This is a genomic window from Bifidobacterium aesculapii, assembly GCF_001417815.1.
GTDB classification, from domain to species: Bacteria; Actinomycetota; Actinomycetes; order Actinomycetales; family Bifidobacteriaceae; genus Bifidobacterium; species Bifidobacterium aesculapii.
The window spans coordinates 1-57671 of record NZ_BCFK01000035.1 but is presented as its reverse complement, the minus strand read 5'-3'; the positions used below and the strand labels follow the sequence as shown (position 1 = coordinate 57671).

The following is a 57671-nucleotide window of genomic DNA, read 5'->3' as shown; positions in this document are numbered from 1 at the left end:
TCCGTGCCTTCGGTGGGTGCGGGGAACGGGTGTTCGGCGGAGGTGCCGCCGTCCTCGTTGACCGTGTACTTGTTGTGGAAGAACACGACGGCCTTCGCGCCTTTGGCCTGCAACGCGCGTGCCGCGTCCGCGTAGTCGGTGCCGCCGTTCTTCCATTGATCGTAGCCCTTGCGGTTGGTCAGGACGATGCGCCCGTTGAGGGCGGAGGCGTCCGCGGCGACGGCGTCGTCAACGTTCGCGAAGTAGACGGTGTCTCCGGTGATGGTAGGAGTCTCGTACCCCTTGTAGACGCTGTCGTCGGCCCAGCCGGGCGCGAGCGCGGTGTAGTCGCGTCCGTCGATGGTGACGGAGGCGCCGATACGGCGGTTGACGCGTTCGTTGGCGAACGTGTCGAAGTAGTCGGCGGTGCCGTCGGCCGCAGTGGCCTTCGTGAACGGCCCGTAGCCGAGTTCCTTGAAATCGTTCGCGAAGTAGTCGGCACTGGCCTCGTCCGCCGGTGTGCCGGCAACGCGCGGGCCGATGTTGTCGTGCACGTATCGCACGTTCTTGAGGATGTAGTCGTCGTCGATACCGTCGACGACGGTCCGCTCGTTCGTGTCGAATGCGGCGGACGTCCGTGCGGCCACAGCCGCGTCGTCCGCCGTCTCGCCGGCGTAGGCGGCGGTGGCGAACGACGCCGCCATGCCCAGAGACACGGCGACGGCCGTCGCCATCGCGGCGAGCCTGCGTCCCGCCGCCGGGCGACGTGACGTCGCTGCCGTGCCGTTCCCGTTGTTCTGGTCGTCCCATGCGGGACGCGTCCCGCGCGTCGTTCCGTGCGACGCCCCTGCGTGTTGCGTTGGTGCCATAATCGATGCGCGGCAACGCAAGCCACGTACCGCCCCGCACATGACGAATACGGGCGATGACGTGGTCGCGCCGCCGCTTCCCTTCTTCCTCTGTCTGTTCCCGGATAAGTCGGTTCCCCTCAAGCCGGAGCATGATGGGAATCCCCCCTCTCGCTACGCATGCGCGGGATTCGCATCCCCTTCCCGTCATGCGTTGCGCTCCAGTAAACGCCCGAAACGCGGATTTGTCCAAGAAGAAACGGTTGCATGTCGTCATAACACGAATCGATGGCTCCATACGTCTGTGCAGAACGCCGACAGAGGCCGACCCGATCTTGGCGGAGGCGGGAAGCGACGGACGGAAAGGCGGCGCGCACAGGAACCGGGCGACGCACTCACAAGGTGACACGCGTGCGTTTGCGCTCGTAGATGAGCGCGAACGCGGCGAGCAGCGCGACCGCGGCCAGCGTGAACGGCAGTCCGGCGAGACCGGTGATGTGGTAGTCCATGCCGGCGGCGTTCAATGCGGCGCCGCCGACCAGCGAGCCGACCGCGTTGCCGCCGTTGAAGGCGATCTGCACGCCGGCGCCGCCGATGAGTTCCCCGCCGCCCTTGCCGGCGTCGGCCATGAGCAGCATCTGCGGGCCGTTGATGAAGAACAGGCCGAACGCGATCCAGAAGGTGAGCAGCGCGCAGGTCGCGAGGTTGCCCGGCATGAGGAACACCATGAGCAGGCCCATCGCGGAGATGAACTGGCCGAGCGCGGCGGTGGCGGCGTGCAGCCACCGGTCGGCCATGCGCCCGCCCGCGAGGCCGCCGACCACCATGCCGAATCCGGCGAGCATCATGAGCAGCGGCACGAACTGCGAATCGTATCCGCCGGTTTTCTGCAGCCAGGGAGAGACGTAGCTCCACCAGCAGAACACGCCGGAGTTGCCGACGAACACCGCGCCGAGCACGAGCCACGGTCCGGGCTTGGCGAGGAAGCGGAACTGCCCCGCGAGGCCGGCGTCGGGAACGGCCGGGATCAAAGGCATCCATGCCAAGGTGAGCGCGATGGTGAGCGCCGCGCCGATGGCGAGGATCACGAAGGCGAGACGCCAGTTCAGGTATTCGGCCATGAGCGTGCCGGCCGGCACGCCGAACATGTTGGCGAGCGTCTGTCCGGTCACCATGACGGACACCGCCTTGCCTTCCTTGCCTTTGTCGGCGAGCGCCTTCGCGATGACCGTGCCGGTGCCGAAGAACGCGCCGTGGGGCAGTCCCGCGATGAAGCGGGCGGCGACGAGCACGGCTGCGCTTGGTGCGACGGCGCTGAGCGCGTTGCCGACGAAGGCGAGCGCCATGAACAGGATCACGAGATGTTTCGGACTGGCTTTGCGCCCGAAGACGAGCATGGTCACGCCGAAGCATACGCCAATCGCGTATGCGGAGATGAAATGGCCGGCGGTCGGGATGGATACGTGTGTGGCTGCGGCGGCTTGGGGCAGGATGCCCATCATCACGAATTCCGCGGCGCCGAGCACGAACGCGCCGGCGGCGACGGCGAGCAGGCTTTTCTTCATGGAGGATTCCCTCGAATCGGAAGTGGTCGGATTGTCGAAGTTGTCGGTGCGGCAAGGCCGCGCCCCGGCAAGACTACTCCCCCTGCTCCCCGTCGCGTGACAGGCGGCCGCGCGCGATGGACACTCACGAGTCACGGACACCCGCCCAGATGCGGTATGGCGAATTCAAGCTCGTCGTTCCCGGAAAGACGAATCAGGATGATGATAACCGAATACACCCGACCGAAACGTATAAACGTCTTTTATATCTTTTATATCTTTTATAAGTTCGCTATTATGGTGTCCGATGGGGAGATTGCGGATAAGCCTCTCCCTCTGCGATACGGAGGATTCATCATGCGCAATCCATTCAAACCAACCGCCGGAATGACACCGCCGGTATTGGTCGGCCGCAAAGCGGACATCGAGGATTTCTCATGCGCTTTGGACGACGGCGTCGGAGCCCCCGGGCGACTGATGTACGTCACCGGCGCACGAGGAGTAGGCAAAACCGTCATGTTGAACGCTCTGGGCGACGTCGCCAGAGAACGCGGTTGGCTCGTCATCGACGAAACCGCCAACCACGGATTCATTTCCCGCCTCATCGACGCCTTACAAGACAATGACAAAACCCGCGACGGCAAAACCCACATCACCTCGTGGACGATGCCCTCAGGCTCACTCGCTATTCCCGGGACATCCGTGGATGCGTCGCTAAGCCTAGGTTCCATCCAATTCACACCCACCGAGCAATCCCTTGATTTCCGCAAGGCGATGACCCGCAAGCTCGACCAACTGGAGAAGAACGGGCTCGGCATACTCATCACGCTTGACGAGGTTCAGCCATCGAGCATCGAAGAAATCCGAGCCTTGGCGACGACGATCCAGCACCTCATCCGAGAGAAGCGCAACATCGCGTTCGTGTTCGCAGGCCTTCCGACCTTGGTGGAGAACGTCATCGACGATGATGTCCTGACGTTCCTTCGCAGGGCGGAACGCAAGCATTTGGAAGATGTGGATCTGGATGAGGTGCGTCATGCTTTCGCGGTCACGATAACGACCAACGGCAAGCATGCGTCCGATGACGTACTGGACAGGCTTACCCAAGCCACCAACGGATATCCTTTCATGATTCAGCTGGTCGGCTACTGGGCGTGGCATGCGTCCGAGGTCGGCCCGCTCGCCGATGACAAGGAAATCACCCGAGCAGCTGCGGACAAAGGCGTGGCCCAGGCGGAGCTCAAGCTCGGAGATATGGTGCATGGCCCTGTTTTCAACAAACCGTCCCCGATGAAGTGCGACTATCTGTTGGCCATGGCACAGGATGATGGCCCATCGTCGACCGCGGAAATCGCCAAGCGCCTGAAGCGAGATCCAGGCTATGCCAATGTGTACCGGACCCAACTCATCAACGAGGATCTCATCTACCAATCCTCATACGGGTACGTTGACTTCAGACTCCCCTTCATGCGCGACTATCTTCGCGAACACGGCGCCTACCTTCAGATGCGCGAAAACATCAAAGGCAGATCGGAACAGTAGAGCCTTCGACACAGCTGGCGCCGATACCCCAGCCTCGATGGTTTTGTATGCCAGAAGCGTCGTCTTCGTCGATTGCATCGCTTTCGTCCCAAACGCGTCGTTTTCGTTCCAAGCTTGGGATGGAAGCGACGCTGAGAGGCCCGTCAGCGTTGCTTTCGTCCCAACCGTGGGGCGGAAACGACGCAGTCGGGACAGAGCAGACGCCTTTGGGACGGAAGCAACGCGAAATCAGGTGGAATAAAGGGTCATCGGAGAGGCCAAGTCCCACCAGCGTCGCTCTCGTCCCAAGCGGGGGACGGAAGCAACGCGCTTGGGACAACAACGACGCATCCGGGACGGAAACGACGCGCTTGACAGGTGGCAGGGTAAGAATCAGACGCGTTTGAAGCCAGCTCAGCAGCAGCCCAAGTAGCCCGAGCCACCCGGGACAAATCCGAACCGCTCAGCCGAACCGCCCCGACCGCCTGAAAGCCCAAACCAGTTACCAGCAGCCCAGTCCAGCAGCCCAAGTAGCCCGAACTAGTCCCCGAACCACCCCAGCACCAACCCAGCAGACTAACCAGCACCGAACCAACCCAACCGACCCGAACCAGCACAGGCCCAAGCCGCGTCACACGCGCATCGCGTCCTTCGCCGCCTCGATCTGGCCCGGCCCGCCTTCGCCGGCGGCGATGAACCGCCCGGACGCGAGCACGTAGTATTTGTCCGCGCGTTCGACGGCGAACTGCACCTTCTGTTCGACGAGCACCACGCCGATGCCCTTCTCCTCGGCCATGGATCGGATGGCCTGCTGGATTTCGGCGACGATGTTCGGCTGGATGCCTTCGGTCGGTTCGTCGAGGATCATGAGTTTCGGACGGGTGATGAGCGCGCGGGCGATGGCGAGCTGCTGACGCTGGCCACCGGAGAGCAGGCCGGCGCGGCGTCCCGCGAACTCCTTCAGCACCGGGAACATCGCCACGGCTTCGTCGTAGCGCGCCTTCGCCTCGGCGCCGTACCGGTCGGCGACGACGTGCAGGTTCTCGTCGACGGTCATCGTGCCGAACGACTGCTGGCCTTGCGGCACGAACGCCATGCCGGCGCGGATGCGTTTGTTCGGCGCGGCTTTGGTGACGTCCACGCCGTCGAACGTGATCGTGCCGGACGTGGCCGGCAGCAGGCCGAGGATGGCTTTGAGCAGCGTGGTCTTGCCGGCGCCGTTGTTGCCGACGATGCTCACCCACTGCCCGGCTGCCACGTCGAACGTGATGTCGTTGACGACGGTCACTTTGCCGTAGCCGGTGTTGAGCCCCTTCACTTCAAGCATTGCCATGGTTGGTCCCTTCAGTTCTCGCCGCCGAGGTAGATCCTGACGACCTCCTCGTTGTTCTGGATATCTTCGACCGATCCTTCGGCGAGGATCTCGCCCTGGTTGAGCACGGTGACGGAGTCGGCGAACTGGCGCATGAACTCCATGTCGTGTTCGACGATGATGACGGTGCGGTTCCTGCTGCATCGTTTGAGCAACTCGCCGGTGGCGATGCGTTCGGCCGGGGTCATGCCGGCGACGGGCTCGTCGAGCAGCAGCAGGTGCGCATCCTGCACGAGCAGCATGCCGATCTCCAGCCACTGCTTCTTGCCGTGCGGGAGGATGCCCGCGGGCTTGTGCGCGTCCTCGGTGAGGTTGCACACGTCCATCATGTATTCGATGTTCTGCGTGACGCCTCCCATGGGGCGGAACAGGTCGCGGCCCTTCTTGCGGAATCCTTCGGCGAGCTGCAGGTTCTCGAGCACGCTGAGCTCCTCCACGACGGACGCGGTCTGGAAGGTGCGTCCGACGCCGAGTTTGACGATGTCGTTCGGCTTGCGGCCGATCAGCTCCTCGCCGCGGAACATGGCCGATCCGCTTGCGGGGACGAGTCCGGTGATCGCGTCGATGATGGTGGTCTTGCCGGCGCCGTTCGGACCGATGAGGAAGCGCAGGTCGCCGTGTTCGACGGTCAGGTCGAGGTTCTTGACGGCTACGAACCCGTCGAATTCGACGTGCAGCCCCTTGATTTCGAGGTAGTCGTTCCATTGGCCGCCGCGGTCGTCGAGCGCGGTGAGCTGTTCGTGCAGGCGTTCGCGCTCCTCGACGATCTCGGCCTTCATGGCGGCCGCTTCGTCGCGCATGCGCTTGGCCTCGTCGCGCATGGCGACCATTTCGGCGCGCAGACGCTCCAGATCCTCCTTGGAGGCGGGAGCGGCGGCCTCAGCGGCGCCGGCAGCCGCAGTAACCGCGGAAGCCGCGTTCGTAGTCACGGAAGCCGCGTTCGCAGTCTCGTTCGTGGTCGCATTCGTGTTCATGGTGTTCTCCTCGCTCATGCGTTCACCGCCTTGACCGTGCCGCCCGCCGTCGCGGACGCCGCAACGGCTCCCGGATTCCCGCCGAGACCGATCTTCTCCTTAAGCCAGGGCCATACGCCCTTGAACTGGCCGAGTCCCATCGGCACGAAGGCGATGACCAGAATGAAGATGAGGCCTTCGATGTACGTCCAAGCGGACGGGTACGCCTCGGACAGCTGCGTTTCGGCGAAACGGATGATGAGCGTGCCGACCAGCGGGCCGAGCAGCGTGGTGCGTCCGCCGATGACCACGCCGGCGAGCATGAGGATGGACGGGGTCACGCCGATGTCGGACGGGGAGATGATGCCGACGACGGGCACGAACATCGCGCCGCCGATGCCGGCGAACATCGCGGCCAGCGAGAACGCGAACACCTTGATGGAGGCGGGGTTGTAGCCGAGGAACTTCATGCGGTTCTCCTGGTCGCGCACGCCGATGATGAGGTCGCCCATGAACGAACGGCGGATCCAGTAGACGATGAGCACCATGGCGAGCGTGAGGAACGCGCAGATGTAGTAGATCATCTGCTTGTTCGCGTCGTCGGTGAGATCGTAGCCGAAGAATCCCTTGAAATCGTTGAGACCGTTGGTGCCGCCGGTGGTCTTCGACTGGCCGATGAGCAGCACGGAGAAGGCGGCGACGAGCGCCTGCGACAGGATGGCGAAGTAGGCGCCGCGCACGCCGCGCCCGAACACGGCCAGGCCGAGCAGCGCGGCGATCGCGCCGGGCACGGCGGCCACGCCGATCACGGCGATGACCGGATTGCGGAACAGCTCCCAGAACCCGGGGACTTCCGTGATGCCGTACTGGGCCATGAAGTCGGGCACCTGACCGGGGCCGATGTCCTCGAGCTTCATGTGGATGGCCATCACGTACGCGCCGAGACCGAAGAAGAGGCCCTGGCCGAGCGTGAGCATGCCGCCCTGGCCCCATGCGAGGCCGATGCCGATGGCGACCATCGCGTAGCACAGGTACTTCGAGAGCAATCCGAGGTTGTACACGCTCATGATGGAGGGCGCGAGGAAGATCAGCGCGACGGCGACGAGCGTGCCGATCCACGGCTTGTATTTTGCGGCGAATGCGCCGGCTGCGTGCAGAGAAGCGTTGTTCATGATGGTTCTCCCCTCCCCTTACGCGAGGTTCCTGGAACGGATGGAAACGAGACCCTGCGGGCGGAACTGCAGGAAGACGACGACGATCAGGAACACGGCGACCTGCCCGATCGACGCGGACGTCGGCAGTTCGATGGCGGACTGCGCGAGACCGAGCACGAAGGAGGCGATGACCGCGCCCTTCAACTGGCCGACGCCGCCGGCGACGACCACAAGGAACGCCTGCACGATGAACGTGGTGCCGAAGTTGAAGCTGATCGAGTTGAGCAGGCTCAGCGCCACGCCCGCGATGCCCGCGATGCCGGAGCCGAGGAAGAACGTGACGTGGTCGACGGTCTTCGTGGAGATGCCGGAGACCTCGGCCAGATCGCGGTTCTCGGAGGTGGCGCGGATCTGGCGGCCGAGCGGCGTGAGCTTGAGCACCGCGTACAACGCGGCCACGCACACCACCGACAGGATGAAGATGAACAGGCGGCCGGCGGAGAAGCTGTAGCCGAAGACCGTCACCGGGTTGGTGAGCGCTTCGGGCGCGGAGGCATAGACCGGGGTCGCGCCGAAGATGTCGCGCGCGAGCTGTTGCAGGACCAGCGAGACGCCGAACGTGACCAGCAGCGTGTCGAGCGGGCGCGTGCGCATGCGTTCGAGCAGCAGCACGTCGAGCAGCAGTCCGAGCGCGCCGGCCACGAGGAATCCGACGACGAGCGCCACGCCCAGGGAGACGGCCTTGTTGCCGATGACCGTGCTCATCACGTAGGCGGTGTACGCGCCGGCCATCATGAACTCGCCGTGCGCGTTGTTGATGACGCCCATCTGGCCGAACGTCAGCGACAGGCCGAGCGCGGCGAGCAGCAGGATCGATCCGTTGGACAGACCCGCCACGATCTGTGGAAATAGCATACCCATGGTTTCGTGTTCCCTTCCGCTCTCTCAGTTGCTTTCCGAACCGCTTGCCGAGCCGGCCGTGGACCCGCTCACCGCGTCCTCGGCGCCGGCGCTCAGGCTCTTCGCCCAGTCGTAGGTCGTCAGGTACGGGTCGGGCTTGATGGGGCCGTCGGACTTCCACACGGTGTGGATGAGCTTGTCCTCGCCGATCTTGCCGATGTACGAGGTCTTGTAGATGTGATGGTTCCTGCCGTCCACCTTGACGCGGCCTTCCGGCGCGTCGAAGGTGACGCCGTCGGCCGCGGCCTTGACCTTGTCCACGTCGAACGACTTGGCCTTCTCGACCATGCCCTTCCACAGGTAGACGGACGTGTACGCGGATTCCATCGGGTCGGAGGTGGGCCGGTTCTCGCCGTACTTCGCCTTGAAGTTCTTCACGAACGTCTTGTTCTGCGCGTTGTCGAGCGTCTGATAGTAGTTCCAGGCGGTCAGCTGGTCCTTGACGTTGTCGACGCCGATGGCGGAGACCTCCTCCTCGGCGATGGACATGGAGATCACCGGCGTGGTGTCCGCCTTGAGGCCGGATGCCTTGTACTCCTTGAAGAACGCGACGTTGGAATCGCCGTTGAGCGTGTTCACGACCGCGTCCGCGCCGGAGAACTTGAGCTTGTTGACGATCGTCGTGAAGTCGGTGGAGCCCATCGGCGTGTACTCCTCGCCGACGACCTCCATGCCGTTGCCTTCCGCGTACGCCTTGACCACGCGGTTCGCGGTCTGCGGGAACACGTAGTCGGAGCCGACGAGGAACAGCTTCCTGTAGCCCTGCTCCTTGAGGTAGTCGAGCGCGGGCACGATCTGCTGGTTCGGGGCGGCACCCGAATAGAAGATGTTCGGGCTGGCCTCCATGCCCTCGTACTGCAGCGGGTAGAACAGCAGCGCGTTGTCCGCCTCGAAGACCGGCAGCATGGCCTTGCGCGAGGAGGATGTCCAGCCGCCGAACACCGCTGCCACGCACTCCTTCTCGATGAGCGTCTTGGCTTTCTCGGCGAATACGGCCGGCTCGGACTTGCCGTCCTGCTGGACGACTTCGAGCTTCTTGCCGAGCACGCCGCCCTTCGCGTTGATCTCGTCGACGGCCATGTGCAGCGAATCGCTGACGGTCTGTTCGGAGATCGCCATCGTGCCGGACAGCGAGTTGACGAATCCGATCTTGATGCTGTCACCGGAGGTGTCCACGCAGGACGACGCGTTGCCCGTGGCGGTCGCGTTGCCTTCCTGCGCCTCCTTCTCGGCGACGGTCCGGCCCCAGCCGCAGCCGCCGGTCGCCATGACGGCGACGGTCACGCAGCAGGCTGCGACGGCCTTGAGTCGATGTGATATGGCCATACGTCCTCTCCCTCTCACGTACGCCTTGGATTGACGGTGAAGTGCGTGTGAAACCGGTTCCGTGGAACCGTTTCCGTAAGACGGAACGATGACAGCGCCCAGTTGATGGCACGTTGCCCGTGTGTTTCCGTTTCATATCCGCCGTGACATGACGGTTACACGCGCAGTGCCATCGCGCGGGCGCGTGTCGCGCATGATTCCACCGCCACGCGGCCGTCACGCGGACGGACGAAGCAGGTACTCTTGGGAATCATGGAACTGCATGTATTGAACCATCCGCTCGTCGAGCACAAGCTGACCGTGCTCCGAGACAAGAACACCCCGTCCTCCACCTTCCGCGAGCTCGTCTCCGAGCTGGTCATGCTCGAAGCGTACGAGGCCACGCGCGACCTGTCCGTCGTGTCCGTGCCGATCGAGACCCCGGTCGCGCCGATGACCGGCAAGAAGCTCGCCGAGCCGCGCCCGATCATCGTGCCCGTGCTGCGCGCCGGACTCGGCATGCTCGACGGCATGACCCGCCTGCTACCCACCGCCGAAGTCGGCTTCCTCGGCATGAAGCGCGACGAAGAGCACCCCACCCAGCAGATCACCTACGCGAACCGCCTGCCGGACGACCTCTCCGGCCGCCAGTGCTTCCTCATCGACCCGATGCTCGCCACCGGCGGCACGCTCGTCGCCGCCACGCACTATCTCGCCGAACGCGGCGCGAAGGACGTCACCGCGATCAACATCATCGCCGCGCCGGAAGGCATCAAGTACGTCGAGGAGCACATCGACCCGTCCATCGACTTCAAGGTCGTGGTGTGCGCGGTCGACGAAAAGCTCAACGACAAGTGCTACATCGTGCCGGGGCTGGGCGACGCCGGCGACCGCCTCTACGGAGTGATCGATTGACGGAGCGTTATCCGCGTTGCGGCGAGTTCGACGTACCTCCGTACGCCTTCACCCGCCACGCCTCGATACCGCACACGTCAATCGACCACCAGACGGAAGGACCGACGGATGCAGATCGACATCATCGCGCCGGGGCGCGTGAAGGAACGATACCTGCGCGACGCCATCGACGAATATTCGAAGCGATTGTCGCGCTACTGCCGTCTGAACATCATCGAAGTCGCCGACGAGAAGACGCCGGAACACGCCTCGGAAGGCGTGGACCGGCAGATCAAGGCGAAAGAGGGCGAACGCATCGCGAAACATCTGCGTGACAATGCGTTCGTCGTCGCCCTCGCGATCGACGGCAAACAGCTGTCGAGCGAGGAGCTCGCCGCGAAGGTTGCGGACTGGGGATTGCACGGCGTGAGCCATCTCCAGTTCGTGATCGGCGGATCGATCGGATTGGATGACGCGATCCTGCGCCGCGCGGACTTCCGATTGAGCTTCTCGAAGATGACGTTCCCGCATCAGCTCATGCGCGTGATCCTGCTGGAGCAGATCTACCGCGCCTACAAGATCAACGCCGGCGAGCCCTACCACAAGTAGGCTGGAACGCATGACTGGACGGTTCGCGCCGACGCCCTCGGGGCGCATGCATATCGGCAACATCACGGCGATGCTGGCCGCGTGGCTCGATTCCCGGGCGCGCGGCCAGCGCATGTTGCTGCGCATCGAAGACATCGACACCCCGCGCGTATTGCCCGACGCCGACCGGTGGATCATGGACGATCTCGCCTGGCTCGGCCTCGATTGGGACGGCGAGCCGGTCTACCAGTCGCGGCGTCTCGACCTGTACGAGCAGGCGTTCCGACTGCTTGCCGAGCAGCCGCTTATGCCCGATGCAGAGGCCTCCCCTGGCAGTCACAGCCCGCATAACCCGCACAGCCCACACAGCCCGCACAACCCACACGCTGTTTCACGAGATGTTTCACACGCCGCCCCCTGTGTTTCACAGAACGTTTCACAGAACGGCTCCCCCTGTGCCACGCCCCTGCCGCTCATCTACCCATGCTTCTGTTCGCGCGCGGACATCCGCGCCGCCTCCGCACCGAACGAGGGCGACGGCTTTCAGGTCTACCCCGGCACGTGCCGCCGGCTCATGCGCGAGCACCCGGACGAGGTACGGACCCGACTCGCACGCGGCGACCGTCATTCCTGGCGCATCGCCATGCCGGAACCCGCCATCGTCCCCGTCACGGATTCCGACGGCGACGAGCCGTTCGTCCACGCCCACGCCGACATCCACGCCGACGCCGACGTCCAGTACGGTTACGGTTCGCGCAGCCGCGACGTCACGTTCGACGACCGCGTGTTCGGCCCGCAACGCTTCGACCTCGCGCACGACATCGGCGATTCGGTGATCCGACGGTCGGATGGTCTGTTCGGCTACCAGTTCGTCGTCACCGTGGACGACCTCGCGATGGGCGTCGACTTGATCGTGCGCGGGCGCGACCTACTGCGCTCCACTGCATTGCAGGCGTATATCCGCGAGCGTCTCCTCGCCTCCGCCCTGCCGGCACCCACGACCGATCGGCAGTCCCCTGCCGACAAACACCACGCCCAAGCAGCCGCCCTGCTGGTCCCCTCTGACGAAGGGGCTGTCGGTGAGGAGACTGCCGGCCGCAGGTCGACCGGGGGAACGACCACCCCCGCAAGCGATGCCTCCCCCGCGCATCCCGCATACGCGCACGTCCCGCTCATCGACAACGCCGCCGGTCGTCGTCTCGCGAAACGCGAACGTTCGCTCGACATGGGCGCGCTGCGTTCGCGCGGCGTCACCGACGAACAGGTGACGGGCGTGTGCGCGTGGCTGCTGCGGCTCACCGACAAGCCGGAACCGTGCACGGCCGGCGACGCGCTCGAACTGTTCCGCGCGCACGGCTGGGCGCCGCTGCAGGCGCGCCATGAGGATCGACGACTCGACCCGGCCGACCCGGCTCTGCCCGGCTGGCTGACCGCCGCGCTCACGGCGTGATCGGACCACGGCGCGACGGGAGCATGGCGCGACGTAACCCGGCATGACAGGCGGAACGCGCGACGGAGATCGACGTTCCGTCTGGCGCACGCCGCACGCGCCACAGACGACCTTGCGAGTAGGCTTGAGGGCAGCGTTCGGCGACACTATGGGAGGATTGCCATGTCGAAAGCCTTGAGAAACGTTCTGATCGGCGGCGTCGCGGCCGCGGGAGCCGCGGCGTGGGCCATCGCGCCGCGTTCGTTCAACGACAAGCGCAGCAACTACGTGCCCGTCATCCCCGACGCGTGGTACGCGCACCGCGGCCTGCACGACGCCGGTTCCGGTCTCGTCTCCGCACAGGATGCAACCGACTATGCGGGCGACAATCCGGTCAGCGCCGCCGCGGACACGACCGCGGCCTCAATTGCCGAAAACGCCGATTACGTGGCGCTCGCGCGGCGCATGGCGATGAAGGCCGGCTACGGCACTCCGGACGAGACCGGCCCGATCGCGCCGGAGAACTCGCTCGCCGCGTTCGCCGCCGCCTGCGAAGCCGGGTACGGCATCGAACTCGACCTGCAACTGACGCTCGACGGGCAGGTCGTCGTCGTGCATGACGCGGACCTCCTGCGCGTGGCCGGCGACCCGCGCCGCGTGGAGGATCTCACCTATGACGAGCTGACGCGCATCCCGCTGTTCCCGGCCGCGCGCGGCTCGAAGCCCGGCGACCTCAAGGCGCACCCACTGCCGGGCGCCGACGAGAACCCGCCGCTGGTCGTCACGCCCGCGCACGCGCCGGAAGGCTACTACCAGCATGTGCCGCTGTTCTCCGACGTGCTCAAGGTGGTCGCGGGGCGCGTGCCGCTCATCGTGGAATACAAGTTCTCCGACAACGCCGTGTGGGGCGAACGTGAGATCGAACTCATGGAGAAGGGGCACGCGCTGCTGGAGGCGTACTCGGGGCCGTTCGTCATCGAATCGTTCAACCCCGGCGCGGTGAACTGGTACAAGCAGAACCATCCGGAAGTGTGCCGCGGACAGCTCAGCTGGCCGGCGCCCCTCAACCCCGCCAAGCCACTCGAATTCGCCGCAGGCCTGCTCGCCTTCGACTGGCTGTCCCGCCCCGATTTCGTCGCCTACGACTGGACCGGCGGCGCCTCGCCGCAGGTGCGTCTCGCGCGCGCGATGGGCGCGACCGCCGTCTCGTGGACGGTGCGCTCCACGGCGGAACTCGAACAGTGTGATCAGTACTTCGACCACCACATCTTCGAAGCCTTCGTTCCGGCGAAGTAGCACCCCCGGAGCCGCACCCCGCACCGTGCGTCCTTCCCCCATGGTGTGGTAAAACACCCATGGTGCGGTGACGCATAATAGCGGAATTCCGCCGTTATGGAGAAATTGTGTTACCGCACCATGGGATGGGAATCGCCGGGATGAAAACCGCCGCGTCCCTGCGAAGGGGCGCGGCGGTTGCCGCGTCACTCGTCGGTCTTGACACTGTCCACGGAGACGTCGGGGTCATCGGCCGGAGCGTCGTGGCCGCCGGCGAGCGGGTCCTCCGGCATGGCGGTGAGCTCCAGGTGTTCGCCGCCGGTCTGGTCGACGAGCACCGTGTCGCCGTCGTGCACCTTGCCGGCGAGCAGCATGCGGGCCAGCTGGTCGCCGACCTCGGTCTGCACGAGGCGACGCAGCGGACGCGCGCCGTACGCCGGATCGTAGCCCATGTTCGCGAGCCACTCGCGCGCGGCCTTCGTCACGTGCAACGTGATGCGGCGGTCGGTGAGCCGCTGCGCGACGCCATGCACCTGGATGTCGACGATGCCGCCGAGCTCCTCGCGGGTGAGCGGATGGAACATCACGATGTCGTCCAAGCGGTTCAGGAACTCCGGCTTGAAGTTCATGTGCACCGCGTCCATCACGGCCTTCTTCTTCTGGTCGGCGTCCATGTCCTCGTTGACGAGGAACTGGGAGCCGAGGTTGGAGGTCATGATGAGGATCGTGTTCTTGAAGTCCACGGTCCTGCCCTGACCGTCGGTCAGACGGCCGTCGTCGAGCACCTGCAGCAGCACGTCGAAGATCTCCGGGTTCGCCTTCTCGACCTCGTCGAACAGCACGACGGAGTACGGGCGACGGCGCACGGCCTCGGTGAGCTGGCCGCCCTGCTCGTAGCCGACGTAACCCGGCGCGGCGCCGATCAGACGGCTCACGCTCGCCTTCTCCATGTACTCGGACATGTCGATGCGCACCATGGCCTTCTCGTCGTCGAACAGGAAGTCCGCGAGCGCCTTCGCGAGCTCGGTCTTGCCCACGCCGGTGGGGCCGAGGAACAGGAACGAGCCGGTAGGGCGGTTCGGGTCGCTGATGCCGGCGCGCGAGCGGCGCACCGCATCGGACACGGCGGTGATGGCCTCCTTCTGGCCGATCACGCGCTTGCCGAGGTAGTCCTCCATGTGGAGCAGCTTCTCGTTCTCGCCCTGCATGAGGCGGCCGACGGGGATGCCGGTCCAGTCGGAGACGATCTCCGCCACGGAATCGGCGTCCACATGGTCCGGGACCATCGGCTCGGGCTTGTTCTGGCCATCCTCGGCGGATTCGGCGTCGGCCTTCTCGGCGGCGGCGAGCTGCTTCTGGATGGCCGGCATTTCGCCGTACAGGATGCGCGACGCCTCGGCGAGGTTGCCTTCGCGGGTGAACTTGTCCGCCTGAACGCGCAGCGCGTCGAGCTTGGCGCGCAGGTCGCCGACCTTGTTGTGGCCGGCCTTCTCCGCGTCCCAGCGGGCCTTCAGGCCCGAAAGCTTCTCGCGCGCGTCGGCCATTTCGGCCTGCAGCTTCTCCAAGCGCTCCTTGGAGGCCGGATCCTCGGCCTTCTTGAGCTGCATCTCCTCCATCTCGTAACGGGTCACCTTGCGCTGGAGCTCATCGATCTCCTCCGGGGAGGAGTCGAGTTCCATACGCAGGTGGGCGGCCGCCTCGTCGACCAGGTCGATGGCCTTGTCGGGCAGCTGGCGGCCGGAGATGTACCGGTTGGACAGCGTCGCGGCGGCCACGAGCGCGTCGTCGCCGATCGTCACCTTGTGGTGCGCCTCGTAACGCTGCTTCAGGCCACGCAGAATCGCGATCGTGTCCTCCACGCTCGGCTCGCCGACGAACACCTGCTGGAAACGACGCTCCAGCGCCGGGTCCTTCTCGATGTTCTCGCGGTACTCGTCCAGCGTGGTCGCGCCGATCAGGCGCAGTTCGCCGCGGGCGAGCATCGGCTTGAGCATGTTGCCGGCGTCCATCGAGCCTTCGGCCGCGCCGGCGCCGACGATCGTGTGGATTTCGTCGATGAACGTGACGATCTGGCCGTTCGCATTCTTGATCTCGTTGAGGACGCTCTTCAAACGTTCCTCGAATTCGCCACGGTACTTCGATCCGGCCACCATGGAGCCGAGGTCGAGGCTGATGAGCTTCTTACCCTGCAGGGTGGTCGGCACGTCGCCGGCGACGATGCGCTGCGCGAGGCCCTCGACGACGGCGGTCTTGCCGACGCCGGGCTCGCCGATCAGCACCGGGTTATTCTTGGTACGGCGGCTCAGAATCTGGATGACGCGGCGGATCTCCTGATCGCGGCCAATCACCGGGTCGAGCTTGCCTTCCTTCGCGGCGGCGGTCAGGTCGGTGGAGTACTTCTCCAGCGCCTTGTAGCTGCCTTCCGCGTCCGGGCTGGTCACCTTCGCGCCGCCGCGCACGCCCGGCACGGCCTTGCGCAGGGCTTCCGGCGTGACGCCGTACTTCTTGAGGATGTCGGCGGACTGGTTCGGCGCCGACGCGGCGATGCCGATGAGCAGATGCTCGGTGGAGACGTACTCGTCCCCCATCTGCTGCATCTCCTTCTCCGCCTGCGCGAGCGCGGCGGTCAGCTGACGGCTGGCCTGCGGCTGCGAGGTGCTGGAGCCGCTGGCGCTCGGCAGGGCGACGAGCGCGTTGCGCACGGCCGCGCCGATGGCCTGCGGGTCGCCGCCAGCGGCCTGGATGAGACCGCGCACCACGCCCTGCTCCTGGCGCAGCAGCGCGTCGAGCACATGCAGGGTCTCGACCTGCGCGTTGCCTGCGGCGGACGCGCTCTGGATGGCGTCGCCGATGGCCTCTTGGGCCATGGTGGTGAACTTCTGTTCCATACTGTCCTCCAAGTCTTGTCGTCGCCCGGCGGACGGCGGCTGCGGAACGATTCACAACCGTTCCGCAGCCGCCGTCCGCCGGGCTTCATGTCATGTTCTGACATGCTCAACCGACCCGAAGCACATTCTATTCCCAAAACTTGAGCGACATTGACTCAAGTTTCTCTCAACGTCACACCTGCTGCCCGCAGATGGGGCACGGCACCAGATGATCGGCGGGAACCAGCCAGACCTGACCGCAGGCGCAGCGGCGGTCCACGTACAGCAGCTCCTTGCGGATGTAGTCCAGCGTCTGCTTCGTGGCCTCATCGACCGATTTTCTGCCTCATTTTGATACCATATGATGCAGAAAACGCAACAATGAGGCAATAACGGCCATCATACGGCGAGAACGGAGAGGTAGGTCCATGCGGGAATTCGATTACGTCAAGGCGGCCCTGCCGCTGCTCACCCCACGCACCACCGGCCTGCTGACCGCCATCCACGAGGCCAAGGGCCGGTGCAGTGTCCGTGCCTCGATTCATCCGGATATGCTGCAGACCCTCGTCGAGGTCGCACGGATCCAGAGCACGGATGCCTCCAATCGCATCGAAGGCATCGCCACCAGCGACAAACGCCTCAACGACCTCGTCAAGGAGAAGACCACTCCACGCAACCGCGACGAGGAGGAGATCGCGGGATACCGTGACGTGCTCGCCACCATCCATGACAGCCACGACTACATACCGCCCACGCCGAACGTGATCCTGCAGTTGCATCGCGACCTGTTCCATCACACGCCGTTGACGTTCGGCGGACGGTTCAAGGACAGCGACAACGTCATCGTGGAACGCGACGCGAACGGCGAACGGCACGTACGGTTCGTCCCGCCGTCGGCGTTGGTCACGCCGGACCTCGTCGCGAGCATATGCGCCGCATATGCCGATTCGATGCGTGATGGTCGCACCGATCCGCTGCTGGCCCTCGCCATGTTCGTATTCGATTTCACCTGCATCCACCCGTTCAACGACGGCAACGGCCGTATGAGCAGACTGTTGACGCTGCTGCTCCTGTACCGCAACGGTTACGAGGTGGGCAAATACATCAGCGTCGAGCATCTCATCGAACGCAGCAAGGACACGTATTACGAGGCGTTGGCGGCCAGCACCGTCGGCTGGAACGACGGAACGAACGACTACGCGCCGTTCGTGAATTACCTGCTCGGCGTGATTCTGGCGGCATATCGGGAACTCGACGAACGCATGGCTTCACTGTCCCTGACCGCTCCGGACGCGAACGGAAACGCATTGCGGAAAGCCACCAAGGAGGAGCGCATCGCGGCACTGTTCGACCATGAACTGACGCCGCTGTCCAAAGCGGACATCCTCGCGCGCATGCCGGACATCAGCATGACCACCGTCGAGCGCACGCTCAAGACCTTGCAGGATGCGGGACGCATCAAGAAAATCGGCGCCGGCCGCGCCACACGGTACGTGGCGCGGCAATCATGACCCCGCGTGGATGTCACGCTGCCATCACGGGCACCGTCACGAATACCGTCACACGCGCTACGCGCGGACGATCACGTTGCGCAGATCGCCCACGCCCTCGACGTGGACGATGGTCTCGTCGCCCGGGTCGAGGTGGCCGGAGGCGTTCGGCGTGCCGGTCATGATCACGTCGCCGGGCAGCAGCGTGGAGAAGCTGGAAATCGCGGCGATCTGCTCGGGAATGCCGTGGATGAGGTTCGCGGTCGTGCCGGACGCCATCGGCACGTCCTCGCCGTTGAGCGTGAACGAGATCTTCGCGTCCTTCCAGTTCACGTCGTCGCGCGTGACGATCCACGGGCCGAGCGGGCAGGACGTGTCGAAGCCCTTGGCGCGCGTCCAGGTCGGGTCGAGGCCCTGCAGGTCGCGCAGCGTCACGTCGTTGACGCAGGTGAAGCCGAGCACGTAGTCCATGGCCTTCTCGACCGGCACGTTCTTCGCCACGCGGCCCATCACCACCGCGAGCTCAGGCTCGAAGTTCATGTCCTTCGAGCACGGCGGGTACACGATCGGATCGTCCGGGCCGATCACCGAGGTGGACGGCTTGGTGAAGATGACCATGTCCTCAGGGGCGTGGGAGATCTCCGAATGGCCGGCCTCGTGCATGAACTGCGCGTGCGCCTCGTAGTTCTTGGCCAGACCGTACACCTTGGAGGGCAGCACGGGAGCGAGCAGGCGGATGCCGTCGGCGTCGAGCGCGTAGCGCTTGCCGGTGGGGGCGACCTTGCCGCCGAACAGCGGATGGCCGTCGAGTTCGACGAGATAATCCTTGCCGTCGGCCTCGTCCGTCTGGACGAAGGCGTAACGCGGCGAATCATTGAGTGAAAAACGTGCGATTCTCATAGTGCCCAGTCTAGCCGTCGCCGCGCGTTCCGGCGGGCGTACGCCACACGCCGGAACGCGCGCACGCCGCCACCGGACGCGACGTGCGCGACGCCGCGGCCGGTGGCGAGGTGCCGCATAGAGCGTCAGCGCGACGGCAACGCCGCGGCCGTCCGGGCGACGACCGCGTCGATGCGCTCGACGTGCGCGGACCGCTGGTACGCGGTCGAGCGCGAATCGCCGCTACCGGCGTCGTCGAAGTCGTAGCCGAAGTCGTAATCGAAATCGTCGCCGTGGTCATAGTCGTAGTCGTAGCCGTAATCGTCGCCGTCGACGTACTCGTACGAGGAATGCCCCGACGGCGCGTTCGCCACTATGACGACGATCAGGATGACCAGCAGCAGCTGCATCAGCATCGACACCGCGCTGATGATGATGCCGGCGAGCGCGAGGCCTTTGCCTTTCTCGCCGGTCTTCCTGGTCTGCGAGTAACCGATGATGCTGAGGATCAGGCCGACCAGCGCGATGATGAACGAGCAGACGAATCCGGCGATGGCCATCGGATTCCACTTGGGTTCCGGCTGGTAATACGGGTTGTACCCCGGACCTGCCGGTGGGACGGGCTGGCCGGGAGCCGGCTGGGGGTAAGCATTCGGCTGGGAGTATGGCTGCTGGGCGTATTCGTTCGGATTCGCGTCATTGCCGCCCGGCACGCCCTGACCGGCAGGAGCGCCGAAAGCGTTCGGACCGTATGAGGCACCGGGACCAACCGGGTTCACGGGATTGCCAGAGACCGACGGAACGTTCGGATTGCCGGAATCGTCGGGATTGTTCGGATTGTACTGATCGGCCATAGCGCCCTCCTCGTCGACTGCGCCGACTGTGATGTTCCTATCAGCTTACCGCCGCCGCCCACGACATGCGGGCGTCGGCGCACGGCATAACCGAGGCGCGGCGGCACGACGGCGGCATAATGGTGAGGGAACCGCAACATGTGGGAACCGCACACCATTACAAGGAGGAACCATGGCCATCGCGGACAAGAAGGTGCTCATCATCGTGAACAACTGGGGCATCGAGGAGACCGAACTCACCCGCCCGCTGCGCGACCTCAAGGCCGCCGGCGCGCAGGTGACGCTCGCCGCCACCGAGCTGGAGCCGTGCGAGACCGTGCAGCACGACCGCTACGAGGGCGAGACGCTCACGCCGGACGCGAAGCTGTCCGACGTGCAGGCGGCCGACTACGACCTGCTCGTCGTGCCCGGCGGCACCTGCAACGTGGACCGCATCCGCGTGAACAACGACGCGATCACGCTGGCCCAGGAGTTCGCGCACGAAGGCAAGCCGATCGCCGCGATCTGCCACGGCGCCTGGCTGCTGGTGAACGCGGGGCTCGCCGAGGGCAAGACCGCCGCGCCGTGCCGCTACATCGCCGCCGACATCGAGAACGCGGGCGGCCACTACGTCGACGAGCAGCTGCACGTCGACGACGCGAACGGCTGGCGTCTCATCACCTCGCGCAAGCCCGACGACCTCGACTACTTCGTCGGCGCGATCAAGGACACGCTGAACGCCTGAGCCATAGCGGCGACGCCACGTAGGTCCCGGCACCGGGACCCGCACAGGCACAGCTATGCGTGAGGGGTGTGCATGGTGTCAATGTCCATGCACACCCCTCACGCATATCCGCGGCCGATGCCCGATCCCGCGCGCCGTCAGATGAACGCGCGCGGGCCGAAGATCGCGGTGCCGACGCGGACGATCGTGGAACCCTCCTCGATGGCGAGCGCCATGTCCTGCGTCATGCCCATCGACAGCTCCGTGCAGCCTTCCGTGCCGGGCGCGCCGGAGGCGAGAATCTGGTCGCGCGTGCGTCGCAGGTGCGCGAATCCGGCGCGGATCGTGGCTTCGTCGTCCACATGCGCGCCGATCGTCATGAGACCTTGCAGCTTCAGCCCGCCCATCGCGCCGATGCGCTTGGCGAGGTCGATGGCATGGCTGGGCGCGCAGCCGGATTTCGACTCCTCGCCGGACTCGTTGACCTCGAGCAGCACGCCGACGGTCATGTCACGCATGACGGCTCGGCGTGCGATCTTCTCCGCAAGCTCGATGGAATCCACGGATTCGATGGTGTTGACGACGGGCAGCACCTTGCCGATCTTGTTCGACTGCAACTGGCCGATCAGGTGGAACGGCACGTCGCGCCCGAGCTCAAGGCCGCGCGCATGGCATTGCCGCGCGAGGCCGTCGGCCTTCGCCTGCACCTCCTGCGGACGGTTCTCGCCGATCATGCGCACGCCCGCGTCGATGGCGGCCATGATCTCGCCCACGTCGCGCGTCTTCGTGGCGGCGAGCAGCCTCACCGAACCGGGTTCGCGCCCGGCGGCCTTCTCCGCTTCCGCGATGCCTTCGAGCACGCGGTGCACGCCCGCCGCGATTTCGGCCTTGCGCTCCTCGCCGATCGTCTCGTTCGTCAGATCCTTATGGTTCATGTACGCCGTCATGTTCGCCGCACTCCCCCTGTTGTCCATCTCGTCGCGTTCACCTACCGTACGCCTACTGTACGCGCGGAGGCGGCCCCGCGCACGGCATGCGGGCGTCAGTACGCGCCGGCGATGGCCTGATCGAGGTCGGCGATGAGGTCGTCCGCATCCTCCAGTCCGATGGACAGGCGGATGAGGTTGTCCGTCACGCCCGCGGCGAGACGGTACTCGGCCGGCACCTCGCGATGCGTGATGCGCGCAGGGTCGACGATGAGCGAACGCGCGTCGCCGATGTTCGGCACGTAGGAGAAGACCTTCGTGCCGTCGAGGATGCGGCGCACGTTGCTTTCGTCGCCGTCGACGAGGAATGACAGGATCGTGCCGACGCCCTTCGGCAGGTATTTCGGCAGCAGATCGAACTGGGGCGTGTTGCCGAGTCCGGAATAATTGACCTTGACGACATGCGGCGCGCGCGTCAGGTGCCTGGCGACCGCGGTGGCGGTCTCGACCTCGCGTGCCACGCGCTGCGGCAGCGTCTCCAAGCCGACGAGCGACAGGTACGCGTTGAACGGGCTGGGCACCGCGCCGAACGTGCGCAGGTACTTGATGCGCACGCGGCGGATGAACGCCTCGTTGCCGAACCGTTCGGCGAAGCTGTGCTCCACGCCGCCGCGCTCGTCGCTGATGACCTGCTCGTTCGCGGTGAAATGCGGGAACCGGCCGTTCGCCCAGTCGAACCTGCCGGCGTCCACCACCACACCGCCGATCGCGTTGCCATGCCCGGTGATGCCCTTCGTGGTGGAGTGCACGACAATGTCCGCACCGAATTCGATGGGGCGCAGCAGGTAGGGCGTCGGCACGGTGTTGTCGACGATGAGCGGCAGACCGTGCTCGTGCGCGAGCTTCGCCAATGGTTCGAGATCGGTGATCTCGGTGGAGGGGTTCGCCACGGATTCGGCGAAGATGGCGCGCGTGTCCGGACCGATCTTCGAGGCGACCTCGTCAAGGTCGTTGATGTTCTTCACGAAATCGGTGTGCACGCCGAAGTGCGGGAAGAAACTTTCCATCGCGTCGACGGACGCGCCGTACAGGTTCGAGGGGGAGATGATGCGACCGCCCTCTTCGGCGGCGCACAGCAGAGCGAACGAGACGGCCGCCATGCCGGAGGCCACGGCGACCGCGCCGACGCCGCCCTCGAGCGCGGCGATGCGGCGCTCGAGCGCGTCGACGGTGGGGTTGGCCACGCGCGAATACGAGAATCCAGTGGTCTCCCCCGCGGCCAGCGCGTCGCCGCGCACGGCGCTTTCCATGTCGAACGCTGCGGAGGCGTAGATGGGCGTGCTTACCGCATCGTCGTGCTGGAACCGGTCGTAGCCGGCATGGATGGCCGCTGTCGCGAAGGCTTGCGTCATGATATTCCCCTTTGGAGTCCGTATTTGGTCAACAGTGTAGGAACGGGGCACGTGCGACACGTGCCCCGTGGTACAGGTGCTGGTTATCGTGCGGTATCGGCATAGCTGATACGCCGGGCGCAAGCCGGCTCAGGCGCGTTTCGCCGTTTCGGGTGATATCTCGTGTGATATCTCGGGGGAAACCGTGTCCCATTCCTCGGTGGCGCGTGCCGCCAACGCTGCGAGGAACCGCACGCCGGGCCAGATGGCCGCCGGGTCGGGGCGGAACGTGGGCGTGTGCGAGGCTCCGGCGTCGCCGGCGCCGACGTGCACGAACAGACCGGGAACCCGTTGCAGATAGTAGGAGAAGTCCTCGCCGCCGAGCTGCGGGCGGTCTTCGGTTACGGCGATGCCTTCGTCCCCGGCGACGCGGCGGCCGAACCGCGACCACGCCGGATCGTTGACGACGGAGGGCGAACCGAAGAACCAGCTCACTTCGGCGGTGGCACCGTATGCCTCCGCAGTGCGTTCGATGATGGCGACCGCCCGATCCTTGGCCGCTTCGCGGTCGGCCGGTTCGGTGGTGCGCACGGTGCCTTCGAGGAACGCGGTGGACGGGATCACGTTCCACGTGCTGCCCGCCTCCACGTGCGTGACGGACAGCACTCGCGGGTTGACCGGGTCGAGGTTGCGCGCGGTCACCGCCTGCAGTCCCTGCAATACGGCGCCGAGCACGGTGATCGGGTCGACGCCGTGCTGTGGTTCGGCGGCATGCGACCCCGAGCCGTGGATGGTCGCCTGGAATTTGTCGACCGCGCCGGTCAGGCCGCCTTCGCGGATGGAGATGGCGCCGGTCTCGCCGGGCCAGTCGTGCGTGCCGAAGAACGCCTGCACATCGTCGAGCACGCCCGTGTCGAGCACCTGCACGGCTCCGGTGGGGCGTTCCTTGGTGGCTTTGCCCTCCTCGGCCGGCTGCAGGATGACCTTGACGGTGCCGTGCAACGTGTCGCGGCGTTCCTGCAGCAGGATGGCGGCGCCGACCGCCACCGTCATGTTGAAGTCGTGGCCGCAGCCATGCATGAGCCCCTCGTTCTCGGAGGCGTACGGCAGTCCGGTGTTCTCGGTGATGGGCAGTCCGTCGATGTCGCCGCGGATGGCCACGACCGGCCCGGGAAGCGCGCCGCGCACCACGGCCACGAGCCCGGTCTTCAATCCCGAGTCGAGAATCTCGATGCCGTGCGACTCGAGGATGCCGCGCAGTCGCGCCGTGGTGGCGAACTCCTCGTAGGAGGGTTCGGGGTGGCGGTGGAACCAGCGGTAATGCTCGAGCAGTTCGGACTCCAGCGGCTGCGCGTTCGTTGCGGTCGTTGCGGTCGTTGCGGTCACTGTTTCGCCCCTCCCAGGTACGCTTCCTGCACTTTCTCGTTGCCGAGCAGGTCGGACGCCTTGCCGTGCAGGCGGATGCGCCCGTTCTGCAGCACGTAGCCGTAATCGGCGATGGACAACGCCAGTTCTGCCTGCTGTTCGACCATGAGCACGGAGACGCCGAGTTCGTCGCGCAGTCTGGCGATCTGCTCGAGCACGTCCTCGACGAGTTTGGGCGACAGGCCCATCGTGGGTTCGTCCATGCAGATGATCTTCGGTTTGCTCATCAGCGCGCGGGCGAACGCGAGCATCTGCTGTTCGCCGCCGGACATGGTGCCGGCCTGCTGCGTGCGGCGTTCCTTCAGACGCGGGAACCGCTCGTACATGGCCTCCAGGTCGGTGGCGATGCCGCCCCTGTCGTGCCGCGTGTAGGCGCCGGAGAGCAGGTTCTCCTCGACGGTCATCTGCGGGAACACGCGGCGGGCCTCGGGCACGGCCGCGATGCCGGTCTCGACGCGTTTGCGCGTGGACAGTTTCGTGATGTCCTGTCCCTCGTACCACAGCGAGCCGGTCTTCGGATGGTTGATGCCGAGGATCGTCTTCATCGTCGTGGATTTGCCGGACGCGTTGCCGCCGAGCAGCGAGACGATGGCGCCTTTCGGCACGCGGATGGACACGTTCTGCAGCGCGTGCACCTGCCCGTAGAACACGTTGACGTCGTCGAGCGCGAGCAGGGCGGACTTGTCGGCCTTGACGGCTTCGCTCTTGTCCTGTTCGAGGTCGGCGTCTTGCTCCTCCACCGTGGCGAGAGGCCCGGAGGCGTCGTCGGATTCGATGGCGTTCTGCATGGCGAGCACGTTGCTCTGCCCGGAGACGCGCGTGTGGTTGATCTCGCGGCGTTTGCCGAGGTACGCCTCGACGACCTGCGGCGCGTTGCGCACGTCGTCCGGCGCGCCCTCGGCGATGATGCGGCCGCCGTCCATCGCGATGACGCGGTCGGACAGTGCGGTGACGAGTTCGATCTTGTGCTCGACGAGCAGGATCGTGTGCCCTTGCGCCTTGAGGTATTGCAGCTGTTGGAGCACTTCGGCCGTCTCGGACTGGTTCATGCCGGCCGTGGGCTCGTCGAGGAGCAGCAGCTTCGGCTCGCTGATGTGGGCGCGTGCGATTTCGGTGCGGCGGCGGTTCGCGTAGGAGAGCGTGTACGCGTAGTCGTTGCGGCGGTTGCCGAGACGTTCGCGGAAACGGTCGATCTCGCGGCCGACGCGGATATCGACCTCCTTGGCCTCCTTGCGCGCCTTCGGCCCGGGGATGAGCGCCACGCCGGTTTCGGCCAGCAACGGCAGCCATCGCACGATCGGGTAGCGCTGCAGGTTCTTGAACGGGCGGGCGGCGCGCAGGCGCTTGTGGTAGCCGAGGTTGATGTTCTCGTCGACGGTGAGCGCGCCGAACACGCGGCCGTTCTGGAACGTGCGCGCCACGCCGCGTTCGGACATTTCGGACGACGGGTAGCCGGCGACCGGCTCGTCGTCAAGGTCGATGATGCCGGAATCCGGTTCGAGGAACCCGGAGATCAGGTTGATGGTGGTCGACTTGCCGGAGCCGTTGGGCCCGATGATGGAGATGACTTCGCCGCGGTGCAGGTCGAAGGAGACCTTGTTCACCGCGTGCAGTCCCTCGAACGACTTGTCGAGGTCGCGCACACGCAGTACGACGGGCGCGTCGAGCACGGCCTTGCGGTGCTTCTCCGCGTATTCGGCGAGCGCGGCCGTGTCGGTGAGGCGCTCGTTGGTGATGTCGATGCCGGTGAGGGCGTCGACGGTGGAGAACGGCTCTTCGGCGATGTTTGCGGCCACGGTGGTGTTTTCGGTCATGGCTGGCACTCAGGCTTTCCGGGCGAACAGGCCCTGCGGACGGAACAGGATGACGAGGACGAGCAGCACGCCGTACAGGAGAATGCGCGCGTCGGTGGCGAAACGCAGCAGCTCGGGCGCCCCGATGAGGATCACGGAGCCGATGAGCGCGCCGATCGGCGAGTTCATGCCGCCGAGCACGATGATCGTCAGGATCAGGATCGACATGTTCGAGTTGAAGATGGTCGGGTCGATGTACGTGTACTGGTGGGCGAGCAGGGAGCCCGCGAGGCCGGCGAAGAACGTGGCCAGCGCGTAGGCGAGCGCCTTGTATGCGCCGGTGCGGATGCTCAGCGCCTCGGAGGCTTCGCGGTCGGAGCCGACGGCCTCGAACACGCGGCCCAGATGCGTGGAGCGCAGGCGGGTGACGACGACGAGCGTGAGCAGGAGCACGATGATGTCGAGCAGGTACATCATCTGCTGCGTGTACAGGGTGAAGCCGAACACCTTGGGGAACGGGATGCCCTGGATGCCGAGCGAACCCTTGGTGATGGGCTCGGCGAGACGGATGATGGCGACCATGACGGCGCCCACGCCGATGGTGGCGATCGCGACGTAGTGGCCGGACAGCTTCCACACGGGGAACGTGAGGATGCTGGCGGCGACGGCGGCGATGACGCCGGCCGCGAGGAGGGCGGCGAGGAACGGCCAGTGCGCCTGGGTGGTGAGCAACGCGGAGGCGTAGGCGCCGACCGCGAACGGTCCAGCCATGCCGAGGATCGTCTGGCCCGCGGAGCCGGAGATCATGGTCAGGCCGACGGCGGCGATCGCGTAGATGGCGACCTGCGTGCCCACGCCGGCGAGGTAGTCGGAGAAGAAGAACGGGGTGGCGAGCAGCGCGACGGCGCCGATGAGGTTGCCCCACCACGGCAGTTCGATGGGGCGTCCGCCGCCGAGGAACGTGCCGGTGAGCGGTTCGGACTTGACGTCGTTCTTCGGCCCGAGCAGGCCCTGCGGCTTGAGGATAAGGATGATGAGCAGCGCGCCGAACGTGATGAGGTCGTGCGCGCCGTCGCCGAACAGTGAGATGCCAAACGCCTCGACGACGCCGAGCACGAGGCCACCGACCACGGCGCCCGGGATGGAGCCGAGACCGCCGATGGTGGCCGCGACGAACGCGGTCATGCCGATGGTGCCACCGTTCATCGGGTTGATGTTGGCGTTGAACAGGCCGACGAAGATGCCGGAGACGCCTGCGAGCACGGAGCCGATCACGAAGGACAGGTTGCGGATGGTCTTCACGGGGATGCCCATCTGCAATGCGGCCTCCGGATCCTGCGAGGTGGAGCGGATCGCCTGGCCGGACTTGCCGTATTTGAGGAACGCCCACAGGCCGAGCATGGAGACGATGGCGAGAATGACCATCACCACGTCGGAGGTGCCGAAGCGGACGCCGGCGAATTGGAGGTTGTAGGTGGGCAGCAGCTTCGGGAAGGGGCGGGTCTGCGGCCCGAAGATCATCTGCAGGCCGTTGTCGAGCACCTGGCCGACGCCGATGGTGGCGAGCAGCGCGGCAATGGGCTTGCGCCCTTCGAGCGGCGCGATGACGGCCACGTTCATGACGAGGCCGAGCAGGCCGGTGACCACGATCACGGCGATGAATGTGGGCACGATGCCCCAGCCTGCGGTGGTGCCGAGCCACCATGCGGTCATCATGCCGACCGCGACGATGGATCCCTGGGCGAAGTTGGCCACGTTGGTGACGCCGAAGATCAGCGACATGCCGACCGCGACCAGCGCGTAGGCGCTGCCATGGATCACTCCGGCGAAAAGTACGTCAAACATTGTCTCTACCTATTCTCGATCTACGATGGCCCTCCCACGGCCCGCCACGGCACGGCCACGCGTCAGGGCGTGACGGTGCCGTGGCGGGACACGGGAAGACCGCGGAAATCAGCCTTCGTACTGCTGGAACTTGCCGTCCTTCGCGATGAGCAGGATTGGCTCGATGTTGTCGGCGCGGCGGTTCTTGAGGTTGAACTTGAACGTGCCGCCGTTGCCCTGGTAGAGCGGGAAGTCGGTCACGGTCTGCAGGCCCTTCTGGATGCCCTCGCGGGTCGGTTCGGTCTTGTTGGCCGCGTAGGCGAGGTCGATGATCGCCTGGTAGGCGGTCACCTCGAAGTTGCCGGGGTTGTTGCCGTACTTGGCGTTGAAGTCCTTGACGAACTGCTGGGCCTTGGCGTCCTTGGTGCCGGTCGCGGAGAACGAGCCGGTGATGATCGCGCCTTCGGCGTTCTTGCCGGCGAGGTCGAGGAACTCCTTGGTCTCCTGGCCGCCGAAGTACGGGCCGGTGTAGCCGAGCTTGTCGCGCAGCGTGTTGATGACGAGCGCGCCGTCCGGGCCGTAGCCGATGTCGACGACCGCGTCCGGCTTGGCGTCACGCGCCGGGATCAGGATCGGCGACAGGTCGGTGGAGTCGGGCAGGTAGGAGGACTCGTACACGATCTGCGTGCCGTTCTTCTCGGCCTCCTCCTTGAAGTACTGGTAGGCCTGCTTGCCCCAGTCGTTCTCGATGTAGACCACGGAGATCTTCTTCGCCTTCTTGGCGACGATGTCAGCGTTGGCCTTCTGGTACTTGTCCTGGCCGATCTGCGGCGTCCACACGTGGTCGCCGGTCTCGGTGAAGGTGGGGGCCGAGTTGTTGAAGCCGTAGTGCACGAGGCCGGCCTGCTGGAAGGTCGGCGAGGCGGCGGCGGAGGCGGGCGAGGCGTAGTCGCCGACCACGGCGATGATGGACTTGTCGGCCACGAGCTTGGGGGCCACGGCCGCGTCCTGCTTGGCGTCGGACTGGGTGTCGAAGTACTTGAGACCGAGCTTCTTGCCCTTGACGCCGCCGTCCTTGTTGACCTTCTCGACGGCCAGGTCGAAGCCCTGCTGGAACAGCTTGCCGTATTCGGCGTACTGGCCGGTCTTCGGGTAGATGACGCCGATGTTCACGGTGTCGCCCGAGTCGGAGCCGGAACCGGAGTTCGCGGCGTCGCCCTGCAGGCCGCAGGCGGACACGCTGAGCAGCGTGCCGGCGGCGACAAGACCCGCGAGGGCCTTGCGGATGATCGATGTCTTCATGATGTTTCCCCTCTCTTACGAAAATCACGAACGCATTGATGCGGATGGATATTGTGGTACTGCATGTTCCGGCTTATGGCCGGAAAGTCTGTCTGTGTTCCTGCTGTGCCGTTCCCGCCGCACGGCCCTATCGGGTGACGCGCGTGGCGGCGAGCGCCTCGAGCGCCTCGTCGGTGGCGGGCGTGGGCACGGTGCAGCTGGGGGCGAGCAGGAACGGCTTGCCTTCGCGCAGCGCGATGGTCTCCTTGAGCTCGTCGCGCAGCTTGTCGACGTCGCCGCCGGGCGCGAACAGCTCGAAGTTGGCGCCGGCCACCGGAACGGCCGCGTAGTGGGCGTCCGCCTTCGGGTTGCCGGGCAGGAACTGGTCCCACTGCAGCACGTCGACGCCGGGCACGTCGAACCAGTTCGGGTGCGAGGCGGCGCGGCACGTGTGCAGCAGCACGACGGCCTGCGGGTTGGCGCGCTTGACCGCGTCGATGACGATGCGGTCGTAGGGCGCGGAGAACTCCTGGTAACGGGCGGCATCGAAGTAGTCCTCGCTCACCGTGCCGGTGACCGCGTAGAACACGCCGTCGAGCCCGGCGCCGCCTTCGGAGGCGGGACGCACGAGCGCCTTGGCGTAGGCGGCGAGCGTGTGGGCGATGTTGGCGAGCGCGAGCTTGGCGACTTCGGGCTGGTCGTCGATGAGCTCCTTGACGGTGAGCGTGCCGGTCGCGTAGTCGTCGCCCGGGTAGAGCGGCAGGTCGGCGATCTGCAGGAGCACGCTCAACGGCGAGAAGATCGTTTCGAGCACGGCGCGGTCCTCAAGCCCCTGGCGGATGAGCGCGGCCGCGGCGATCGCCTCGGCGAAGTATTCGTTGCGTTCCGGATCGAGCTCCTTGATGCCGGCCACGTCGGCCGGGGTCTCGATGGCGGAGGAGACACGCTTGGGCAGCACGAAGCCGGCGTAGTCGTCCTTGTCGTATTTCGAGCCCCAGGCCTCCGCGTAGTAGACGGCGCGCGGGTTGATCTTCACCCAGTCCCAGTCCCAGCGCCGGACGAAGTCGACGTAGGCGGAAGCGAACTCCTCGGCCCCGTATTCGTGACCGACAAGGTGCTGCCAGGCGCCGACGAGATACGGCACGTCGGTCGGCTTGTGGTTGACGATGTCATGGAATACGCTGCGGCGGTCCGTCATGGTCGGCTCCTTCTACTGCTGGATCGGATGATCGGTTGTTCGGTTGTTCGAATGTTCGATTCGGATACGTCCTGAAACCACCGGACGTCCCGTTCACCCGCTCATGGAAGCCCATGCGCGGCAGCCATGTCAAACGAAATACCGGCTTTTCCTTACTCACGTTTCTTATAACGGTTTATCCATCCGCGGTCTGCCGCGGATTTGCAATCGACTATCAACAACACCTATAGGCGTTCCTTGTGCGGACGGCGGCGCGGCGGCGCGTTTTCCGGTATGACGGAACGGGAAGCATACGAAACATGCCAGGAAGGGGGCGCCCATGGGCGCGAATCTGTATTTCATCGGCGGAGGCAACATGCCGACCGCCATCATCGAGGCGGTGCGGCGCAAATCGGACTCCTACCCGGTGGACCACATCCGCGTGGAGGAGATCTCCGAGGCGCGCGCCGCGTTCCTGAAGGACACGTACGGCGTGGAGCCGGCCCAGCCGACGGACACGCCGGATGCGGACATCGTCGTGATCGCCGTGCGCCCGCAGGACGACGTGGCCGGCGTGGCCGCCTCCGTGGCGAAACGTTTCGACCCGGCGAAGACCACGGTGGTCTCCATCGTCGCCGGGTACACGATCGCCAAACTCGAGCAGAGCCTCGGCGAGGGATGGCGCGTGGTGCGCATCATCCCGAACACGCTCACCACGGTCGACTACGGGTACAGTGGTGCCGCGTTGAACGCGAACGCCCGCCAGGAGGACGTCGACGCGTTCCTCAACACGTTCGGCAAGGTGCTGTACGTCGAGGAGCGGCTCATCGACATCATCACCGGCTTCTACCCGCCGAACATCGTCTACCATTTCATCGACGCCTACGTGGACGCGGGCGTGCTCGCCGGTCTGCCGCGCGACGTGGCGAAGGCCATCGCGCTGGACACGATCATCGGCGGAACCGAGTTCCTCAAGCAGAAGGACGTGCTGCCGCAGGTGCTGCTCAACATCAACAACTCCCCCGGCGGCGTGGGCATCACCGAGGCGTACACGCTGAACAAGACCGGTTTCGCGGCCTCCGTGCAGACGGCGGTGCTCGCGGCGGTGGAACGCACGACGTCGCTCGGCGCGAACGCGAAGTGACGGATACGGGAACGGATCGCAGGAATCTGCAAGGAGGTTTCGCACGACAATGGCACAGCAATTCACATGGGACCACACCGTCGAGTTCGTCAACGATCTGAAGGCGGCCGAGCAGGCGTTCGTCAAGGCGGGTCTCACCGCCCGCTACGGCGGCAAGCACGTGGGGCACGGCACCGAGAACTCGCTCGCCTACTTCACCGACAACTACCTCGAGTTCCTCACGTTGTACAGCCGTGACGAGGCGTTGGCGGAAACGCCTGACCGCGGGCTCATCTTCCACGAGGCGGGCGAACTGCTGCCCGATTTCGTAGGATTCTACCGCCCGGCCCTGCACGTGCACGGCATCGAGGCCGCCGCCGAACGTCTGCGCGCCAAGGGGCTCGATCTGGGTGAGATCGTGCCGGGCAACCGCACCACCGCGGAAGGCGAGGAGATCCGCTGGCAGCTGCTGTGGATCAAGGGCGACGACCAGGGGCTGCGCTACCCGTTCGTCATCGACTGGGGCGCAAGCGAGGCCGAACAGGAGGCCCGTTACGAGAAGAGCGGCCTGCTGCACCAGCACGCCATCGGCGAGGTGAACACGCGCCGCGCGCTGTTCGAAGTGCCTGATCCGGAAGCCGTGGCCGCGCACTGGTCGGACGTGTTCGACCTGGAGCGCACGGACGGCGACGGTTTCATCGACCTCAACGTAGGCGAGGGCCGCGTGTGGCGTTTCGTGCGCGGCGGCCGCAACTCGATCACCGAACTGCAGTATGAGGCGCCCGCCGGCAAGTCCTTCGACGTGACCATCGGCAAGGCGCGCTTCCGCAGCCTGTGAGCGGCGGCGCGGTGCGCACCGGCGCACGCGGATGAGGCTCTGTACCGGCGGCTCCGGTACAGGGCCTCGCTTGTTCTGACACAGGGCCTCACCCGTTCGTCCCGATACGACGGTGAAGGGCCAGCCGCGTGAGCGTCACCGGCCAGCACTCCAGTGTGCGCTGCTCCAATACCCCACACTCCAGCACCCACACACCGTTGATTTCGTGTAGAATCAGGCACTTCCATACCGTTGATTTCGTGCAGATGCTTTTCGTACACTCACATTCCACGTATCAGGCACGACAGAACCTTCTGCCACCCATCGCTCGATCGTGCGGTAGCGCCGATCGCCATCGTCGCCGAGGCTCTGCGGCGCGATGATGTCCATGACGAGCTGGGCCGCGCCGGGCCTGTATGCCACGTCGCGCGTGACGCGCGCGAGGCCGATGCGCTTCGTATTCGCCGGCATGTGAATGACGGCCGGTTCCGGTGCGGTCGTCATCGGTTCATCCTCGATGCCTTTACGCGGTTCCCATTCGATCATCCATCCGCCGGTGTACGGGACCCCTCATGAATCATGCAACCTTCTTGGCGTGAACCTGCGCGGTTCAGGGCATGACTTGTGCAATTGGGCGGCCAACCTGCGCGGTCGGCGGCCGAACCTGCGCAATCCGGGCAGTAACCTGCGCAGTCCAAGCCCCGACCTGCGCACAGGGGTGCTGAAAGAAGCCCTGTGCAAGGCGTTGGAGTGTGTACGCCATGTTTTGAAAAGCCCGGAATACCAAGGAAACCAACGATGCCATCCCACCCGGCACGAGCCGGCCTCCACGACCCCCATGCGCAGGTTCGTCACCAGACTGCGCAGGTTCGAAACCCAATCGCGCAGGTTCGTCACCAGACTGCGCAGGTTCACCAGAGGATTGCACAAGTTCATATTCCGACTGCGCAAGCCCTTCACCGAACCGCATGGTAAGCGAGGAAAATGGCAACCCACTGGAACACCGGCACCCCGGCAGGGAAAAACCTTCGCCAGTCTGTGTGACGAGGTATGCGTCCGCGCGGTGGAGATGAGCCCGCTCCTACGCGTGGAAAGCAACCGCAACTACCCGCCGATGCCTCTGCGCACGGCACCGCCGGCGCCGCGCGCAGATAAGGCCGATGCAAACCAGCGCAGACGGGGAGGGGCCGGTACCGATTCGCGGTACCGGCCCCTCCCCGTCGTTGGCATGTGGGTCACTTACGTTTGTGCGGATCACTTGGCCTTGATGGACAGCTCCCGGCGCGGGCGGACGTCGATGTTGGTGATCTGCACGTCCGGGGTGGCGTCGGCCACCCATGCGATCGCATCGGCCACGCTCGTCGGGTCGATGACGTCCTCGTGACGGAAATCGCCCCACGTATGGTCGTCGCGCAGCATCTTCGTATCCATCGGGCCGGGTGCGACGGTGCTCACCCGCACGCCGTTGGCGGACTCCTCCAGACGCAGCGTGTCCGCGTAGCCGCGCAGCGCGTGCTTGGACGCGGCGTAGACGCCGTGGCTCGGCACGCCGCGCGTGCCCGCGCCGGAGTTCACGAAGACGACGGTGCCGCGCGCCGCGCGGATCGGCACGATGAGACCGGCCGTCAACGTCGCCGGAGCGATGACGTTCACGGCCAGCGTCGCCCGCCACAGGTCGAGATCAGCATCCACCGCACGGCCCGTGGGGCCGACCGCAGCGACGTGCGCCAGCAGGTCCAGACGGTCGAGACGCCGTGCGGCGCCTTCCGCCCAGAGCTGCACCGCCTCGCCGTCCGACAAGTCGAGCGGTTCGGCCTCGACACCGTCGATGGCGTTCAACTCGCGCAGGGCGTCCTGCGAGCGCACCGGCGCGATCACACGCCACCCGCGCGCGGCGAGCAGTCGCGCCAACGCGCCGCCCACGCCGCCGCTCGCCCCGGTGACGACGGCCGTGCGCCGTTCGTCATGACGCTTCGTCTCCGGTATCGTCTCCGGCGTCGTCTCCGTCTCGCTCATCTGCACTCCTCCTTACGTCGTTTCCGTCCATCAAATCCGTTCAGGCCGCCTCGCCGACCACAATGAGCCCACTGCGCGCGGGAGGCTCGAACGTGAAGGACCCGTTACGCCAGCGCGTGACCGGCACGCCGTAGCGCTCCGCCACGCGGCGCAGTATAGCCGCCTGTTCGCTGGTGTCGGGCCAGGCGACGGCGAGTCCGTGCTCCTCGTCGGCCGCGCTGCGGTGGAACTCGTAGCGCGCGATGTCGTCCGGATCAGTCGACACGATGCAGCCGAGTCCCGCACGGTCCAACGCGTTCGTGAAACCCGCGATGGAACCGGGACCGTCCGCGACGGCGTCGCCGCGGTATGGTCGCGTACGTTCCCATTCGTCCACCACTGGATCATGCGCGACGTACCGCTCCGGTATCCGGTACGTGTAGGTGACGATCCGGTAGCCGCCATCCACGACGAATGTCTCACGTTCCGGCCTGCGCGTGAACCCATACGATTCATACAGCCGCCGCGCGGAGACCATGCGCAGTCCGGTGTGAATCTCCACCGTGCCGATGCCGAGCGCGCCGATGGACCGCACAGCATGGTCGATGAGCGCGCGGGCGACGCCACGACCCCGGTATTGCGGTCGGACGGCGAGTTGGCGGAACTCACGTTCGCCGGAACGTGTGAAGGCGAGCGCGTCGGCGTCGCCGAGCACGCCGCGCGGAGTCAGGACCACGCCGGCGATGTCGCCTTCTTCCTGCGCTGTCCAGATGCGGTATTCCTTCGCGTGCCGTTCGACGTCGCGCAGGTCGGCCTCGTAGAGCGGCGACAGTTCGATGGTCGAGCCGAAGGCGTCCACCAGCGCGTCGGCGACGTCCCCGTACTGTTCCGGTGCGGCTTCCACGATGTCCACCATATCGTTCCCCGTTCTTTCGCATGCGTATCGGATACTCGCGTCGGGCCGCACGAATCGCCGCGCGGCCCGACGTCGATGCGCTCAGTCGGCGAGCGCGGCCTTGAGCACGTCCTCGATGGTCTGCGGCGCGCGCCCAATCACGGCGGAGAGGCCTCCGGTCGGGCCGGCGAGCGCGCCTGCGGCGATGTCGCCGTCGAGTTTGGTGATCCAGTCGATGCCACCTTGCGGTACGCCGGCGGCGGCGAGGTCGGCGCCGCGCTGTTCGACGGAGACCGGCTTGAACGTGACTTCCTTGCCGTAGATCTCACCGGCGATGCGCGCGAGATCGGCGTAGGTGAATGTCGTGTCGGAGCCGAGTTCGAGAGTCGCGTTGACGAGCGTGCCGTCGAACAGCACCTTGGCTGCCGCTGCGGCGAGGTCGGGACGGGACGCCGCGGCGATGGCGCCGTCGCCGGCGGCGGTTTCGAGCACGCCGCTCGCGCCTGCCTGCTTGACCTCGTCGATGAAGTTCTCGGCGTACCAGGTGTTGCGCAGGCTCACATAGGGCACGCCGGCCTGCTCGAGGTAGGCTTCGGTGGCGCGATGGTCGACGGCGACGAGCAGCGGCGAGGTGTCCGCCTTGAGCACGGACGTGTAGGCGATGAGCTTGACGCCGTTCTTCTTGGCGGCGTCGATGACGTTGCGATGCTGCTGGGCGCGCTTGGAGAAGTCGACGCCGGAGACGAGAAGGACTTTGTCGACACCGTCCAGAGCCTTGTCGAGCGCCGCCGCGTCATCGTTGTCGACTTGTGCGGTGGCGACGCCGAGTTCCGTCTTGAGCGCGGCGAGCTTGTCGTTGTTGCGGCCGGCTGCGACAATCTGGTCGGCCGGAACGCCGAGTGCGATGAGTTCGCGCACGACGGCGGATCCGTAGTGGCCGGTGGCGCCGGTGATGAAGTAGGTCATGGTGTTTCTCCTGTGGATCGATGTGGGGGTGGTTCGGTTGATTCGGACGTGTTGGTTGCGTTGTTGCGTTGGCGAGGATGCGATATCGGTGGCGACGCGAGGACGGCGACGGTTGCGGCCGTCCTCGAGCGTCGCGGATGATGGAGCTCAGGCGGTGGCTGCTTCCTTGTATGCGGCGATCGCCTCGTGGGACGCCTTGGAGGAGACGGAGCAGGTCGGCGCGACGACGAGCACGTCGCCGGTGGCCTTGCGCGCCTCGGTGACCTCCGAGCGGATCTTGTTGAGCACTTCGGCGGTGGGCTCTTGGGCGAGCAGGTTGTGGTTGACACCGCCGACCTTGGTCTTGTTCAGTGCCACGTCGATGCCGGGGTTGGTGGGATCCTCGTGGTCCCAGTTGATGCCTTCGAGCGGGAACTCCTGGAACCACTGCGGATGCGATTCGGCGCCGCATGTGTGCACGATGCGCAGCAGTCCGTCGGCGCCTTCGAGCTCGATGTCGTCGTAGGGGCGGGAGAACTCGTTGTATTCGGCTTCGCTCAGGAAACCGGGGTTGGTGATGCCGGCCACGACGAACACGAGCCCGTCCGCGCCGGCATCCTTCTGCGCCTCGGCGTACTTGGCGAGCGTCTCGGCGATCGCGTGCAGCGCGTGGTGCACGCCGGCCCGGTTCTCGCGGAACAGGTCGTGGATGGTGAGCGTAGTGGTGGAGCCCGGTGCGGGAAGGCCGGGGGCGAGCGGCAGGCCGGCGATCTTGCTGAGCACGTTGATCGGCGAGTACAGGGTGGCGAACACCGGGGTATCGGGCGCGCCCTCCTTGACCTTGCGTATCACGTCGAGCTGTTCCTCGATGGGCGCGTTGCCGGCGATGTCGAGCTCGTTCACCTTCCACAGGTCGTCGGGCGTGTTGACGAGCGCCTTCTTCTGCGCCGGAATCGGCAGGAACGGCACCGGGTAATCGTCGTAGTCGTATTCGTTGCCCCACGCCTCGGCGTAGTGCACGGTGCGCGGGTTGAGCTTGATCCAGTCCCAATCCCATGTGCGGGCGTTGCGCAGCGTGGCCGCGACGAGGTCGTCGCCGTTGCGTTCCGCGGCGACTTCGTGCGTGTACGAGCTCACCGGCGGACGGTCGGCCTTCTCCCCTTTGAAGACCGCGTTCAGCCTGTCGATCTTGCTCCATTCGGACATGGTTTCCCCCTTGTTGCTATGTGGTTGTGGATGATGTTGGTCGGATAGGTATGTTGATGGCGTCGGGCCCTCACCTGTGATGGCCCGGAACGCTGGCGAGCAGCCGCTTCGTGTAGTCGTGCGCGGGGTGCGTGAGCACCCGGCCGACCGGGCCCTGCTCGACGAGTCTGCCGTGTTCGATGACGGCCACCCGGTGCGCGATCTGCGAGACGACGGACAGGTCGTGCGTGACGAACACGTAGCTCAATCCCAAGTCGTGCTGCAGGTCGATGAGCAGATCGATGATCTGCGATTGGACGGTCACGTCGAGCGCGGACACCGGCTCGTCGAGGAACAGCGTGTTCGGGCGGATGGCGAGCGCTCGTGCGATGGCGACGCGCTGGCATTGCCCGCCGGACAGTTCCTTGGGTTTCGCGTCGAGCACGTTCGCCGGCAGTGCGACGCGGTCGATGAGCTCCGCGACGCGACGGCGGCGCGACGCACGGTCGCCTTCATGGAACGCGTTGAGAGGCTCGGCGACGATTGAGGAGATCTTCTTGGTCGGATCGAGCGAACCGAACGGGTTCTGCTGCACGAGCTGGAAGGTGCGGCGCGCTTCGCGCAGCGCACGGCCGCCGGTCTTGGTGATGTTGACGCCGTTGACTTCCGCGTAGCCGTGTTCGGGTTTTTCGAGTCCGAGCGCAATCTTCAGCAACGTGGATTTGCCGGAACCGGATTCGCCGACGATGGCGAGCGTTTCGCCGCGTGGCGCGCTGAGCGTCACATCGTCGACCGCCGTGAACGTGCGGGACTCGCGGGCACCAGACCCGTCTGCGGTGGTGGCCGTGCGGGTCTGGCCGTGGCGCAGCGTGAACTGTTTGGTCACGCCATGCCAGCGCACGGCCGCATTCCGTGTCGCGTCCGTCGCGGCGTCGTCCGCCTCTTCCGCTTCGGTGTCCGCCGCCGCGGAAGCGGAAGCACCGGCCGCGGAGGCTTCGTCGAGGCGGTGCGCGGGCGCCGCCTCGAACAGGTCGATCGTGTACCGTTGCCGCGGGTGCGCGATGATGGCGGAGGCGGTGCCCTGTTCGACGATTTCACCGTTGCGCATGACGACGATCCTGTCGGCACGGTCCGCGGCAACGGCGAGGTCGTGCGTGACCATGAGCAGTGCGAGTCCTTTGGCGCGCACGAGCTCGTCGATGCGGTCGAGTATCTCCTTCTGCACGGTGACGTCGAGCGCGCTGGTGGGTTCGTCGGCGACGAGCAGTCGCGGGTTCCCGACCAGCGATTCGGCGATGAGGGCGCGTTGTTTGAGACCGCCGGACAGTTCGTGCGGGTATTGGCGGGCCCGCAGGGCTGGCTTGTCGAATCCGGCTTCGCCAAGCAGCTGTTCGACGCGAGCCTGGAGCGCATCACCGTCAAGATGTTCCTTGAGCCGGATGATGAGTCCGAGCTGACGGCCGATGGTGAGCGTCGGGTCGAGACTGGTCTGCGGGTCCTGCGGAATGAATCCGATGGTGGTGCGGCGCACGTCGAGCCATTGCCGGTCATCGGCCTTGAGCAGGTCGGAGCCGTCGAGGAGCACCTGGCCGGCGGTCGTCGCGCTGTCGGGCAGGATGCCAAGCACGGTGCGGATGATCGTGGATTTACCGGAGCCGGATTCGCCTACGATGGCGACGCGCTCGCCTTGCGCCACGGCGAAGGTCACGTCGCGCACCGCATCGACGGTGCGGCGGCGGGAGGCGTAGGAGACGCGCAGGTCGACGACGTCGAGCAGCGCAGGCTGTGCACCGGCGGGTGCGGCGGTGGTCGCTTCGGTCATTTCAGCTCCTTCTTGACGGCGTTGCCGAGCACGGTGATGGCGAGCACGGTCGCGACGACGACGAGTCCGGGCAGGATCGACAGCCATGGCGCGGTGAGCAGGTAGTCGCGGCCGTCGTTGATGAGCGAGCCCCATTCCGCTTCCGGCGGTTTGACGCCGAAGCCGAGGAAGCTCAGCGTGGCGACGGCCATGATGATGCCTCCGAAGTCGAGCAGGGCGAGCACGGCGACCGGCCCGATCGCGTTGGGCAGGATGTGGTTGACGACGATGGAGGCGTCCGAGGAACCGCTTGTGCGCGCCGCCTCGATGTAGTCCTCCTGCTTGACGCGCAATACCTGAGAGCGTGTGGTGCGGGCGAACGTGGGGCAGATGCCGACGCCGATGGCGATGGCGACCGGCAGTGTGCCGAAGCCGATGGCAGTGACGATGGTGATGGCGAGCAGCAGTCCGGGGATGGCGAGCCAGACGTCGACGAACCTCATGAGCAGGGCGTCGAGGACGCCGCCCGCGTATCCCGCGATCACGCCGAGCGCCAGACCGGCGATTACGGCGATGGCGAGTGCGACGAGGCTCGCGGTGATGGTGGTGCGGCCTCCGTAGACGACGCGGGTGAACACGTCGCGCCCGAGTTTGTCGGTGCCGAACCAGTGGGCCGCGGACGGGGCCTGCATGCTCTGCGCGGGCGCCGTGGCGTATGGGTCGGCGCGGGTGAACCACTGGGGCAGCAGCGCCGAGATCAGCACGAGCGCCACGTACAGTGCGGCGAACGAGGCGACCACATGACTGCGGAGCAGGGTGCCGAAGCGGCGCAGCGTCTTGGTGACGCGGCCGGTGCGGCGGCTTGCGGCCGTCGTCTTCCTCACTTCGTCGATGATGTGCGTGTTCGGTTCGGGACGGGTCAGGTCAAGCGTCAGTTGGGTTGTCATGTCGGGCCTCCTTGGGCTCAGATGCGGATGCGCGGGTCGAGCAGCGGATAGATCAGGTCGACGATGAGGTTGACGAGGACGAACGCACCGGCGGCCAGTACGACGGCTCCCTGTACCACGGGGACGTCCTGCTGGGTGACGGCCTGTTGGATGAGCATGCCGAGACCTTGCCTGGCGAAGATGGTTTCGGCGATGATTGCGCCGGTGAACGTGTCGCCGACGAGCAGTCCGAGGATGGTCAGTGACGGCAGCGACGCGTTCTTGACGACGTGGTGGAGGATGACCTGCGTGCGGCTCAGGCCATGGGCTTTGGCCACCACAGCCTGCGGGCTTTCCAGCACGGCGTCGAATTCGCTGAGCAGCAGCTGCCCGAGGAGCGCGCTGGTGGGGATGGCCATCGTCACGGTCGGCAGCACGAGGCTCTTCCACCCCTGCATGCCCATGGACGGGAACCATCCGAGCGAGAAGCTGAACACCTGCATGAGCAGCAGCGCCACCCAGAAGGACGGAACGGACATGCCGATCACGGGAATGGCTCCGAGCACGTTGCGAATCACGCGGCTGCGGGTGAAGACCGCCGCGAAGGCGAGGGCGAAGGCCAGAGCCACGGCCACGACCAACGCGAGCAGACTGATGGCGAGCGTGCTGGACACGCGGGATGCGATGAGCGGCAGTACCGGCTGGCCCAGCGTGTAGGAGGTGCCGAAGTCGCCGTGCAGGGCGGCGAGCAACATCGTCAGATACTGCTGCACCGGACCGGCGTCAAGCCCGTACGTGTGGCGTAGCGTGGCGATCTGGTCGGCGTTGAGGGACCCGATGTCGGTGCCTTTGGCCTGCAGGAGCAAGGCCAGCGGATCGGCGGGCAGCAGGTTCAGAATGATGTAGCACACGGTGTATGCGGCCCACAGCACCAGCACCGCCTGCCCGATACGTCCCAGCACGTACCACGGTTTCGATGTCCTCATCGGATTCCCTTTCGCTTATTTCCGACCGGCCGCCGTCACTGGGCCTTCCACAGGTCGTGGAAGTCGCCGAACGATTCCGCGGTGAAGCGCAGTCCGTGTACTTTGGAGGACAATGCGACGTCCTGGGAGCGCTCGTAGACCGGGATGATGACGTTCTGCTTGCTGATCGTGTCCTGTACGCCCTCGTAGATCGAGGTGCGCTCCTTGGTGTCGGTGGCGGAAGTGCCCTTGTCGAACGCGGCTTCGATCGTGGCCTGGGTGTCGGCGTCCTGCGTGTTGCCGGAAATGGCCTTGAACGTGGCGTAGCGTTCGTCGAGAAGCGTGTTGATGGCGCTCTGGTCGGCGCGCGTGTAGGTCAGCGACACCAGGTCGTATTTGTTGGCGTTGGTGAGCGTCGTGTATTGGGCACTGGTGACGACCTTGATCTGGAAGTCGAATCCGGTCTGCTTGAGCTCGTCCTGCAGGAGCTCGTAGCCATCGTCCTTCGTCGAGGTGAGGAAGGTGACGGTCAGCTTTTTGCCGTCCTTGTAACGGTAGCCGTCGTCGCCCTTCTTCCAGCCGGCCGCGTCGAGCAGCTTGGCGGCCTTCGCCTTGTCGAACTCCACGCTGGAGGGTTCGGCCTTGAAGCCGGGCGTGGTGGAGCTGATGACGCCCTTGACGTTCGGGTAGCCGTCACGGAACACGGTCTTCGCGTAGGTGGCGCGGTCGATGGACAGGCTCAACGCCTGACGCACGTCGTTGTCGGAGAGGATGCCCCCGTTGCGCACGTTCGGGAACAGACCGAACGTGGCGCCCGGCAGCGGCCTGCTTTCCACGGTGCCGCCGACCTGCTTGATCTGCGACAGCTCGTTCGAGACGAGCGGCTTGTCGGAGCCGGACCAGACGACGTCGGCGGTGCCGGCGGCGAGGTTGCCGAGACGCACCGAGCTTTCCGACACGTAGGAGATGACGATGGAGTCGAGGTAGGCGTCGCCCTGATGCGCGGCCAGCGGCGAGGACGACGTGTAGCCGGTACGCTTCTTGAGCGTGAGACCGCTCTTCGCGTCGTACTTCTCGATGGTGAACGGGCCGGTGCCGACTACCTGGCCGTCGCAGCGCTGCTGCGGCGTGAGCTTGGCGGAGGCGCGCGAGATGATGCCGAGCGTCGGCGTGGCAAGACCCTGCAGGAAGCTGGCGTTCGGAGCGGAGAGTTCGAACTTGACGGTGTGGTCGTCGACCTTGCTCACGCCGGTGAGGTTCTGCACGTAGAATCCGCCCACCGTGCCGGGCTTCTCCTTGAGGGTGGCGAGGTTCTCGGTGAAGGTGTCCACCACCGCATCGGCATCGAACTTGGAGCCGTCGGAGAAGGTCACGCCGTCCTTGAGGGTGAAGGTGTAGGTCTTGCCGTCGTCGCTGATGGTCCAGCTCTTGGCAAGCCACGGCTTGATCTCGCCGGTCTTCGGATCCTGGTCGACGAGCGAGTCCACGTAGTTGCGCACGATGGTACGCGACTGGGTCCACGCGGTCTGGAACGGGTCGACGCACTGGAGGCTGTCCGGGTCGGTGACGAGCGTCACCGTGCCGCCCTGCTGCGGGCTGCCTGCATCCTGACCGGAGGCGGTCGCCGCGGCGGGATCGGAACCGCACGCGGCGAGCATCGCGAAGGCCGCCACGGACATGCCGGCGGCGGCGATTCGCCATGTGCGCTTCCACGTGCTGTTCGAGTCGATTCTGGTGTTCACGGTGTGTCCCCCTTGCGGTTCACGGATAAGTCGTGTTGATTCCCCCGACCTGTTTCGTTTCCCCTTCGCAGGTCGTAGGGCACAGCCTACCAGCGTGAACGGCGGCAAACCGCCCGTCCGTTATCGCGGTTCCCACCCACCGGCATATAAGGAAGGTTTATAGATGATAGTGATGCAATAAATTAGATTTATATCAATGTCGGGCGTAGTCGGCGCGCAACGGAGCCAAGCCGTGCCGCACCCTCGACGAGATCATCACGCGAGGCATGTGCGAAGGAGAACCGGGCGTAGGCGGCATGCACACCGGAACAGGAGCGGCCGCGCACACCGCCCGCGAGGAAGAACGCTTCGCCACCAAGCGGATTGACGCCTTCAGCGGCGAGTTCGCGGGCGACTGCGTCATCCTCCACGCGCAACCATCGCGGCAACCTCGCCCACAGGAAATACCCTCCCTGAGGACGGACAACATCGATGTCTCCATAGAGCCGGTCCTCGAGCGCATCCATCAACACCGTGGCCTTGCCCGCATACACGCGACGCTCATGCGCCAGCAGATCGTCCACCCACCGTTCATCCGACAGCATCGAGACGAGCGCCGCCTGCGTCACTGCCGAAACGCCGCCATCGACCGCAAGCCGATATTCGGCGATACGGCTCACAAGCGCGGGATCGGCGATAAGCCAGCCGACGCGCAACCCCGGGCCAAGCCATTTCGAGAACGAGCCGATCTCCAGCAGAGGACTGCCCGATGCGCCGCGCGCCTCCTGCGGAAATTCGGCCGGCTCACGGGAGAACCACAATTCCCTGTATGGATTATCGGCAATGACCGGCACGCCGTACCGGCCGGCCACTTCAACAAGACGACGCTTCACACGTCCGGAAGAGACACGCCCCGTCGGATTCTGAAAATCGGGAATCGTGTAAATCGCCGCATACCGTCGCCCCGCTGCGAGACGACGCTCCACCTCATCCACGTCAATGCCCTCATCAGCCAATCCGACTCCTTCGACATGCACACCGAACCGTCGGAACGTACCCGCCCACTGCGGGAAGGAGGGATCCTCCGCCAACACGACATCGCCGGGATCCGCCACAGCCATCATCGACAGGAAAATACCTCCCATCGCACCGTTCGTCACAATCACGGACTCCACGGGCACGCCACGTCGCCGCGCAATGATCTCACGTAACGGCCGCAGTCCATACGGCGACGGGTAAGTCAGGGACTCATGCGAACGCAACGCATCGGCGAACGCCGCTCCGATGCGCGCATATGGCAGCACATCGTCGTCCGGCAGTCCCGCGGCGACGTCCACGGGGCGTACACCTGTACGGGCGTGGACTGCCCCACCGCGCAGGGATTCGCCTGAATGCAGCGCGTCAAGGATTCTGGAGCGGCGGATGTGCGCGGACGTGACGGCGCCGGCGACTGAAACGGCACTCATGGTCACACCCACTTGCCGGGGTTAAGGATGCCGTGTGGGTCAATAGTCCGTTTGATGGCGCGTTGGAGGGCGAGATTGTCTTCGCCGACCTGCCCTGGCAGACGGTCCTTGAGCTCCAGCCCGATGCCGTGCTCACCAGTGATCGTGCCGCCGTTGGCGAGCACATAGTCGAACAGGCGACGATTCGCCTCCACCAACGCCGGCGGCATCGTTTCGTCCGAGGAGCGTTTCGGCAGGATGAATCCGGTGTGCGTATTGCCGTCGGCCAGATGCGCAAGCACGGTCAGCCGGGCGTGCGCATCGTTCGCCCACCGCCCGAGATTGCGGAGGAAATCGGACAGATGATCCAACGGAACCGCCACGTCACTGCCCGCCATCCACGCCTTGCCACGCGGGAACGCCTTGCCTGCTTTGCGCAGGCCGAGGAACTCTTCCGATTGGGCATCCGTCGCCCTGATCGCCGTGACCCCGGTCTTGCGCAGTGCCTCCTGCAGCACATCCGCCTCCCGTATCGCCGCCGAGCCGTCCGTGGTGATTTCGATGAGCCAGCGCGCGCCCTGCGCGGTCTCGCCGAATATATCGAGATCGGCGGCGTCAGGCGGTGCGGACATAAGCTCCATCGAGGCCGGACGCACAGGAGCCGCAAGGGCCGCGTCCAACGCATCGCCGACTCTGTCCAGGCCAGAGGCGAACACGACAATCCGAGACGACCCCTGCGGGATGGGCAGAAGGCGCACCGTCACGGCGACGACCACGCCGAGCAACCCTTCCGATCCGGTGAACAGCGAAGTGAGATCGAATCCGGCCACGTTCTTCATGGTCGGTCTTCCTGTCTCGATGATGCGCCCGTCGGGCAGCACTACGGTCAATGACAGCACCGAGTCGCGAGTCACCCCGTATTTCGCGCAGTTGATGCCACCCGCGTTGGTCGCCACGTTGCCGCCGATGGTGGAGCGGTCACGGCTGACCGGATCGGGCGCATACCACAGTCCGTATTGGGCCGCGGCTTCGTTGATGCGCGCGTTGACGACGCCCGCCTCCACGACCGCGTAATGTCCGAGCGGATTGATGCAACGGATGCGATTCAGCCGGTCGGTGAGCAGCAATACGCCCGGCCTGTCAATGGTGGACAGGCCGCCGAGACCGGTACCTGTGCCGCGTGTGAACACGGCGATGCGCCGTTCGTTCGCCAGCCTCAGGATGATGCTCACCTCATGGGCTGAACCGGGCAGGAGCACGGCGAACGGCTCCTGCTCCCGGCTGAAGGCGTGATGGTGGGATGCCAACAACTCCCGGATCCGTTCCACTTCGGTAACGACGACACGGCTTCCGAGAGCGTGCAACGCCGCGTCCAGAAACTCGCTCCTGGCGTCGGAGTCCACGATGGTTTCGGCCTCCCCTGCCGCGTCCATACCTTGCACGCGCGGTGCGGGCGCCACCGACGCGGAAGGCACGGAAGCTTCCGCCGTAGGTATCGCGTCTACAGGTACGACTGATGTCATGATGTTTCCCCCCTGATCATTCGTCGCATGGGCCCCATCCCATGCGGTTGTGCACGACCATAGCGGAACGGCGCACGCAGACCGGCCGGGCGGCTATAGCAATCTCTTATGGGCTCTTACGGGCCCCGGATTCCCACGCCACGATTATCCGGTAGATATGACCAGCAGCAAGACCATCGCGCAGATTCGGAACGAGGCCGCGGCGTCGCCCGTGCCGGAGCGGCAGCGGCGTGAAGGTCACCAATCTCTATGCGGCGTTTCTGGTGACGGCAATCCAATCGCCTGCCGACGGCGGCGAATGCGTGGCGCATCATACCGCGTTCATGGATGAACGGCGACAATGCGCATGACAGCACGGCCATGGCAACAGACAAAGCACCGCCATGACGACACGAACATGACGGCGCCGGCATAGCCGCACAACTGCAACCGCACGACCGCAACCACACGAACATGAAACACAACCACGGCAATACGGATACGGCCGCATCGGGAAAACCGCACTGCTGGACGAGTTCTCTTCGGGCAAGAGGACCCTGTACTTCACCGCGAGACAGCAGACCGCAATCGCGAATCTGAGGGACTTCTCCCGGAAGATATACGAGTTCTTCAGCATGCCGGCCTCACTGCCCGCGTTCACCCTCTGGCAGGACGCCTTTGATTTCATCGCGGAACGCCTGCGCGGGCAGACGTCGAAACCGATGCTGCTCATCTTCGACGAATTCCCGTACGCCGCGATGAGCGATGCATCGCTCCCTTCGACGCTGCAGATCGCCATAGACCATGGCTTCAATGACACGAACCTGATGCTGGTGCTGTGCGGCAGCAACGAAGGATTCATGGAAAGCGAGCTGCTCGGGTACAAAAGTCCACTGTACGGACGAAGTACCGGCCAGTTGCGACTGGCCGCGTTCGACGCGTTCGACGCGGCCCTCATGCTGCCGGACGTCACGCCCGAGGACGCCGTGCGGTATTACGCCACGTTCGGCGGAACCCCCTATTATCTCAAGCAGGTGCAGCCGTCGCTGACCTATGAACAGAACGTGGAGGAGCTGCTGTTCGACACCAGCGGGCTGCTGTATGAAGAGCCTCTGATGCTCATGCACCAGGAGCTGCGCGACCCCGCCACCTACAACTCGGTGATGAACGCCATAGGAGCCGGAGCCACCAAGCAGAACAAGATCGCAGACCAGGCGGGACTGACGGCGGCAAGCCGGGAACCGCGTAAAGATGTAAAGACGCAAAGACATGACAGGCATCGAGGAGGAACCATGACGCCCGCCTCGTGCTCGTGGACGGCGCCGAACACGAACAGGACTTCTGGAGCCGCGAGGTGCTGGACGCGATTTTCACATTCATCCGCGAGCGCGCCTAGCCCGCGCACGCCTAGCCCGCGCACGCAGCGAATCGCACTTTAAGTTTAGTACGATATACTAAAGTACGATATTGCAAATAAATGCTGAAGTTGAAGGCGGATCATCCATGTCCAAGTCATCCATGTTCATAGGGCGCGGCGCGGAACTGGCTCAACTCCAGCGCGCATACGATTCCGACCGATTCGAGTGCATCGTCGTATACGGCAGACGTCGCATCGGCAAGACCACGCTCATCAACCATTTCCTCGCGGACAAGCCCGCCATCTTCTTCTCCGCACTCGAAGCCACCATACAGGGCAATCTCGCCACGCTCAGCGGCGCCATCTCCGCTTATCGCAACGGTAATGGATTCGACGCCGACGCCCCCATCTACCAGGACTTCCAAAGCGCCGTCGAATCCGTGTTCGCCATGTCGCGGAACAAGCGCCTGGTGTGGGTCATCGACGAATACCCGTTCCTCGCCCAAGCAGACCGCTCGGTATCGTCGGTGCTGCAGCACGCCATCGACCGGCACAAGGACGACAGCCACCTGATGATCATCCTGTGCGGCTCAAGCATGTCATTCATGGAACGGCAGGTGCTCGACTACAAGAGTCCGCTGTACGGCCGCCGCACCGGATCCATACGCCTTATGCCGTTCACCTTCGACGAGACACGCGAATACACCGGCACACTCGCCAAAGAGCATTCCGCAATCGCATACGGACTGACCGGCGGCGTCGCACAATACCTTGAATGGCTCACACCGACCGACGATATCCAAACGACGATCAGGGACAACATGCTCTCCCCCTCGTGCAACCTGTTCGACGAACCATACATGCTGCTGCAACAGGAGGTGCGCAAACCCGCCGAATACAACGAAATGATCAGCAACATCGCCACGGGGGCATCCCGCATGAGCGACATCGCCTCCGCCAGCCGCATGCCCACCGGCCAGGCGCAGACCTATCTGACGAACCTGATCGACTTGGGGATTCTGGAGAAGGAGACCCCTTTCGGCACGAAGAACCACCGACGGCCCCTGTACAGGGTCAAGGATCCGTTCTTCCGTTTCTGGTACCGCTACATCCCGCGCAGCATGTCGGCGCTGCAGGCACGCCGTCTCGATTCGGTAGCCTCCCGAATCATGGACGACCTGCCCCGGTTCATGGGGCAGGTATTCGAGGACATCAGCACGCAATGGCTGTGGGGCCGCGGCTACGACCAGCTTCCATACCCCATCCTGCAGGCCGGACGCTGGTGGGGTTCCGACCCGGAAACCCATCAGCAGGAGGAAATCGACATCATCGCCACCGGAGATGCTCCGGACAAAGCCGTCTTCTGCGAATGCAAATGGCGCAACGACCCCGTCGGCGAGACCGAATACCACACCCTCCGGCATCGCAGCGAACTGCTGCCCTATCCCGACCGGCACTACATCCTGTTCTCCAAAAGCGGATTCACCGACAACCTCAAGCGCATGGCCGAAAACGACCCCACCATACAACTGGTCGCATTCGCCGATATGACCGACTGAGCCGCCGGCGAAACCGCCGTATTCCCCGCTATGCGGTGACCCCCTATGCGGCGAGAGGCGTCAACGCGGCGCGGTAGATGAAGTCGACGGTCTTGTCGAACGCATCATCCGAGGCGAGCGCGTTGCCCAGAGCGGTGCCGCCGGAATAAGAGACTGTGCCTGAGACGGGGTGCGCCGAGGTGAGCACGCGGGGCACCGTGGGCAAGCCGATCGAATGTCCGGCACCCACATAGTCGAGATGGGTCACCTCATAGGGGTGCCCGGCCGCCTCGAGCTGGTTCTTCACGTACCGGGACGCGAACGAGGCCGGCCACACCTTGTCATTGGTACCGGAGACCAGCAGCACCGGGCCATTGATGTTCTCGACATGGATCCTGGCGCGTTCGACGTGCTCCCGCGAGCGCTGCGCGTCGATGAACACCGTGTTGCGCCCGTTATGGTCCTCATAGCGGGGCACGTTGTGCAGGAACGGGTTGCCTTCCACATACGGGTTGTCGTGGAACAGGTTCGGCAACGCCTCGCCGCCGCGAATCCACGCCGGATCCTTCCAGTCCGCCTCGGGTGCCTTGGAGGTCTGCGCGCTGTGCACGAACGCACCGGGTGTGTACGCCACCGCTCCGAAGATCTTGTCAGGCAGCAGAGAAGCGAGCAGCAGCGTCAGTTCACCGCCACGGGACTGTCCGGAGACGATGACGCGATCGTTCAACGCCGTCCCCAAGGAGTGCAGGTAATCGAAGCCCTTTTCGAAGTATTCGATATGCGTTTCGGAAATCCATGGCGACAGATGCTCCGCATTGAAGTACGCCAACGTCAGCGTCTGGATGCCCACGCTGGCGTACAGGGCGGCGCGATGGTCCGAGAAGCCACCGTCGGAACCGTTGAGCAGCAACACCGTCGGGTATGGACCTTGTGTCGCGGGCGTGTACAGATGGCCTTCGATCTCGCCGGACAGCACGGTCCTACGCACACCGTCGGTGAGAAACCGCTGCGTAAACGTCGCCGTCTCGCTTTCCCCCTGCAGTGTGGAGACAGTCAACGTGGTGATGAGCGGCTGGTCGGGGGAAGCGGAGAACGATCCGTTCGCCACGCCCTCTTCCGGGCTTTGCGACCATAGGGGCGTGTCATAGCCCTTGGCGTCCCCGTCACCCCAGACCGGTGCGGTCGTATCGAGATCGACTGTGCCGTCGAGACCGGTCAGATAGTAGTTGCGGCTCGACCATGCGCCGTGCGCCCGCTCGGTGCGCGCGTCCACTACGATGATTGTGTTCGGTTCGTAATCGGAGATGACTATGCGGCGCGGAGTGCTGATGAGCGCGTCGCGCGGCGTGATGTCGATGGTCATGATGGTTCCCCTTCTATTGTTGTTGGCACCGATATCGGTGTGATGTCGGAGTACGGCATCCGTCAGAGCCGGATGTCTGGAATGGAATTGAGCAGTTGGCGCGTGTACGCCTCCTGCGGGTCGTCGATGATCGTCGTGGCGTCCCCCTGCTCGACGATTCGACCGGAGTGCATGACGGCGATTGCATCGGCGATATGCCGTACGGTCGCCAAATCATGCGAGATGTACAAATAGGCCACTCCCCGCTCCTGTTGCAATCTCAACAGCAGGTTGATGATCTCGGCTTGGACGATGACGTCCAATGCGGAAGTGGGCTCATCGAGCACAATCAGTTCCGGGTCAGGAGCGATGGCGCGCGCGATGCAGATGCGCTGCCGTTGCCCTCCTGAGAACTGGTCGGGGTAACGGTCCAGACTGTCCTGCGGCAGTTTGACGAATGACAGCGCGTCACGAATGCGCCGTTCCGCCTCGTCGCCGTCCACGCCGATGACGTGCAGCGGTTCCAACATGGAGCGCCGGATAGTGAACCGCGGATTGAGCGACCCGTAAGGGTCCTGGAAAACCGCCTGCACCTTTCCCGCGACCCCGCGGCCACGGGAGTAGGCAAGCCGTTCGCCGTGGAACCGCACATCCCCCGAATCCTCATGCTCGATACGCAGGGCGATCCGGCTGAGTGTGGATTTCCCCGAGCCTGATTCACCCACGATGGCGGTAGTCGCGCCTTTCGCGACATCCAAAGAGACATCGTCCAACGCCTGGACACGGTAGCCTCCCCTGCCTCGGTAGGATTTGCTGATATGGTCCAGGCTCAGCAGAATGCGGCCATCCGATAATGCCTCACCCATGGGAGACCTCCTTCGTTCCATCGTCGGTTTCGTGCGGCCGCACGGACGACCATGCACCGCCCTGGCCGATGTCGAACGGGGATTTCGGCCTGTCCCGCACCGATGGCACGGCACGAAGCAACGCTTGCGTGTAGGGTTCCGGATGGTTCGCAAGCACATCATGCACTGTGCCATGCTGCACGAGACCGCCGCGATACAGCACAGTGACGCGATCCGCAATCTGCGAGACGACCGCCAGATCATGGGAGATGAATGCGATGCCGATGTCGGTAACCCTGCGGATCTCCCGGAACAAGTCCAAAATCTCATGCTGAACGGTGACATCGAGCGCGCTCGTGGGCTCATCGGCGATGAGGAACGTGGGCCTAGGCGCGAGCGCCATCGCGATGCACACGCGCTGCCGCTGCCCTCCGGACAACTGATGCGGGTACATGTCCGCCCGACGCTCCGGTTCGGGGATGTGCACCCTGTCGAGGATCTGGATCGCGCGGGCCCGACGCTGATCACGAGGCCAGCCGGCGAGTTTCAGCGACTCTTCGATCTGCCTGCCCACAGGCAATGTGGGGTCGAGCGCCGAGGACGGCTCCTGGAACACCATGCTTCCCACACCTCTGCGTATCGGAATCCAGTCATGCTCATGGGCCGCAGCCATGTCATGGCCGGCGATGCTGAAGACGCTGGCGGAAAGCCGGGCGTTCTCGGGCAGCAAGCCGAGAAGGCTCAATCCCAGCGTGCTCTTGCCGCTTCCGGATTCCCCGACGATACCATGGATCTCCCCCGCACGGATGGTGAAGTCGATGTCGCGCAGAGCGAATCCGCCGGCTCCCGTATAGGCGATGTTCAACCCCGATGCCGAGACGACGTCATGCCGATCACTCATATAAGACTCCTTCCCGCCGTCCCGTCACACGGCCAGTTTGCGCTGCAGACCGTCGGCGAGCAGGTTCCACCCGGTGGCGAGCGCGAAGATGATCAGCGCCGGCGCCACCAGCAGGAACGGTGCGGGCTGCATGTATACCTGATTCTCGTAGAGCATCCTTCCGGCGGAGGGTACCGGAGGCTGAATGCCCTAACCAAGGTAGCTGAGCGCCGCTTCGAGCACGATGATGCGCGAGGCGATGTTAGCCACTTGCACGAGCAGGGTCGGATACGCGTTGGGGATGAGGTACAGGAACATGATGCGCGCACGGCTCACGCCCTGCTGACGTGCGAGCACGACGAAGTCGCTGGTGTTGACCTCGATCATCGCGCCTCTGGCCACACGAATCACGGATGGCACATAGAGCACGACCATGGCGATGATGAGCTGGACCGTCCCTGCCCCCAGCACCACACGCAGCAGCAGGACGATGAGGATGCCCGGGATGGCGAGGAACGCGTCAGCGAAACGCATGATGAGCTCTTGGACGGCACGACCGCCGCTGATGGCGGCCGCGGCGATGACCACGCCGATGATTTCGGCGCTCACCGCGGCGGACGCCGAAGTGCCCAATCCCAACAGACCGGATTGCATGACGCGGGTGAAGACGTCACGGCCGATATTGTCCGTGCCGAACCAATGGACGGCGTTGGGCGACTCCAATCGGCCGCCGACCGAATCATAAGGGTCGAACGGCGGCGCGACGTTGGCCCACACGGACAACGCGAACACGACCACCAGTATGCCCAGCCCGATCCACAGGGAAAGGTTGCGGACATGTTTCGATGACGACCGCATTTATCACACCTCCCCAATCCGCGGATTGATGACGGGGTACAGGAGTTCGATGACGAGGTTCATCGCGATGAAAATCACTCCAATCACGAACACGGCACCCTGCACGCTGGGATAGTCGGCCGCGTTGATGGACTGGATGAGGAACTGCCCCATGCCGGGAATCGAGAACACGTTCTCGATGACGACCGTTCCCCCGACGAGCGCGGCGAGATGCAGGCCCACCACGGTGCTCAACGGTATGAGCGAGTTTCTGAGGCTATGTCCCGACACCATCTGGCCACGGGTCAGACCCTTCGCACGCAACGTGACCGCATACGGACGTTTGAGATCCTCGATGACGTTGGCGCGCAGATACCGGATGAGTTCCGCCGCGAACGGGAACGCCAGCACCAAGGCGGGCGCCAACATGAGACGCAGATTATCGAACGGATCCTGGGCGAACGACACGGCGCCGACGAGACGCAACCGCAGCGTGCGCGAGTTCGTAAGCACAATGGCAAGGCCAATCACGAAGCTCGGCATGGCGATCGCGAAGAACGAGCATGCTCTGATGACGGCATCCTGCCATGCGCCTTCCCTGCGACCGGCGACCAACCCGAACGGAATGGCGATGGCTAGAGCGATCAGCGTCGAAAGGACGGACAGCTCGATGCTGTAGGGCAGTCGTTTGGCTATCTGCGATCCAACACTGTACGGCTGGGTCAGGGAGTCGCCGAAGTCACCGTGCAACAGTGCGCCGAACCAACTGGCATACTGGACGGGCCAAGGCTTGTCCAACCCCAGTTGGGCGCGCAAAGCGGCTATCTTCGTATCACTGGGTATGCCCTGCGTATCGTAGTAGCCGGCCAATGGGTCGCCCGGTACCAGACGCACCATCAGGAACACGATCAGCGAGAGCACGACCAGCACGAACACTGTCGAACCGAGCTTACGCACGGCATAACGCCCATATGCGCGGAATGCAGACGGCAACGGAACCTCCCTATGCGTTTTTCACCGAGGGCACGGCCATGACGGCCGTGCCCGATGCGGATCAGTGCTCGATCCAGGTGTACTTGAGATTGGCGCGGGCGTCTTCGGAATCGGTGGAGAAGCCATGAACCTTGCTCGACCACAGCTGGGTGTTGAGCGGCGTTGCCAACGGGTTGAGAATCAGCACCTTGTCCGCCACTTCGGTATTGAGCTGATCGAGCTGCTTGGCGCGTTTGGTGGCGTCCGTCTCCTTGCGGGCCTGGGCGAGGATGGACTTCGCCTTCTCGGCGTCGGCGTTGCCCTGCCAATGCGACACCTTGCCGGAGTCATCCAGCCAGGAATGATAGCTGGATGCCGCATCGGCACCCTTCGTGCCGACCACCCAGACCAGCTCCGAGGGGAAGTCGGCACCGGTGGTGAACACGTTCTGCACCTCGGAGTACGGCACGCCATTAAGCTTCAGGTTCACACCGACCTTGGAGAGCTGCTTAGCGATGAGCTGCAGGATGGCCACGTCGGTCTGCGACGAGGCGTCGCTGCCGTAGGTGATGCTGATGGTCAGATTGTCGGCACCGGCCTGCTTGAGCAGCTTCTTGGCGTCATCCGGATCGTACTTGTAGTAGGGCGTCGAATCGTTCGGCTTCGCAAGTTCGTTGAAGGCCGGCGGTGTGGCGAACGACAGCGCGCCTTCGCCGTTGGCTCCGAGCTTGATGAGCTGCTCGCGGTCGATGGCCTCGGAGATGGCGCGGCGGACGCGCACATCCTTCAATGCACCATTACCGTAGTTCGGATCAATCCAGATGGAACGCGCCGAAGTGAACTGGTCCTTACCCTTGGTGAATCCCGCGTTCTGGGCCTGCGCGGCGAGCTCGGAGTCCCAGAACCATGCGGCGTCGACACTGCCCTGCTGCACCAGCGAAAGCAGCGTCTGCTCATCACCACCGGTGACCTTGAAATCGATGCCGTCGAGGTAGGGCACGCCCTTCTCCCAGTAATGCGTGTTCTTGGCGAGTTTCAGGTCCACACCGTGGTTCCATTCCTCGACGGTGAACGGACCTGTGCCCACGGTCTGCGTCTGTCGGGTCTTCGAGTCCGCCTGTTCATACCAGCTCTGCTTGACGATGAAGTAGCCGCCGGTCCTGCGTGAGATGAGGTTGAGGAAGCTTGGGACCGCCTCGGTGAACGTGAATTCGACGGTGTGGTCGTCCACGGCCTTGATGTCCTTGAGATTGGCAAGCGCCTCGTCGCCCGCCCCGTTGACCTCCTTGTGGTGTTTGAACGACCACACCACATCGTCGATGGTCAGCGCGGACCCGTCGGAGAACTTCACGCCATCGCGGATCGTGAACCGGTAGGTGGTGGGATCGGGCTGTTCCCACTTGGTGGCGAGCGCCGGCTCGAGTTTGCCTGAATCGTTCTTGACCACCAGCGTCTCATAGGTGAGCGCCAATACCGCCGTCGAGCGGTAGACCGATGCCACATACGGGTCAAGGCCACCGTTGCCGGGTTCGCTACGAGAGCCCCAAATCAGGGTGCCGCCTTTCTGAATGGATGAGGCGTCGCTTCCGACGGAGCCTGAGGCATCTCCATCACCCGCGCCCGTCGAGCCGCATCCGGCCACGAGCAGCGAGGTGAGCACCAATCCCGCTATCGCGGCGATCGTCCTTCGTGTCTTCATATGATTCCCCTTCTGGTTGCATGAGCGGGTAAGCAGGCTCATATATGGAACGCCGTTACGTAAGCGACGGCAGCGAACTGACCGACGCGACGCCGGCTTGTATTCCCCCAATTGATTCGTCGGGCGCCTATTCCCCCGAAGACGCGACCGACCTCACGCGAATCGGCGAGCGGTCACGGCCGCATGGTGCGGATGATGATGGGCTGGGACATGCTGCCCGGGCCCAATGGCATGAACACCGGCGCATCGGGGTGGCCGGACCGTTCGGAACAACCAGACCGTTCGGAGCGCGGAAGAGACCGGGAGACATCGGAGCATCCGGCCCCTTCCGCCCCCGACCGCGGATCCCGCGCGACGGGCTGGTAGTCCAATCCGAGAATCCTGATCAGCGTCCCCAACATCGGTGTCCCCCAATTCGTGAACGTCGCCAAAACGGCGTTGATAGCCAATATACGCGACCGGCGCAGCCCCCGCCTGCGCGCGGCTACCCGATTTCACTATGGCTCGTCATCGACTATCCCTATGGCCGCGAACCGAAGCGCCGCAACGCATACGCGCCACGGCCTCGATAGCCGCGTATAAACAGCGCCTATAGGTTCCGACGCATTTCCGCATGGGCAAACCCGTATATTGAGGCGCAGTTCGCGTCACCACGCGCGAACGGTTGGGGAAACGCATGGGACGATGCCGGCGGCCACAAACCGCCGGCACATCCATGCAACGAGATTTTCACGAAAGAGACGGGGACCAATGGCCTTGCAACTGCGTTCGATCGGCTACGGCATCAAGGGGCGCACCATCCTCGATGGGGTGAATCTTGAGGTGGAGGCCGGCAGGACCGCCGTCATTCTGGGGCCTTCCGGCGTGGGCAAGTCCACGCTGTTGAAGAACATCACGTTCCTCAAGCCTCCGGCCAAGGGCAGCGTCTCGTTGGACGGGCGCACGGTGGAGGCCGGATCCGCCAAGGCCGCCGACGTGGCATGGCTGCGTCGCACCATCGCCACCGTGTTCCAGACCTATCCGCTGTTCAACCACCGCACCGTGTTGGAGAACATCGTCGAACCGCTTCGGCTCGTCCATGGGCTCAAGCGCGACGAGGCCGAAAGGCTGGCGAAGACCAACCTCGAACAGCTGCGATTGGGAGAGAAGTTCAATTCCATGCCGCGCGAACTGTCCGGCGGCGAGAAGCAGCGCGTGTCCATCGCCAGGGCGCTGGCCGCCAAACCCAAGGCCGTGCTGTTCGACGAGCCGACCTCCGCGCTCGATCACGCGCTGGTCGGCGAGGTCTGCCAGACGATCCGCGATCTTGAGAACAAGGGCATCGCCAACGTCGTGGTCACCCACGACATCGACTTCGCCCGCCGTCTCGACGCGGACGTCTACGAGCTCAACGGCACGCTGCGCCCGTTGAGCAGCGTCGACGAGTTCATCGCCGGACGCTGACACGCGCCGCATCCACCGCCGCGCCGCACCCGCGCGGGCAACCACGTGCCATACACGCAACCACATGGCAAGAGAGGGGAACATCATGTCGCACATCAACCACACGCCGCTCCGTCTGAGCGCCCCGGCGATCCGCAAGGCCGTCGCGCTCGTCTGCTCCGCCGCCACGCTCGTCTCGCTCGCCGCCTGCGGCAACTCCGCAGCGTCCAGCTCCGGCTCCGGCGACGACGCGAACGCGAAGACCATCAGCATCGCAGTGGCCGCGAACTCCAAGCCGCTGAGCTACACCGACGACAACGGCCAGCTCGCCGGTTACGAGGTCGACGTGCTCAAGGCCATCGACGAGGACCTCAAGGACTACAAGTTCACCTACGAGGCGGTCGCCGACGACGCGGAGACCGTGGGCATCGACTCCGGCAAGTACGCGCTCATCACCGGCGGCTACTTCAAGACCGACGAACGCGTGAAGAAGTACCTGATTCCGGACGAGACGACCGGCATCTCGCTGATGAAGATCTACACGCTGCCCAGCGAGAAGGACATCAAGTCGCTCGACGACCTGCACGACAAGAAGGTCGCCCCGATCTCCCCGGACGGCGGCGTGAACAAGCTCGTCACCAAGTACAACGCGGCCAACCCGGACAAGGCCATCACCGTCACCCACCAGGACAACGTGACCATGGCCCAGAACTTCCAGGGTCTCGTCGACAAGAAGTACGACGCGATCATCGAGCCCGAGCAGAGCTTCGACGTGAACGCCATCAAGAAGAGCCTCGGCGTGGACTTCCGCGCCACCGAGCCGGTGGAGGTCGACCAGCAGTACTTCCTCGTCTCCAAGAAACAGCCCGAGTTCTTCAAGGAACTCAACAAGTCCATCACCAAGATCAAGAAGGCCGGCAAACTGAAGGAGCTGTCCGAGAAGAACTACGGCGAGGACGTCTTCAAGTACGACACGCAGGCCACCGCCCAGCAGTGACGTTCCGGTCCGTCGGTAGGTGTCCGGCAT

48 protein-coding genes and 2 pseudogenes (1 of these 50 running past the window's edge) are annotated in these 57671 nt (G+C 64.9%); 15 read left to right on the top strand and 35 right to left on the bottom strand.

Going from position 1 to position 57671, the window contains the following annotated elements; translation table 11 throughout:
- Together BFAL_RS05540 and BFAL_RS05535 are read right to left on the bottom strand one after the other, a co-directional pair.
- Positions 1-848: the beginning of a M28 family peptidase gene (locus tag BFAL_RS05540; RefSeq protein ID WP_160319039.1), read on the bottom strand. The gene continues 1420 nt to the left of window position 1, outside the view; 848 of the gene's 2268 nt are visible here — the first part of the coding sequence; its start codon is at positions 846-848; its stop codon lies off the left edge, out of view.
- A gap of 374 nt (positions 849-1222) precedes the next feature.
- Positions 1223-2392 carry an MFS transporter gene (locus BFAL_RS05535; RefSeq protein ID WP_055427430.1) on the bottom strand — a complete coding sequence of 390 codons (1170 nt, stop codon included), beginning with the start codon at positions 2390-2392 and terminating at the stop codon, positions 1223-1225.
- A gap of 336 nt (positions 2393-2728) precedes the next feature.
- Between BFAL_RS05535 and BFAL_RS05530 the strand changes: the two genes are divergently transcribed.
- A complete protein-coding gene (locus BFAL_RS05530) occupies positions 2729-3913 on the top strand; it encodes an ATP-binding protein (protein WP_160319038.1) in 1185 nt (394 codons plus the stop codon).
- A 610-nt stretch (positions 3914-4523) separates the two neighbouring features.
- On the opposite strand, the gene urtE is transcribed toward BFAL_RS05530, so the two are convergent.
- From urtE to urtA, 5 genes are read right to left on the bottom strand one after another with little or no spacing between them, the layout of a single operon-like run.
- A complete protein-coding gene (urtE, locus tag BFAL_RS05525) occupies positions 4524-5225 on the bottom strand; it encodes an urea ABC transporter ATP-binding subunit UrtE (RefSeq protein WP_236691680.1) in 702 nt (233 codons plus the stop codon).
- Between the two features lie 11 nt (positions 5226-5236).
- Positions 5237-6256, bottom strand: a complete 1020-nt coding sequence (locus BFAL_RS05520; protein WP_236691679.1) for an ABC transporter ATP-binding protein — start codon at positions 6254-6256, stop codon at positions 5237-5239.
- Positions 6253-7389 (bottom strand): urea ABC transporter permease subunit UrtC, encoded by a 1137-nt coding sequence (gene urtC, locus BFAL_RS05515; protein ID WP_152973551.1) that lies wholly within the window; start codon positions 7387-7389, stop codon positions 6253-6255. The genes BFAL_RS05520 and urtC overlap by 4 nt, the downstream gene beginning before the upstream one ends.
- A gap of 18 nt (positions 7390-7407) precedes the next feature.
- Positions 7408-8292: an urea ABC transporter permease subunit UrtB gene (gene urtB / locus BFAL_RS05510; RefSeq protein WP_055427427.1), complete on the bottom strand. Its 885-nt coding sequence runs from the start codon at positions 8290-8292 to the stop codon at positions 7408-7410.
- Between the two features lie 24 nt (positions 8293-8316).
- Complete coding sequence (gene urtA, locus BFAL_RS05505; protein WP_055427426.1) at positions 8317-9657, bottom strand: urea ABC transporter substrate-binding protein; 1341 nt, start codon at positions 9655-9657, stop codon at positions 8317-8319.
- A gap of 252 nt (positions 9658-9909) precedes the next feature.
- Here urtA and upp point away from each other — a divergent pair, with 252 nt between their 5' ends.
- From upp to BFAL_RS05485, 4 genes are all read left to right on the top strand, one after another.
- Positions 9910-10551, top strand: a complete 642-nt coding sequence (gene upp, locus BFAL_RS05500) for a uracil phosphoribosyltransferase (RefSeq protein WP_055427425.1) — start codon at positions 9910-9912, stop codon at positions 10549-10551.
- Positions 10552-10659: 108 nt separating this feature from the next.
- A complete protein-coding gene (gene rlmH, locus BFAL_RS05495; RefSeq protein ID WP_055427424.1) occupies positions 10660-11139 on the top strand; it encodes a 23S rRNA (pseudouridine(1915)-N(3))-methyltransferase RlmH in 480 nt (159 codons plus the stop codon).
- A gap of 10 nt (positions 11140-11149) precedes the next feature.
- Positions 11150-12568 carry a glutamate--tRNA ligase family protein gene (locus tag BFAL_RS05490; RefSeq protein WP_055427423.1) on the top strand — a complete coding sequence of 473 codons (1419 nt, stop codon included), beginning with the start codon at positions 11150-11152 and terminating at the stop codon, positions 12566-12568.
- A gap of 162 nt (positions 12569-12730) precedes the next feature.
- Positions 12731-13843 (top strand): glycerophosphodiester phosphodiesterase family protein, encoded by a 1113-nt coding sequence (locus tag BFAL_RS05485; RefSeq protein ID WP_055427422.1) that lies wholly within the window; start codon positions 12731-12733, stop codon positions 13841-13843.
- 185 nt (positions 13844-14028) lie between these two features.
- Here the strand turns inward: BFAL_RS05485 and clpB are convergent, their stop codons facing one another.
- Positions 14029-16710: an ATP-dependent chaperone ClpB gene (gene clpB, locus BFAL_RS05480; protein WP_055427421.1), complete on the bottom strand. Its 2682-nt coding sequence runs from the start codon at positions 16708-16710 to the stop codon at positions 14029-14031.
- 407 nt (positions 16711-17117) lie between these two features.
- Between clpB and BFAL_RS05475 the strand changes: the two genes are divergently transcribed.
- Positions 17118-18200, top strand: a complete 1083-nt coding sequence (locus BFAL_RS05475) for a Fic family protein (RefSeq protein WP_055427420.1) — start codon at positions 17118-17120, stop codon at positions 18198-18200.
- Positions 18201-18257: 57 nt separating this feature from the next.
- Here BFAL_RS05475 and BFAL_RS05470 read toward each other — a convergent pair whose 3' ends face one another.
- Positions 18258-19079: a fumarylacetoacetate hydrolase family protein gene (locus tag BFAL_RS05470; protein WP_055427419.1), complete on the bottom strand. Its 822-nt coding sequence runs from the start codon at positions 19077-19079 to the stop codon at positions 18258-18260.
- A 125-nt stretch (positions 19080-19204) separates the two neighbouring features.
- Positions 19205-19912: a DUF4190 domain-containing protein gene (locus tag BFAL_RS05465; RefSeq protein WP_055427418.1), complete on the bottom strand. Its 708-nt coding sequence runs from the start codon at positions 19910-19912 to the stop codon at positions 19205-19207.
- 172 nt (positions 19913-20084) lie between these two features.
- Here BFAL_RS05465 and BFAL_RS05460 point away from each other — a divergent pair, with 172 nt between their 5' ends.
- Positions 20085-20636, top strand: coding sequence for a type 1 glutamine amidotransferase domain-containing protein (locus BFAL_RS05460; RefSeq protein WP_055427417.1), 552 nt, complete (start codon positions 20085-20087; stop codon positions 20634-20636).
- Between the two features lie 137 nt (positions 20637-20773).
- On the opposite strand, the gene BFAL_RS05455 is transcribed toward BFAL_RS05460, so the two are convergent.
- The 7 genes from BFAL_RS05455 to BFAL_RS05425 form a co-directional block, all read right to left on the bottom strand.
- The gene (locus BFAL_RS05455) at positions 20774-21562 is read right to left on the bottom strand and encodes a YggS family pyridoxal phosphate-dependent enzyme (RefSeq protein WP_082440395.1); all 789 of its coding nucleotides are present in this window, start codon (positions 21560-21562) and stop codon (positions 20774-20776) included.
- Between the two features lie 95 nt (positions 21563-21657).
- On the bottom strand, positions 21658-22953 hold the full coding sequence (locus BFAL_RS05450; protein ID WP_055427416.1) for an O-acetylhomoserine aminocarboxypropyltransferase/cysteine synthase family protein: 1296 nt from the start codon (positions 22951-22953) through the stop codon (positions 21658-21660).
- A gap of 129 nt (positions 22954-23082) precedes the next feature.
- Positions 23083-24318 (bottom strand): amidohydrolase, encoded by a 1236-nt coding sequence (locus tag BFAL_RS05445; RefSeq protein WP_082440394.1) that lies wholly within the window; start codon positions 24316-24318, stop codon positions 23083-23085.
- Positions 24315-26171 carry an ATP-binding cassette domain-containing protein gene (locus tag BFAL_RS05440; RefSeq protein WP_055427415.1) on the bottom strand — a complete coding sequence of 619 codons (1857 nt, stop codon included), beginning with the start codon at positions 26169-26171 and terminating at the stop codon, positions 24315-24317. The genes BFAL_RS05445 and BFAL_RS05440 overlap by 4 nt, the downstream gene beginning before the upstream one ends.
- Positions 26172-26180: 9 nt before the next feature.
- Entirely contained in the window at positions 26181-27995 is a 1815-nt protein-coding gene (locus BFAL_RS05435) for an ABC transporter permease (RefSeq protein ID WP_055427414.1), read from the bottom strand.
- Positions 27996-28103: 108 nt separating this feature from the next.
- Positions 28104-29276, bottom strand: coding sequence for an ABC transporter substrate-binding protein (locus tag BFAL_RS05430; protein ID WP_055427413.1), 1173 nt, complete (start codon positions 29274-29276; stop codon positions 28104-28106).
- A 127-nt stretch (positions 29277-29403) separates the two neighbouring features.
- A complete protein-coding gene (locus tag BFAL_RS05425; RefSeq protein WP_055427412.1) occupies positions 29404-30453 on the bottom strand; it encodes a uroporphyrinogen decarboxylase family protein in 1050 nt (349 codons plus the stop codon).
- A 319-nt stretch (positions 30454-30772) separates the two neighbouring features.
- On the opposite strand from BFAL_RS05425, the gene BFAL_RS05420 reads away from it, so the two are divergent.
- On the top strand, positions 30773-31576 hold the full coding sequence (locus BFAL_RS05420; protein WP_055427411.1) for a pyrroline-5-carboxylate reductase family protein: 804 nt from the start codon (positions 30773-30775) through the stop codon (positions 31574-31576).
- A 49-nt stretch (positions 31577-31625) separates the two neighbouring features.
- Positions 31626-32393: a VOC family protein gene (locus BFAL_RS05415; RefSeq protein ID WP_055427410.1), complete on the top strand. Its 768-nt coding sequence runs from the start codon at positions 31626-31628 to the stop codon at positions 32391-32393.
- 213 nt (positions 32394-32606) lie between these two features.
- Here BFAL_RS05415 and BFAL_RS05410 read toward each other — a convergent pair whose 3' ends face one another.
- From BFAL_RS05410 to BFAL_RS05365, 10 genes are all read right to left on the bottom strand, one after another.
- A complete protein-coding gene (locus tag BFAL_RS05410) occupies positions 32607-32918 on the bottom strand; it encodes a hypothetical protein (RefSeq protein ID WP_055427409.1) in 312 nt (103 codons plus the stop codon).
- Positions 32919-33626: 708 nt separating this feature from the next.
- Complete coding sequence (locus tag BFAL_RS05405) at positions 33627-34388, bottom strand: SDR family NAD(P)-dependent oxidoreductase (protein ID WP_055427408.1); 762 nt, start codon at positions 34386-34388, stop codon at positions 33627-33629.
- 40 nt (positions 34389-34428) lie between these two features.
- Complete coding sequence (locus BFAL_RS05400) at positions 34429-35283, bottom strand: GNAT family N-acetyltransferase (protein WP_055427407.1); 855 nt, start codon at positions 35281-35283, stop codon at positions 34429-34431.
- Between the two features lie 81 nt (positions 35284-35364).
- Positions 35365-36228 (bottom strand): NAD(P)H-binding protein, encoded by an 864-nt coding sequence (locus BFAL_RS05395; protein ID WP_055427406.1) that lies wholly within the window; start codon positions 36226-36228, stop codon positions 35365-35367.
- 147 nt (positions 36229-36375) lie between these two features.
- Positions 36376-37413 (bottom strand): uroporphyrinogen decarboxylase family protein, encoded by a 1038-nt coding sequence (locus tag BFAL_RS05390; RefSeq protein ID WP_055427405.1) that lies wholly within the window; start codon positions 37411-37413, stop codon positions 36376-36378.
- 70 nt (positions 37414-37483) lie between these two features.
- Positions 37484-39214, bottom strand: a complete 1731-nt coding sequence (locus BFAL_RS05385) for a dipeptide ABC transporter ATP-binding protein (protein ID WP_055427404.1) — start codon at positions 39212-39214, stop codon at positions 37484-37486.
- Positions 39211-40140, bottom strand: coding sequence for an ABC transporter permease (locus tag BFAL_RS05380; protein WP_082440393.1), 930 nt, complete (start codon positions 40138-40140; stop codon positions 39211-39213). The genes BFAL_RS05385 and BFAL_RS05380 overlap by 4 nt, the downstream gene beginning before the upstream one ends.
- Positions 40141-40157: 17 nt before the next feature.
- On the bottom strand, positions 40158-41105 hold the full coding sequence (locus BFAL_RS05375) for an ABC transporter permease (protein ID WP_055427403.1): 948 nt from the start codon (positions 41103-41105) through the stop codon (positions 40158-40160).
- A gap of 35 nt (positions 41106-41140) precedes the next feature.
- Positions 41141-42826 (bottom strand): ABC transporter substrate-binding protein, encoded by a 1686-nt coding sequence (locus tag BFAL_RS05370; protein ID WP_055427402.1) that lies wholly within the window; start codon positions 42824-42826, stop codon positions 41141-41143.
- Positions 42827-43014: 188 nt separating this feature from the next.
- Entirely contained in the window at positions 43015-44109 is a 1095-nt protein-coding gene (locus tag BFAL_RS05365; RefSeq protein WP_236691682.1) for an aminotransferase-like domain-containing protein, read from the bottom strand.
- Here BFAL_RS05365 and BFAL_RS11570 point away from each other — a divergent pair.
- Positions 44056-44196, top strand: a complete 141-nt coding sequence (locus BFAL_RS11570; protein WP_236691683.1) for a hypothetical protein — start codon at positions 44056-44058, stop codon at positions 44194-44196. The two genes, BFAL_RS05365 and BFAL_RS11570, sit on opposite strands and share 54 nt — an antisense overlap.
- A gap of 77 nt (positions 44197-44273) precedes the next feature.
- Here BFAL_RS11570 and BFAL_RS05360 read toward each other — a convergent pair whose 3' ends face one another.
- Positions 44274-45773: an FAD-binding oxidoreductase gene (locus tag BFAL_RS05360; protein ID WP_082440391.1), complete on the bottom strand. Its 1500-nt coding sequence runs from the start codon at positions 45771-45773 to the stop codon at positions 44274-44276.
- A 485-nt stretch (positions 45774-46258) separates the two neighbouring features.
- Here BFAL_RS05360 and BFAL_RS11565 point away from each other — a divergent pair.
- The 3 genes and pseudogenes from BFAL_RS11565 to BFAL_RS05350 form a co-directional block, all read left to right on the top strand.
- Positions 46259-46777 (top strand): annotated as a pseudogene (locus BFAL_RS11565) (AAA family ATPase); the annotation flags it as partial.
- Between the two features lie 269 nt (positions 46778-47046).
- Positions 47047-47148, top strand: a pseudogene (locus BFAL_RS10975) (alpha/beta hydrolase); the annotation flags it as partial.
- A gap of 107 nt (positions 47149-47255) precedes the next feature.
- Positions 47256-48668, top strand: a complete 1413-nt coding sequence (locus tag BFAL_RS05350) for an ATP-binding protein (protein ID WP_236691678.1) — start codon at positions 47256-47258, stop codon at positions 48666-48668.
- Positions 48669-48711: 43 nt separating this feature from the next.
- On the opposite strand, the gene BFAL_RS05345 is transcribed toward BFAL_RS05350, so the two are convergent.
- The 7 genes from BFAL_RS05345 to BFAL_RS05325 all read right to left on the bottom strand — a co-directional run bounded on the left by BFAL_RS05345 (position 48712) and on the right by BFAL_RS05325 (position 55222).
- Entirely contained in the window at positions 48712-50010 is a 1299-nt protein-coding gene (locus tag BFAL_RS05345; RefSeq protein ID WP_055427398.1) for an acyl-CoA thioester hydrolase/BAAT C-terminal domain-containing protein, read from the bottom strand.
- A gap of 62 nt (positions 50011-50072) precedes the next feature.
- Positions 50073-50855, bottom strand: coding sequence for an ABC transporter ATP-binding protein (locus BFAL_RS05340; protein WP_160319037.1), 783 nt, complete (start codon positions 50853-50855; stop codon positions 50073-50075).
- The gene (locus BFAL_RS10650) at positions 50848-51735 is read right to left on the bottom strand and encodes an ABC transporter ATP-binding protein (protein ID WP_082440390.1); all 888 of its coding nucleotides are present in this window, start codon (positions 51733-51735) and stop codon (positions 50848-50850) included. Before BFAL_RS10650 ends, BFAL_RS05340 begins: the two co-directional genes overlap by 8 nt.
- Positions 51736-51759: 24 nt before the next feature.
- Positions 51760-51891 carry a hypothetical protein gene (locus BFAL_RS11715; protein WP_269082765.1) on the bottom strand — a complete coding sequence of 44 codons (132 nt, stop codon included), beginning with the start codon at positions 51889-51891 and terminating at the stop codon, positions 51760-51762.
- 33 nt (positions 51892-51924) lie between these two features.
- Positions 51925-52572 (bottom strand): ABC transporter permease, encoded by a 648-nt coding sequence (locus BFAL_RS05335; protein ID WP_055427397.1) that lies wholly within the window; start codon positions 52570-52572, stop codon positions 51925-51927.
- 3 nt (positions 52573-52575) lie between these two features.
- The gene (locus tag BFAL_RS05330) at positions 52576-53544 is read right to left on the bottom strand and encodes an ABC transporter permease (protein WP_152973549.1); all 969 of its coding nucleotides are present in this window, start codon (positions 53542-53544) and stop codon (positions 52576-52578) included.
- 61 nt (positions 53545-53605) lie between these two features.
- Positions 53606-55222 carry an ABC transporter substrate-binding protein gene (locus tag BFAL_RS05325; protein ID WP_055427395.1) on the bottom strand — a complete coding sequence of 539 codons (1617 nt, stop codon included), beginning with the start codon at positions 55220-55222 and terminating at the stop codon, positions 53606-53608.
- 750 nt (positions 55223-55972) lie between these two features.
- Between BFAL_RS05325 and BFAL_RS05320 the strand changes: the two genes are divergently transcribed.
- Both BFAL_RS05320 and BFAL_RS05315 read left to right on the top strand, forming a co-directional pair.
- Entirely contained in the window at positions 55973-56665 is a 693-nt protein-coding gene (locus tag BFAL_RS05320) for an amino acid ABC transporter ATP-binding protein (RefSeq protein WP_055427394.1), read from the top strand.
- A gap of 85 nt (positions 56666-56750) precedes the next feature.
- Positions 56751-57641, top strand: coding sequence for a transporter substrate-binding domain-containing protein (locus BFAL_RS05315; protein WP_055427393.1), 891 nt, complete (start codon positions 56751-56753; stop codon positions 57639-57641).
- Positions 57642-57671 lie beyond the last annotated feature (30 nt).

Bases quoted from the DNA above. Each gene is read 5' to 3' on its own strand.
- BFAL_RS05380 (WP_082440393.1), bottom strand. From the start codon at position 40,140: ATGACAACCCAACTGACGCTTGACCTGACCCGTCCCGAACCGAACACG.
- urtB (WP_055427427.1), bottom strand. From the start codon at position 8,292: ATGGGTATGCTATTTCCACAGATCGTGGCGGGTCTGTCCAACGGATCG.
- BFAL_RS05415 (WP_055427410.1), top strand. From the start codon at position 31,626: ATGGCACAGCAATTCACATGGGACCACACCGTCGAGTTCGTCAACGAT.
- BFAL_RS05460 (WP_055427417.1), top strand. From the start codon at position 20,085: ATGGCCATCGCGGACAAGAAGGTGCTCATCATCGTGAACAACTGGGGC.
- BFAL_RS05375 (WP_055427403.1), bottom strand. From the start codon at position 41,105: ATGAGGACATCGAAACCGTGGTACGTGCTGGGACGTATCGGGCAGGCG.
- BFAL_RS05520 (WP_236691679.1), bottom strand. From the start codon at position 6,256: ATGAGCGAGGAGAACACCATGAACACGAATGCGACCACGAACGAGACT.
- urtE (WP_236691680.1), bottom strand. From the start codon at position 5,225: ATGGCAATGCTTGAAGTGAAGGGGCTCAACACCGGCTACGGCAAAGTG.
- BFAL_RS05400 (WP_055427407.1), bottom strand. From the start codon at position 35,283: ATGGTGGACATCGTGGAAGCCGCACCGGAACAGTACGGGGACGTCGCC.
- BFAL_RS05530 (WP_160319038.1), top strand. From the start codon at position 2,729: ATGCGCAATCCATTCAAACCAACCGCCGGAATGACACCGCCGGTATTG.
- BFAL_RS05535 (WP_055427430.1), bottom strand. From the start codon at position 2,392: ATGAAGAAAAGCCTGCTCGCCGTCGCCGCCGGCGCGTTCGTGCTCGGC.
- urtC (WP_152973551.1), bottom strand. From the start codon at position 7,389: ATGAACAACGCTTCTCTGCACGCAGCCGGCGCATTCGCCGCAAAATAC.
- BFAL_RS05350 (WP_236691678.1), top strand. From the start codon at position 47,256: ATGTCCAAGTCATCCATGTTCATAGGGCGCGGCGCGGAACTGGCTCAA.
- BFAL_RS10650 (WP_082440390.1), bottom strand. From the start codon at position 51,735: ATGAGTGATCGGCATGACGTCGTCTCGGCATCGGGGTTGAACATCGCC.
- BFAL_RS05485 (WP_055427422.1), top strand. From the start codon at position 12,731: ATGTCGAAAGCCTTGAGAAACGTTCTGATCGGCGGCGTCGCGGCCGCG.
- BFAL_RS05315 (WP_055427393.1), top strand. From the start codon at position 56,751: ATGTCGCACATCAACCACACGCCGCTCCGTCTGAGCGCCCCGGCGATC.
- BFAL_RS11570 (WP_236691683.1), top strand. From the start codon at position 44,056: ATGCGAACGCAACGCATCGGCGAACGCCGCTCCGATGCGCGCATATGG.
- urtA (WP_055427426.1), bottom strand. From the start codon at position 9,657: ATGGCCATATCACATCGACTCAAGGCCGTCGCAGCCTGCTGCGTGACC.
- BFAL_RS05430 (WP_055427413.1), bottom strand. From the start codon at position 29,276: ATGAAGACATCGATCATCCGCAAGGCCCTCGCGGGTCTTGTCGCCGCC.
- BFAL_RS05450 (WP_055427416.1), bottom strand. From the start codon at position 22,953: ATGACGCAAGCCTTCGCGACAGCGGCCATCCATGCCGGCTACGACCGG.
- BFAL_RS05410 (WP_055427409.1), bottom strand. From the start codon at position 32,918: ATGATCGAATGGGAACCGCGTAAAGGCATCGAGGATGAACCGATGACG.
- BFAL_RS05345 (WP_055427398.1), bottom strand. From the start codon at position 50,010: ATGACCATCGACATCACGCCGCGCGACGCGCTCATCAGCACTCCGCGC.
- clpB (WP_055427421.1), bottom strand. From the start codon at position 16,710: ATGGAACAGAAGTTCACCACCATGGCCCAAGAGGCCATCGGCGACGCC.
- BFAL_RS05325 (WP_055427395.1), bottom strand. From the start codon at position 55,222: ATGAAGACACGAAGGACGATCGCCGCGATAGCGGGATTGGTGCTCACC.
- upp (WP_055427425.1), top strand. From the start codon at position 9,910: ATGGAACTGCATGTATTGAACCATCCGCTCGTCGAGCACAAGCTGACC.
- BFAL_RS05435 (WP_055427414.1), bottom strand. From the start codon at position 27,995: ATGTTTGACGTACTTTTCGCCGGAGTGATCCATGGCAGCGCCTACGCG.
- BFAL_RS05420 (WP_055427411.1), top strand. From the start codon at position 30,773: ATGGGCGCGAATCTGTATTTCATCGGCGGAGGCAACATGCCGACCGCC.
- BFAL_RS05395 (WP_055427406.1), bottom strand. From the start codon at position 36,228: ATGACCTACTTCATCACCGGCGCCACCGGCCACTACGGATCCGCCGTC.
- BFAL_RS05470 (WP_055427419.1), bottom strand. From the start codon at position 19,079: ATGAGAATCGCACGTTTTTCACTCAATGATTCGCCGCGTTACGCCTTC.
- BFAL_RS05405 (WP_055427408.1), bottom strand. From the start codon at position 34,388: ATGAGCGAGACGGAGACGACGCCGGAGACGATACCGGAGACGAAGCGT.
- BFAL_RS05335 (WP_055427397.1), bottom strand. From the start codon at position 52,572: ATGCGGTCGTCATCGAAACATGTCCGCAACCTTTCCCTGTGGATCGGG.
- BFAL_RS05320 (WP_055427394.1), top strand. From the start codon at position 55,973: ATGGCCTTGCAACTGCGTTCGATCGGCTACGGCATCAAGGGGCGCACC.
- BFAL_RS05360 (WP_082440391.1), bottom strand. From the start codon at position 45,773: ATGACATCAGTCGTACCTGTAGACGCGATACCTACGGCGGAAGCTTCC.
- BFAL_RS05390 (WP_055427405.1), bottom strand. From the start codon at position 37,413: ATGTCCGAATGGAGCAAGATCGACAGGCTGAACGCGGTCTTCAAAGGG.
- BFAL_RS11715 (WP_269082765.1), bottom strand. From the start codon at position 51,891: ATGCTCTACGAGAATCAGGTATACATGCAGCCCGCACCGTTCCTGCTG.
- BFAL_RS05475 (WP_055427420.1), top strand. From the start codon at position 17,118: ATGCGGGAATTCGATTACGTCAAGGCGGCCCTGCCGCTGCTCACCCCA.
- BFAL_RS05440 (WP_055427415.1), bottom strand. From the start codon at position 26,171: ATGACCGAAAACACCACCGTGGCCGCAAACATCGCCGAAGAGCCGTTC.
- rlmH (WP_055427424.1), top strand. From the start codon at position 10,660: ATGCAGATCGACATCATCGCGCCGGGGCGCGTGAAGGAACGATACCTG.
- BFAL_RS05455 (WP_082440395.1), bottom strand. From the start codon at position 21,562: ATGACGGCGTACATGAACCATAAGGATCTGACGAACGAGACGATCGGC.
- BFAL_RS05425 (WP_055427412.1), bottom strand. From the start codon at position 30,453: ATGACGGACCGCCGCAGCGTATTCCATGACATCGTCAACCACAAGCCG.
- BFAL_RS05490 (WP_055427423.1), top strand. From the start codon at position 11,150: ATGACTGGACGGTTCGCGCCGACGCCCTCGGGGCGCATGCATATCGGC.
- BFAL_RS05340 (WP_160319037.1), bottom strand. From the start codon at position 50,855: ATGGGTGAGGCATTATCGGATGGCCGCATTCTGCTGAGCCTGGACCAT.
- BFAL_RS05385 (WP_055427404.1), bottom strand. From the start codon at position 39,214: ATGACCGAAGCGACCACCGCCGCACCCGCCGGTGCACAGCCTGCGCTG.
- BFAL_RS05465 (WP_055427418.1), bottom strand. From the start codon at position 19,912: ATGGCCGATCAGTACAATCCGAACAATCCCGACGATTCCGGCAATCCG.